This is a genomic window from Nocardioides sp. (assembly GCF_036405735.1).
Lineage (GTDB): Bacteria > Actinomycetota > Actinomycetes > Propionibacteriales > Nocardioidaceae > Nocardioides.
In genome coordinates this window covers 1-47,129 of record NZ_DASWXC010000053.1, presented here as the reverse complement: position 1 = coordinate 47,129, position 47,129 = coordinate 1, and the positions used below count along the sequence as shown (strand labels likewise).

General features: G+C 70.3%; 42 protein-coding genes and 1 pseudogene. 25 read left to right on the top strand and 18 right to left on the bottom strand.

What is annotated here, in order from left to right; all coding sequences use genetic code 11:
* Positions 1-275: 275 nt before the first annotated feature.
* Both rpsR and rplI read left to right on the top strand, forming a co-directional pair.
* Positions 276-512 carry a 30S ribosomal protein S18 gene (gene rpsR, locus VGE38_RS07930; RefSeq protein WP_008355445.1) on the top strand — a complete coding sequence of 79 codons (237 nt, stop codon included), beginning with the start codon at positions 276-278 and terminating at the stop codon, positions 510-512.
* Between the two features lie 15 nt (positions 513-527).
* Entirely contained in the window at positions 528-980 is a 453-nt protein-coding gene (rplI, locus tag VGE38_RS07925; protein ID WP_331141992.1) for a 50S ribosomal protein L9, read from the top strand.
* Positions 981-1,072: 92 nt separating this feature from the next.
* On the opposite strand, the gene VGE38_RS07920 is transcribed toward rplI, so the two are convergent.
* The 5 genes from VGE38_RS07920 to VGE38_RS07900 form a co-directional block, all read right to left on the bottom strand.
* Positions 1,073-1,702 carry a TetR/AcrR family transcriptional regulator gene (locus tag VGE38_RS07920; RefSeq protein ID WP_331141991.1) on the bottom strand — a complete coding sequence of 210 codons (630 nt, stop codon included), beginning with the start codon at positions 1,700-1,702 and terminating at the stop codon, positions 1,073-1,075.
* Entirely contained in the window at positions 1,699-2,376 is a 678-nt protein-coding gene (locus VGE38_RS07915; RefSeq protein WP_331141990.1) for a DUF4166 domain-containing protein, read from the bottom strand. Before VGE38_RS07915 ends, VGE38_RS07920 begins: the two co-directional genes overlap by 4 nt.
* Positions 2,373-3,068, bottom strand: a complete 696-nt coding sequence (locus VGE38_RS07910) for a hypothetical protein (RefSeq protein ID WP_331141989.1) — start codon at positions 3,066-3,068, stop codon at positions 2,373-2,375. The genes VGE38_RS07915 and VGE38_RS07910 overlap by 4 nt, the downstream gene beginning before the upstream one ends.
* A gap of 99 nt (positions 3,069-3,167) precedes the next feature.
* The gene (locus VGE38_RS07905) at positions 3,168-3,755 is read right to left on the bottom strand and encodes a DinB family protein (protein ID WP_331141988.1); all 588 of its coding nucleotides are present in this window, start codon (positions 3,753-3,755) and stop codon (positions 3,168-3,170) included.
* Positions 3,756-3,777: 22 nt separating this feature from the next.
* Positions 3,778-5,133, bottom strand: coding sequence for an MATE family efflux transporter (locus VGE38_RS07900; RefSeq protein ID WP_331141987.1), 1,356 nt, complete (start codon positions 5,131-5,133; stop codon positions 3,778-3,780).
* A gap of 474 nt (positions 5,134-5,607) precedes the next feature.
* On the opposite strand from VGE38_RS07900, the gene dnaB reads away from it, so the two are divergent.
* From dnaB to VGE38_RS07885, 3 genes are all read left to right on the top strand, one after another.
* Complete coding sequence (gene dnaB, locus VGE38_RS07895; RefSeq protein WP_331141986.1) at positions 5,608-7,026, top strand: replicative DNA helicase; 1,419 nt, start codon at positions 5,608-5,610, stop codon at positions 7,024-7,026.
* Positions 7,027-7,524: 498 nt separating this feature from the next.
* Positions 7,525-7,806 (top strand): DUF3892 domain-containing protein, encoded by a 282-nt coding sequence (locus tag VGE38_RS07890; RefSeq protein WP_331141985.1) that lies wholly within the window; start codon positions 7,525-7,527, stop codon positions 7,804-7,806.
* Between the two features lie 83 nt (positions 7,807-7,889).
* On the top strand, positions 7,890-8,165 hold the full coding sequence (locus VGE38_RS07885) for a CRISPR-associated protein Cas2 (RefSeq protein WP_331141984.1): 276 nt from the start codon (positions 7,890-7,892) through the stop codon (positions 8,163-8,165).
* Positions 8,166-8,362: 197 nt separating this feature from the next.
* Here the strand turns inward: VGE38_RS07885 and VGE38_RS07880 are convergent, their stop codons facing one another.
* Positions 8,363-8,818: a hypothetical protein gene (locus VGE38_RS07880; protein ID WP_331141983.1), complete on the bottom strand. Its 456-nt coding sequence runs from the start codon at positions 8,816-8,818 to the stop codon at positions 8,363-8,365.
* 334 nt (positions 8,819-9,152) lie between these two features.
* Positions 9,153-9,308: a hypothetical protein gene (locus VGE38_RS07875; protein WP_331141982.1), complete on the bottom strand. Its 156-nt coding sequence runs from the start codon at positions 9,306-9,308 to the stop codon at positions 9,153-9,155.
* Between the two features lie 110 nt (positions 9,309-9,418).
* On the opposite strand from VGE38_RS07875, the pseudogene VGE38_RS07870 reads away from it, so the two are divergent.
* The 3 genes and pseudogenes from VGE38_RS07870 to VGE38_RS07860 all read left to right on the top strand — a co-directional run.
* Positions 9,419-9,754, top strand: a pseudogene (locus tag VGE38_RS07870) (Wadjet anti-phage system protein JetD domain-containing protein); the annotation flags it as partial.
* Positions 9,751-10,731, top strand: coding sequence for a hypothetical protein (locus VGE38_RS07865; RefSeq protein WP_331141981.1), 981 nt, complete (start codon positions 9,751-9,753; stop codon positions 10,729-10,731). The pseudogene VGE38_RS07870 and the gene VGE38_RS07865, both read left to right, overlap by 4 nt.
* A 585-nt stretch (positions 10,732-11,316) precedes the next feature.
* Positions 11,317-14,964, top strand: coding sequence for a KAP family P-loop NTPase fold protein (locus VGE38_RS07860; protein WP_331141980.1), 3,648 nt, complete (start codon positions 11,317-11,319; stop codon positions 14,962-14,964).
* A gap of 148 nt (positions 14,965-15,112) precedes the next feature.
* On the opposite strand, the gene VGE38_RS07855 is transcribed toward VGE38_RS07860, so the two are convergent.
* Positions 15,113-15,592 carry a MarR family winged helix-turn-helix transcriptional regulator gene (locus tag VGE38_RS07855; protein WP_331141979.1) on the bottom strand — a complete coding sequence of 160 codons (480 nt, stop codon included), beginning with the start codon at positions 15,590-15,592 and terminating at the stop codon, positions 15,113-15,115.
* A 250-nt stretch (positions 15,593-15,842) separates the two neighbouring features.
* Between VGE38_RS07855 and ribB the strand changes: the two genes are divergently transcribed.
* From ribB to VGE38_RS07835, 4 genes are all read left to right on the top strand, one after another.
* Positions 15,843-16,511, top strand: coding sequence for a 3,4-dihydroxy-2-butanone-4-phosphate synthase (ribB, locus tag VGE38_RS07850; RefSeq protein WP_331141978.1), 669 nt, complete (start codon positions 15,843-15,845; stop codon positions 16,509-16,511).
* 3 nt (positions 16,512-16,514) lie between these two features.
* Positions 16,515-17,756, top strand: coding sequence for a lysophospholipid acyltransferase family protein (locus VGE38_RS07845; protein ID WP_331141977.1), 1,242 nt, complete (start codon positions 16,515-16,517; stop codon positions 17,754-17,756).
* Positions 17,757-17,772: 16 nt separating this feature from the next.
* The gene (locus VGE38_RS07840) at positions 17,773-19,965 is read left to right on the top strand and encodes an MMPL family transporter (protein ID WP_331141976.1); all 2,193 of its coding nucleotides are present in this window, start codon (positions 17,773-17,775) and stop codon (positions 19,963-19,965) included.
* A gap of 141 nt (positions 19,966-20,106) precedes the next feature.
* Positions 20,107-21,357, top strand: a complete 1,251-nt coding sequence (locus VGE38_RS07835; protein WP_331141975.1) for an MFS transporter — start codon at positions 20,107-20,109, stop codon at positions 21,355-21,357.
* Positions 21,358-21,364: 7 nt separating this feature from the next.
* Here VGE38_RS07835 and VGE38_RS07830 read toward each other — a convergent pair whose 3' ends face one another.
* Both VGE38_RS07830 and VGE38_RS07825 read right to left on the bottom strand, forming a co-directional pair.
* Positions 21,365-22,594 carry a low temperature requirement protein A gene (locus VGE38_RS07830; protein ID WP_331141974.1) on the bottom strand — a complete coding sequence of 410 codons (1,230 nt, stop codon included), beginning with the start codon at positions 22,592-22,594 and terminating at the stop codon, positions 21,365-21,367.
* 119 nt (positions 22,595-22,713) lie between these two features.
* Complete coding sequence (locus VGE38_RS07825) at positions 22,714-23,298, bottom strand: helix-turn-helix domain-containing protein (protein WP_331141973.1); 585 nt, start codon at positions 23,296-23,298, stop codon at positions 22,714-22,716.
* Positions 23,299-23,466: 168 nt separating this feature from the next.
* On the opposite strand from VGE38_RS07825, the gene VGE38_RS07820 reads away from it, so the two are divergent.
* Positions 23,467-24,825 carry a cytochrome P450 gene (locus VGE38_RS07820; protein WP_331141972.1) on the top strand — a complete coding sequence of 453 codons (1,359 nt, stop codon included), beginning with the start codon at positions 23,467-23,469 and terminating at the stop codon, positions 24,823-24,825.
* A 212-nt stretch (positions 24,826-25,037) separates the two neighbouring features.
* Here VGE38_RS07820 and VGE38_RS07815 read toward each other — a convergent pair whose 3' ends face one another.
* Both VGE38_RS07815 and VGE38_RS07810 read right to left on the bottom strand, forming a co-directional pair.
* Complete coding sequence (locus VGE38_RS07815; protein WP_331141971.1) at positions 25,038-25,913, bottom strand: alpha/beta fold hydrolase; 876 nt, start codon at positions 25,911-25,913, stop codon at positions 25,038-25,040.
* Positions 25,910-26,809 carry a sterol desaturase family protein gene (locus VGE38_RS07810; protein WP_331141970.1) on the bottom strand — a complete coding sequence of 300 codons (900 nt, stop codon included), beginning with the start codon at positions 26,807-26,809 and terminating at the stop codon, positions 25,910-25,912. The genes VGE38_RS07815 and VGE38_RS07810 overlap by 4 nt, the downstream gene beginning before the upstream one ends.
* Before the next feature lie 84 nt (positions 26,810-26,893).
* Between VGE38_RS07810 and VGE38_RS07805 the strand changes: the two genes are divergently transcribed.
* The 3 genes from VGE38_RS07805 to VGE38_RS07795 are packed head-to-tail and all read left to right on the top strand — an operon-like array spanning position 26,894 to position 30,635.
* Positions 26,894-27,562 (top strand): TetR/AcrR family transcriptional regulator, encoded by a 669-nt coding sequence (locus tag VGE38_RS07805; RefSeq protein WP_331141969.1) that lies wholly within the window; start codon positions 26,894-26,896, stop codon positions 27,560-27,562.
* A gap of 5 nt (positions 27,563-27,567) precedes the next feature.
* Positions 27,568-28,824 carry a lactate 2-monooxygenase gene (locus tag VGE38_RS07800; protein ID WP_331141968.1) on the top strand — a complete coding sequence of 419 codons (1,257 nt, stop codon included), beginning with the start codon at positions 27,568-27,570 and terminating at the stop codon, positions 28,822-28,824.
* The gene (locus VGE38_RS07795; protein ID WP_331141967.1) at positions 28,821-30,635 is read left to right on the top strand and encodes a DUF429 domain-containing protein; all 1,815 of its coding nucleotides are present in this window, start codon (positions 28,821-28,823) and stop codon (positions 30,633-30,635) included. Before VGE38_RS07800 ends, VGE38_RS07795 begins: the two co-directional genes overlap by 4 nt.
* 10 nt (positions 30,636-30,645) lie before the next feature.
* On the opposite strand, the gene VGE38_RS07790 is transcribed toward VGE38_RS07795, so the two are convergent.
* The gene (locus VGE38_RS07790; protein ID WP_331141966.1) at positions 30,646-31,119 is read right to left on the bottom strand and encodes a hypothetical protein; all 474 of its coding nucleotides are present in this window, start codon (positions 31,117-31,119) and stop codon (positions 30,646-30,648) included.
* Positions 31,120-31,163: 44 nt separating this feature from the next.
* Positions 31,164-32,153 (bottom strand): LLM class F420-dependent oxidoreductase, encoded by a 990-nt coding sequence (locus tag VGE38_RS07785; RefSeq protein WP_331141965.1) that lies wholly within the window; start codon positions 32,151-32,153, stop codon positions 31,164-31,166.
* 196 nt (positions 32,154-32,349) lie between these two features.
* Between VGE38_RS07785 and VGE38_RS07780 the strand changes: the two genes are divergently transcribed.
* The 3 genes from VGE38_RS07780 to VGE38_RS07770 all read left to right on the top strand — a co-directional run bounded on the left by VGE38_RS07780 (position 32,350) and on the right by VGE38_RS07770 (position 35,067).
* Positions 32,350-33,606: an HNH endonuclease signature motif containing protein gene (locus VGE38_RS07780; RefSeq protein WP_331141964.1), complete on the top strand. Its 1,257-nt coding sequence runs from the start codon at positions 32,350-32,352 to the stop codon at positions 33,604-33,606.
* Positions 33,607-33,835: 229 nt separating this feature from the next.
* Complete coding sequence (locus VGE38_RS07775; RefSeq protein ID WP_331141963.1) at positions 33,836-34,561, top strand: class I SAM-dependent methyltransferase; 726 nt, start codon at positions 33,836-33,838, stop codon at positions 34,559-34,561.
* Positions 34,558-35,067, top strand: a complete 510-nt coding sequence (locus VGE38_RS07770; protein ID WP_331141962.1) for a hypothetical protein — start codon at positions 34,558-34,560, stop codon at positions 35,065-35,067. Before VGE38_RS07775 ends, VGE38_RS07770 begins: the two co-directional genes overlap by 4 nt.
* A gap of 48 nt (positions 35,068-35,115) precedes the next feature.
* Here VGE38_RS07770 and VGE38_RS07765 read toward each other — a convergent pair whose 3' ends face one another.
* On the bottom strand, positions 35,116-36,399 hold the full coding sequence (locus VGE38_RS07765) for an MFS transporter (RefSeq protein WP_331141961.1): 1,284 nt from the start codon (positions 36,397-36,399) through the stop codon (positions 35,116-35,118).
* 168 nt (positions 36,400-36,567) lie between these two features.
* Here VGE38_RS07765 and VGE38_RS07760 point away from each other — a divergent pair, with 168 nt between their 5' ends.
* The 3 genes from VGE38_RS07760 (at position 36,568) to VGE38_RS07750 (ending at position 40,182) form a co-directional block, all read left to right on the top strand.
* Entirely contained in the window at positions 36,568-36,927 is a 360-nt protein-coding gene (locus tag VGE38_RS07760; protein ID WP_331141960.1) for a YciI family protein, read from the top strand.
* Positions 36,924-38,144, top strand: coding sequence for an RNA polymerase sigma factor (locus VGE38_RS07755; protein WP_331141959.1), 1,221 nt, complete (start codon positions 36,924-36,926; stop codon positions 38,142-38,144). Before VGE38_RS07760 ends, VGE38_RS07755 begins: the two co-directional genes overlap by 4 nt.
* Positions 38,145-38,256: 112 nt before the next feature.
* Positions 38,257-40,182: a M3 family metallopeptidase gene (locus VGE38_RS07750; RefSeq protein WP_331141958.1), complete on the top strand. Its 1,926-nt coding sequence runs from the start codon at positions 38,257-38,259 to the stop codon at positions 40,180-40,182.
* Between the two features lie 111 nt (positions 40,183-40,293).
* Here VGE38_RS07750 and VGE38_RS07745 read toward each other — a convergent pair whose 3' ends face one another.
* Both VGE38_RS07745 and VGE38_RS07740 read right to left on the bottom strand, forming a co-directional pair.
* Entirely contained in the window at positions 40,294-41,214 is a 921-nt protein-coding gene (locus VGE38_RS07745; protein WP_331141957.1) for a GNAT family N-acetyltransferase, read from the bottom strand.
* 79 nt (positions 41,215-41,293) lie between these two features.
* On the bottom strand, positions 41,294-41,890 hold the full coding sequence (locus VGE38_RS07740) for a YceI family protein (RefSeq protein ID WP_331141956.1): 597 nt from the start codon (positions 41,888-41,890) through the stop codon (positions 41,294-41,296).
* A gap of 214 nt (positions 41,891-42,104) precedes the next feature.
* On the opposite strand from VGE38_RS07740, the gene VGE38_RS07735 reads away from it, so the two are divergent.
* The 3 genes from VGE38_RS07735 to VGE38_RS07725 are packed head-to-tail and all read left to right on the top strand — an operon-like array spanning position 42,105 to position 46,419.
* Positions 42,105-43,934, top strand: a complete 1,830-nt coding sequence (locus VGE38_RS07735; RefSeq protein WP_331141955.1) for a DEAD/DEAH box helicase — start codon at positions 42,105-42,107, stop codon at positions 43,932-43,934.
* A gap of 41 nt (positions 43,935-43,975) precedes the next feature.
* A complete protein-coding gene (locus VGE38_RS07730; protein WP_331141954.1) occupies positions 43,976-45,433 on the top strand; it encodes an NAD-dependent succinate-semialdehyde dehydrogenase in 1,458 nt (485 codons plus the stop codon).
* Positions 45,433-46,419, top strand: coding sequence for a DUF2332 domain-containing protein (locus tag VGE38_RS07725; RefSeq protein WP_331141953.1), 987 nt, complete (start codon positions 45,433-45,435; stop codon positions 46,417-46,419). The genes VGE38_RS07730 and VGE38_RS07725 overlap by 1 nt, the downstream gene beginning before the upstream one ends.
* Before the next feature lie 68 nt (positions 46,420-46,487).
* Here VGE38_RS07725 and VGE38_RS07720 read toward each other — a convergent pair.
* On the bottom strand, positions 46,488-47,129 hold a 642-nt coding region (locus VGE38_RS07720; RefSeq protein WP_331141952.1), incomplete at its 5' end, for a helix-turn-helix transcriptional regulator.

Below are 47,129 nucleotides of genomic sequence, written 5' to 3'. Positions count from 1 at the left end.
TACGGCGGCGGGGCTCCGGCCGCGCCGGCGAACGACCCGTGGGCCACGCCCGGCGTCGGCTCCGAAGAGCCGCCGTTTTAGCCGCCCGCTGCCGAGCGAAGCGAGGCAGCGGCAAGGCGGCTAGGTCGAGCAGCGCCCACGACTGAGCGAAGCGAAGTCGTGAAGGCGCGTGTCGAGACCCAGTCCAGCCAGCGATCGATCTACCTCAAACCGAATAAGACCGAATCCTCAACCATTCCGACATCTCGTCGGGCTTCTAGAAAGGAAGCACCACAATGGCCAAGGCAGTGATTCGCAAGCCGAAGAAGAAGGTTTGCCAGTTCTGCAAGGAGAAGGCGACCGGCGTCGACTACAAGGACGCCACGCTGCTCCGCAAGTTCATCTCGGACCGCGGCAAGATCCGCGCCCGTCGGGTGACCGGCAACTGCGTCCAGCACCAGCGCGACGTGGCGATCGCCGTCAAGAACGCCCGTGAGGTTGCTCTGCTGCCCTACACCTCGACCGGTCGCTGAGAGAGGAGCTGACACATGGCTACCAAGATCATTCTGACCCAGGAGGTCCCGGGCCTCGGCTCCGCCGGTGACATCGTCGAGGTCAAGGACGGCTACGCCCGCAACTACCTCGTCCCGCGCGGTGACGCGATCCGCTGGTCCCGTGGTGCGGAGAAGCAGGTCGACTCGATCAAGAAGGCGCGCGCCGCTCGTGCGGTCCGCGACCTCGACCACGCTGGCGAGATCAAGGCCAAGCTCGAGGCCGCTCCGGTCCCGGTCAAGGTCCGCGCCGGCGACGGCGGTCGCCTGTTCGGCGCCGTGACGGTCACCGACATCGCCACGGCTCTCACCGAGTCGACCGGCGAGGCGATCGACAAGCGCACCATCGCGCTCGGCAACCCGATCAAGGCGCTCGGCTCCCACCAGGTGTCGGTCCGGCTCCACGATGAGGTGTCCGCCACGGTGGCCCTCAACGTCGTGTCTGCCTGACGCGTCTGACGCACGCGAACGGGGTCGGTCCTTCGGGACCGGCCCCGTTCTGCATGAGGCTGCCGTCCGGTGGCCGAACGACTGACGCGAGGTCAGACCTGCCGGAGCTTGCGGCGCAGGGCCCGTGTCTCGAGAGGGCCGAGGTCGGAGAGCAGCGCCACGACGGCGGCGAGGCGATCGAGAGCGCCGAATGCCTGCTGGGCCGCCTCCGGGTCCACACCCTCGTAGAGCTCGAGGCCGACGAAGGACGCACTCACGGCGCGGGCCAGCCCGGGTGCGTCGACCAGGTCACCCAGCACGGTCGCGGCCAGCAGCCGGGTCAGCACGGTCTCGACCTCCGCGACCCACAGCCGCAGACCGGACGCGGTCGCCGCGGCGAGAGCCGGGTGTGACGCGGCCCCGGCAAGCAGTTGGCCGAGCAGGGCGACGTACCCGGCGGCGCGCTCCTCCTCGTGGATCCGACGCGCGACGTCGACGAGGTCCGACAGCGTCGCCACCTCGCTGAGTGCGCCGCGGTGGGCTTCGATCCGCTGGCGAGCCCCCTGCTCGCAGGCTGCGGCAAGCATCTCCTCAACCGTGCCGAAGTGATAGAAGACCAGCGCCTGGTTGACGCCGGCTGACGCTGCCACGGTGCGGGCCGAGGTCTTGGCGATGCCCTGCTCGGCGAGGACCCGCAAGGTGGCGTCGAGCAGCTTGTCGCGGGTGGACCGGGAGACCGTCACATCCGTGATTCTTCCCGAACTGGTCGCAGGCCGGCCCGGAGACCCAACGCCGCGGCGTCGACGTACTCCGTCCGGAAGGTGCCGTGGTAGCCGAAGATGCGGCCGAACCACGGGTGCGCCACGCTGACGCTGATCCGGAAGCAGTCCCCGGCGTCGTCGTACCGCTCCCGCACTGTCGCCTCGGCGGCGAGCAGCCTCGGGATCCGCAGGTCGACGGCTCGCTCACGTAGCCGGTGCTCGCCGGACCGGATCACCAGACCGCCGGCGGCGTCGACGGAGAGGTGCAGGTCGGAGGCGAGATGTTGGTGCGTGCCCAGGTAGTCGACGATGTGTCGGCCGCTCGGGGCGAGCACCATCTGGGCGTCGAATCGTCGCGGCCGGTCGGGGAAGCGGAATGTCCGCACGAAGCTGACCGTCTCGCGACCGAAGTCGTCGACGTAGGGCACGTTCTCGATGGTGAAGGGGATCGCCTGACCGGTCTTCGCGACGAGCACGTTCCTGGTGCCGCCCAGCGTGACGAAGGGCCGTGCCCAGGGCGCATGCCACACCTTCGTCATGGTGCCGGTCCCGATGCAGGCCTCTCCGGAGTCGAGTCCCACCGAGAAGCGGCGCTGGAGCGCGGGGTGCAACCGTTCGAACTCGCTGCCGAGCACGGAGCGGAAGATCGAGGTCATCGGGACTCCAAGCTGTCGGCGATGCGGGGCGCCCGGACCGGTCGGGACGGCCGGCGCCGGCAGCGCCGGGCGGCCGGACTGGTCCGTGTCGGAGGGACGAGCAGCGCTGCGGGCAGGGCGAGCAGTGCGAGTGCGGGGTGGAGCGTGGCGGCGAGGCCGACCAGCGCCAGCCGCAACACGACCTCGGCGAGACCTCTGTTGCGGGACCGCTCGGGCGTCACCCCGGTCTCCAGCCAGATGCGGAGCCGGTCGAAGGACCACGCTGTCGCCCAACCCATCAGGGGACGGACGACGAGCGCGTCGAGGACACGCCCGACGACGCCCCACCGCGGCCGGTAGTCGTACCCGGTCAGGAAGCGAACGGCGTCGCTGGCCGGCTGATAGCGCCAGTAGCCGGAGCCGGTGGCGATGAGGGAGAGCGGGTGGCCGGAAGCGAAGCGCAGCGCGCTGGTGCAGCCACCGTCGGGGCGATGGCGCTCACCGGTGTTGACCCCGTCGCCGCTGACGGTCAGGAAGGGGAGCAGCCGGGTCGCGTACCTGAAGCGCTGGTGCCCCCGCTCGTCGATGCCGCACGGCGTGATGCTGCTGAAGCGCAGGTCCCACCGTGAGTGCAGAGCAGGGTCCTGACTGTGGGACCACAGGGCGTCCAGAGACGCAGCGACACGTGTCTCGACGTAGAGCGGTGAAGGCATGGAGCCTCCTTCATTTGAGCGATTGCTCAAACGGTAGCGACTGTTTGAGCGATCGCTCAACACCAGCGGCAGGCTGGTCTAGCGCGCCCCCGCGCCGGGTCAGAACCGATCGGCGATGGCGGTGAGCTTGGCGACGTACGCCGGCCAGTCGACGTCGTCGGGGATGTTGGGCGCCTCGGGGTTCAGGCCGACCGCCCCGTCGATGTGCTCCCGGATGATGTCGGCCTGGCCGGCGTGGCGGGAGGTGTCGTCGATGACGCGGATCAGCACGTGCGCGAGCGTGACCTCGGCGCGTTCGGCGGGCCACCACGGCACCCGGCCACGGGCGTCGAGAGGGAGGGCGTCGATGGTCTCGTCCGTGAACGCCCGGACCCGGCGGTAGAGGTCGAGGATCCCCTCGGCGGTCTCGTCGGAAGTGGCGTACCAGTCGGCCTGCGGGTCGGTGTCGAACAGGTCCAGCGGGACCAGCTCGTGCGGCGTGGGGAACGGCCGGCCGAAGGTGAGGCCCAGGTAGCCGTACTCGCAGTTGAGGACGTGCTTCACGATGCCGAGCAGGTTGGTGCCGGTGGGCGTGCGCGGCAGGCGCAGCTCCCGCTCGGGCAGCCCCTCGAGGTTCATGACGAGTCCGTCGTGCGCTCGCTGGAGGTAGGAGCGCAGCGCAGCCTTGGGGTCGGTGAGATCGTCCATGGCCCCACGCTAGGCCGTGACGTTAGGCAGGGGCGCCCAGCACCAGCCAGGCGTCGCTGCGGGCGCGGCGCACCAGCACCACGAGCCGCGCACCCATGAAGACGGCGGAGAAGGCGATCCACACGACCACCAGCGAGGGATGGAGCAGCAGCACCACCGGCGTGTAGACGAGGAGGGTGACGATCCCACCCCAGGCCAGGTAGCGGCCGTCGCCCGCGCCGATGAGGACGCCGTCGAGCACGAACACCACGCCGCACACCGGCTGGCCGAGCGCCGCGACGAGGAGCACGGGGACCAGCAGGTCGCGTACGGCGGGGTCCTCGGTGAAGATCGCGCCGAGGAAGGGGCTGGCCGAGGCGAGCAGCAACCCGGTCACCACCCCGGCGACCACGCCCCACCACACCATGCGGGCGGTGACAGCACGGGTCCCAGCGGCGTCGCCGGCGCCCAGGGTGCGGCCGGTGATCGCCTGGGCCGCGATGGCGATCGCGTCCAACACGAACGCCAGGAAGGTCCACAGGGTGAAGGCGACCTGGTGGGCGGCCAGGTCGGTGGCCTGCCGGTCACTGCCGTCGAGAGCGATCAGCGTGACGGCGTACGTCGTCACGAGCAGCGCAGCGCGCAGCGTCAGCGTGCGCACCACCAGCGGCACCGCCGCCCGGCCGGCCTGCCTGATCCCCGGCAGGTCAGGTCGCAGCGAGGCGCCGTGCCGACGGGCGCCACGTACGACGACCCCGACCAGTGCGCCGGCCGCGAGCCACTGCGCCAGGACCGAACCCATGGCCGAGCCCGCGATGCCGAGGTCGAGGCCGTAGACCAGGAGCAGGTTGAGCACCACGTTGAGGACGTTGGCGAGCACCGCGACGACCAGCGGCGTGCGGGTGTCCTGCAGGCCGCGCAGCACACCCGTGGCGGCCAGCATCAGCAGCAGCGGGGTGATGCCGAGGGCGGCGATGCGAAGGTACGTCGTGGCGTGGTCGCCGACGGCCGCTTCGGCACCGACCGCTGCGACGAGCGGGCGCGCGAACGCGACGCAGGGCAGGGTGACGAGGACGCCGATGCCGACCGCTAGCCAGAGCCCGTCCACGCCCTGCGCGATCGCGCCGCGGAGGTCCTGGGCGCCGACGCGGCGTGCGACGCTGGCGGTGGTGCCGTAGGCGAGGAACACGCACAGGCCGACCACGGTCTGCAGCACCACGCCGGCGATGCCGAGGCCGGCGAGATGGGTGGTGCCGAGGTGCCCGACGATCGCGGAGTCGGCGACCAGGAAGAGCGGCTCGGCGACCAGCGCGAGGAAGGCCGGTACCGCCAGTCGCCAGATCTCCCGGTCGTGGCTGCGCCCCGCCTCGGACGCCGCCGGACCGATCGGGAACCGCATGTCGCGAAACCTACCCAGCCGCCGCCTGCCGTCCCGCGGGTGGTCATCTCGGGTAGCGGTGGATAACTACCTCGGACCTGTGGATCTGGGACGGTCCCGGGTGCTTTATCGACAATCCGGCGCCCAGCGGGCACGTGGCCGCGAGGTGAAGGACAATCGACTCGAACTATTTTCGGTGCACAGCCCGGTACAGACGTTTTCGCAGGTCAACGACGTGTTTGTCGCGCTGGCAGCGAGCGATTCCACAGGATGCTCCCCACGCTGTGCACATCTCACCGCGTGTCGTCCACGGGGCACGGCATGTTATCCCCAGGTCCCTGTGGACAAGCCGGTGTCGGAGCGGTCCGAGCACGACATATGGTCCGGGGGTTCGTACGGCCGAAGGCCGCCGGTCGGCGACCGCGAACCACGATTGTCGGTGCCTCTTCCTAGCGTCGGGCACGGCAGGAGCAACGACCCCCAGGGAGCCTTGAGTTGAGCGTCACCGAGTCCGACGCGCGGGGACTGCCGGAGCCGCCGTTCGACGACTGGGGCGACGGTCCGGTCCCCTACGAGCCGGGTGAGCGGCCGACCTCGCCCGGGGATCGCACGCCGCCCCACGACATGGCGGCCGAGCAGTCGGTGCTCGGCGCGATGCTCATCTCCAAGGACGCGATCGCCGACGTCGCGGAGGTGCTGCGCGGCGTCGACTTCTACCGTCCGGCGCACGAGACGATCCACGACGCGATCATCGACCTCTACGGCCGCAACGAGCCGGTCGACATGGTGACCGTCGCGGCCGAGCTGCAGCGCGCCGGCGAGCTGCAGAAGATCGGCGGCGCGCCGTACCTCCACACGTTGTCGGCCAACGTGCCGATCGCCGCCAACGCGGGCTACTACGCCGAGATCGTTCGCGAGAAGGCGATCCTGCGCCGGCTCGTGACGGCCGGCACCAAGATCGTGCAGATCGGGTACGCCGGCGAGGGCCATGTCGACGACATCGTCGACGAGGCGCAGGCCGAGGTCTTCAAGCTCACCGACAAGCGGTCGAGCGAGGACTACGCGCCGCTGAGCGACATCATGAACGGCGTCCTCGACGAGATCGAGGCGATCTCCAACCGCGAGGCCGGCATCTACGGCGTCCCGACCGGCTTCGCCGATCTGGACGAGCTGACCAACGGCTTCCACGGCGGCCAGATGATCATCGTCGCGGCGCGTCCCGCGATGGGTAAGTCGACGCTCGCGCTCGACTTCTGCCGGGCTGCGTCGATCCACAACGGCCTGACCAGCGTGTTCTTCAGCCTCGAGATGGGGCGCTCGGAGATCACGATGCGTCTGCTGAGCGCCGAGGCGAAGGTGCCGCTCAACCACATCCGCAACGGCAACATGACCGACGAGGACTGGACCAAGCTGGCCCGCAAGATGGGCGAGGTCTCCTCGGCGCCGATGTTCATCGACGACAGCCCGAACATGACGATGATGGAGATCCGGTCCAAGGCGCGCCGCCTCAAGCAGCGCCACGACCTCAAGCTCATCGTGCTCGACTACATGCAGCTGATGAGCTCCGGCAAGAAGGTCGAGAGCCGCCAGCTGGAGGTCTCGGAGTTCTCCCGCCAGATCAAGCTGCTGGCCAAGGAGCTCGAGGTGCCGATCATCGCGCTCTCGCAGCTCAACCGTGGTGCCGAGCAGCGCGCGGACAAGCGTCCGATGGTCTCCGACCTTCGCGAGTCGGGGTCACTCGAACAGGACGCCGACATGGTCATCCTGCTCCACCGCGACGACGTCTACGAGAAGGAGTCGACCCGCCCCGGCGAGGCCGACCTAATCGTGGCCAAGCACCGTAACGGCCCCACCCGGGACCTCGTCGTGGCCTTCCAGGGTCACTACTCGCGCTTCGTCGACATGGCGCACTGATGAGACGCGACGCCTTGATGTCAGTGGTCGCGACACCGCATGTCAGTAGGACGGCGACACTTCGTTGTCAGTGACGCGACATCTGGTGTCAGTGCCCCTGTGGACAAACGACATGGGGTGTCAGTAGTGACATCGAAGTGTCGTTCATCCACAGATTGTCAGTGCGTACCGAACGGCGATTGGTGCCGCAAGAGCCCTCCGTCGGAGGTGCGAAGTTCCTCAACCGGCCGCGAGCGAAGCGGCACTCGCCTCAGGCGCGCGACTGCGTTGGGGCGAGCGATGAGCGCCCCTGTTCGTCGGTGGCACGCACTAGGGTTGTGCTTGGCATTGGCCTACCGCGACATCCTCGGCAAGGTCGTCCATGAGGGAGGTGCCGGAAATTAGTTCGGGACGGGCGTTGGCGCGCCCGTCCCGATAGAGGCTGCTAGGCAACCGTCGTGCACTTCGGAGCCTACGGCCTCGCTTGACCCTGAACAACATCGAGCGAGAGGTGCCTTCATGGCCATCCGTATCACCCACATCCGCCTGTCGGGCGGGACGAACCACGAGCACATCGAGCATCTGTGGTGGACCAATCCGAGTACCGGGCAGACCGGTGACAACACCCGTGGCGCAATCGTGTCGTGGATTGAAGACGAGAGCGGCAAGGCGTACGTCGAGGATGCCGCCGGACACCGTGCTGACGTGGGCGTGGTGAAGCCCCAGTTCGGGGCCAAGTACCTGCGTACGTACGCCGACGGACAGTGGACCAACAACCTGCTGTCCCTGCCTCGGCGCTGAACCTCGACCAGCGCGACCCGCTGTCGCTGCACTCCGCTCCGGCAGCGGGTCGCTCTGTCCTCACCCTCCCGATTGGAGACGAAGTGTCGACCAAACTGATTGCCTACGACCTCAACGCCCCTGGCCAGAACTACGACGACCTCATCGAGGCGATAAAGGGGCTGGGTGCGTGGTGGCATCATCTGGACTCGACGTGGCTCGTTAAGAGCGACTTGAACACCTCAGACATCCGTGACCGGCTGGCGAAGCACCTCGACAGCGGGGATGAGTTGCTCGTAGTCAATGTCACGGGGGACCCGCGTTCGTGGCGAGGGTTCAACGACCGAGGAAGCAAGTGGTTGAAGGAGACCTGGGACTGAGTCCGAGCGTGCGCTAACCGTAGGCGGGTTGGTCACGACCGGACGAGGTACGAGTGGAGCGGCTGCATACCAATCTTCGTCTTGGAGCGAAGATTGGTGCGCAGCGAAGTCCGCCGAGTATCTGCAGTCCCACCCTTGGTTCCAGAGGAACGCTTCGAGTGCTTCGTTGGTGAAGGCGGGTTGCTTGGCTCACCCGCTCACGGTGCTTGGCGGAATCCGGCGAGCATGGTGAGCGCTTCGTCGGTTGAGTCGTCGCTGTTTTCGCAGTCGTGGTACTCGTCGAGGGTGACCCCGGCACGCAGGTAGGCGATGACCCGGTCGGCGGGGAGGCCGGTGGCGAGCCATTCGATGTCCTGGTGGGTGAGGTTGATGACCGTCTGTGCCTGTTCCGGGGTGTAGTGGCGGTCGTAGAAGCAGATGGCTTCGGCCGCCTCGAACCCTTGTGCGTGCCAGTCGATGGCTTGGTCGAGTGGGATGCCGTGGTCGTCGTAGGCGATGGCTTCGGCTGCGACGATGGACGAGCCAGCCGTCCAGGTGGAGGCGTCGGCCCACGCTTCGGCGTCCGCGCGTGAGAAGCAGGCGTCTAAGAGCATCGCGACGATGACTGACCTGTCGGTGGGTGGGAGCCAAACGCTCTGCGTGAGGATGGTCATGGCTTGTTCTCCTGGTTTCCCTGCGTAGGGGTGGCAGTCGGGTACGAGTCGTGTTCGGCTTGTTCGGGGTGCGGGTCGTGGCCTTGGTCGTGCAAGAGCCGGAGGTCGGTCTCGGTGAGGGGGGTGCGGGCTTGGTCGGCCCAGTGGGTGTGCATGGCGCGTTGCCTTTCGGTGAGGCCGTTGTGCGCGGGAGCCTTGGGGTCGGCGGCTGATGGCACCGCTTAGAGGAACGCTTCGAGTGCTTCGTCGGTGAAGGCTGGCTGCTTGGCTTGGGTGAGGACGCCGAGGTTGACCATGCCCCCGAGGGTGAGGAGCCGTTGGCGGGCGGACCGGTTCACGGTGACCTCCTGCCCGGAGATGAGTTGGTGGGCAGCCCGGTAGTGGTGTAGTTGAGCCCGCGCTCGTAGACCTTGCGGCTGGTGAGCGCCTGGTGGGCGTCGAGGTGGTCGTTGATGGGGGTCACGAAGAGTTCGCCGTGGCTGGTGTTCACCGACAGCCCGGCAGGGTGGAGGCGGCGGTTGGCTTCGGTGGCGGCGGCGTAGGTGCGGTCGAGGGTCCACTCGAAGGCTTTGGCGATTTCACGCGACCGCCGCCGCGTTCCCCTGGCTCACCCATGCACCACGGCTCTACTACTGGGGAGACATCGACGCCCACGGCTACGAAATCCTCAACGGCTGGCGAGCCGACGGCGTACCCGTCACCAGCATCCTCATGGACCCCGCCACCTACGCCACCTACGAGCCGTTCGGCACCAACACCGACAAGAACAACCAGCCCCTCGGACCCGGTGTGCCGAAGCCGCTGCCGTGCCTCACCGACGACGAACGCACTGTCTACGAACTCGTGCTCGCCGAGAACCACAACGGGCACCGCCGTGTCGAACAAGAGCGCATCCCGCTCCGAGTCGCCCATGAGCGCGTAGAAACCCGCTCATGACCGGGACAGACGGACACACGAGCGGTGGCTACGAGTACAGCAAACTCACCGTCGCCATCGACGACAAGCAATCCCCACTGCGCCGCTATCTCGACAGCACCTACCCGAATACGCGGCTCATCACCACCCCGCACTCCCAAACGAGCCCCGACATCGTCGTGCCCGGAACGCCCGGCGTGAACCCTGGAACCATCGGCACCGCGTTCGACGTGCTCATCGGGCTCCGCTACCAGCCCAACACCATCCCTGGAACCGCACGGCACTTCGCTCGCTGTAAGCCCGACCTGTCCGACGCGTGGGCCAACATCCTCAACCTCGTCGCCGAAGAACCCACCCTCATCGAAGCCGCGGCCTGGGCCTACGCCCTCGCCATCGAGGCATACCGCTCACCGGTGACCCCGTACGCCATCGACGACCTCCTCAACGAGAAGGGCGGCTTCAACGAGCACGACCTCCTCGCAATCGCCACCGCCGACGCCGTCGAAGAACTCGCCACCCTCGAAGAACTCGCCAAAACCAACCTCTACCCCCGCATCGGCATCCCTCCCGAATCCGACCCGACCATCGAGCACGGATGGCGACGCGTCGCTGCCTGGTCCGACCCAAACCCAGGCGATGACCCCAACCACCACCGCCGGTTCGGCCCCACCTTCACCGCATCGGCCCTCTGTCACGCAGACGCGGACCTCATCCACAACGGCACCCTCTACGAGTTCAAGACACGACTCGGCACCAAGAAGCCAAACGGGGCACGTGTCGACGTCCTGCCTCTGATCGACCTGTACCAAGCCGTCGCCTACGCCCTCTTCGACACCCACAACGCGTTCGGCATCACTCATATCGCCATCTACTCCGGCCGCTACGGACGCCACACCAACTGGCCGCTGGACGACCTCCTCGAAACACTCGCAGGGCGCACCATCAACATCGCCCAGGAGCGTGCGACTGTCTGGCACTTGTTGGGCGGCAGCACGTAGTCCGGGCGTTCCCCATTGGCAGCGCGACACCCGCCACTAAGGCAGCCCGTCCTGCCGGGAGCCAGGGTCTACGCGCAGACCCGTGAAGACCGCGCTGCGAGCACACCGGCTGCTTTGCAGCGCGTCAGGAATCCGCGACCACAGTCGGCGTGTCCTACCGCAGAACGGGTGAGGGAAATGCTCACCTTTAAGGTACGACGCAACCGCGCCGCACCAGACAGGCGTCTCTTCCCCACGCCAACGGCCCTGGGGAGCCTGCATGCCCGGTACATTCGGACCCCGTCTCAACGGCGGTGCCCCGCACGTTAGTGACCTAACACGGGCCACCGACGCAGGCTCGCCGTACCGGCACTGCCTCGCCGCTGAGCCCCGCCCAGGTGCCGGTGCCGACGCGCGATTGCGCACCTCCTCGGCCCACTCATCCACGAGAACCTCACGCCGAGGCAAGCGCCGAAGGACCACCACGCCTGCCGTGATTCAGCCCGAACTGTCAGTGGCGAGCAGTAAGTTTCCACACGGCTTGACCTGGGCTGATACGTCGCAGTCGCGCAGGAACTTCGAAGCGACGCACGAGGGGGACCAAACATGATCGGCGGACGGTCGAAGCGGACGACCCAGCAAGCATCGACGCTGAGTGCTGGGTCTGACCTCATTCTGGACACCGCGCTCCGGGACGCCGGGCAGGACCGCTTTGACCACGAGGCCATTGCCCGCGTCGTCGCTGACCTAACTCTGAACGCGACGCCGCCAGTCAACATCGCCCTCTTTGGCCCCTGGGGATCCGGGAAGTCCAGTTTCTTCGGGCTGCTCGACGAACGACTGGCCGACTCCGGTCACAAGGTCAAGGTCGCACGGTACGACGCATGGAAGTACGGAGGCCGTGCCCTCAAGAAGCACTTTGTAGGCAGTGTCGCCGAAGCCCTCGACCTGGGCGGTGACGACTTCGACGAACGTCTCGCTCACGACCAGGAAGTTGTCCGGCTCGACCTCTGGTCCTGGGCCAAGGAGAACAAGGTCTCCCTATTCGTCGGAGCGGGCCTCGCAATCTGTATCGCTCTCGTCTGGTTCTTCCTCGTCAGCCTCTTCATGTGGGTTGTCGACCGCGACGGCGGGTTCAGCAATGCGTCCAAGAGCGCCGTGACGACCGTCGGCACCGTCCTGTCGCTGTCCTTTGCTGCCCTGGTGTTCGGGCCGAAGGTCCTCGAATCAGCCGTGGTCAAGGTCAAGGAAGCCGCTCCAGAGACCGACGACGAGTTCGCCAAGTCCTTCAAACTCCTCGTCGACCAAGCGATTAACACCCAGAAGGGCGAACGGCTCGTCGTGTTCATCGACGAACTCGACCGGTGCAGCCCCAAGGACGTGGTCGCCACCCTCATCGACCTCAAGACCTTCCTGGATGTCGAAGGTTGCATCTTCATCGTCGCTGCCGACCGGGAAGTCCTCGAACGCTCCCTGCGGGAAGTACCTCAAGCGAACCCTGTCCGCGACGAAGACCCCTACTACTCGACCCCTGGCGCGTTCCTCGACAAGATTTTCCAGCACCAGATTCCGCTGCCGCCGCTCCGTCCTCAGGCGCTGACGCGATTCGCCCGCGAACTCGTCGAGACCCAAGGCGGTCTATGGGAAGACCTCCGGGCTGCCGAGCCCGACGATCGACTTTTCCTCCGAGTCGTCTTCGCGCTGGTCCCAGTCCACGTCCGCAGCCCGCGGCGCGTGAAGGTCTTGCTCAACAACTACGCCACAAACGTGCGCATTGCCGAAGCGCGCGGCATCAACTGGGCCGAGCGCGCCACGGAACTCGCCTGCCTGACAGTGCTCGAAACCGAGTTTCCGGCCGTCGCAGCAGACCTTGTCCGCATCCCTCGCCTCCTCGCATATCTAAGAGGCGAGGACTACTCGACAACGTCGAAGGAAGTCCAGCGCGTTGTCGAGGGCTACCGCCTCGGCGCGGTCGCCCAGGACATCGACGCCGACACAGCGGTGCCCGAGGACACCCAAGCAGCCGGGGCACTGCTCGTCGACCATGCCGCCGACCCCGAAGCCAAGAACAGGGCGAACCGGGTCCTCAATGCGCACATGCGTTCGTACCTCCGCAAGATCGCAGCCCAAGACATCCCCGACCCTCGTCCCGACCTCTTCTACCTCCAGTCGGCAGGACAGAACGACGGACTCACCGACCCCGACCTCGGCTACGCCATCGACTTCGCAGCCGACCTCGCCCCAACCGAAGTCGTCGAAGCATTCGCAAACCAGCCCTCCGCAACCATCGCCACCGGAGTCCGGATGCTCGTCCAGCAAGCCGAAGCCGAGCGTGGCCCCGGCCGCACCAGCATCGTCGAAGCCGCCTGCCGCCTCGTTGAACGCCTCGACCGCGACGACCTCGAAGCCATCGCTCCGGTCGCCGCGGGAGGCGTTCTCGCCGACGTCGACAGCCCCGACTGGAGCCGCGAAGCCACGCCTGGCGCGCTACTTCTCGGCGTCATCGGAGCACGCTCCGACCTCATGAGCCGCCTCCTGAGGCGAGACCCAGCGCGCGACCTCGCCAAAGACGGCCTCCTATCGCGCCTCAGCCCCGTTCTGGCGTTCGCGAACGATGAGCAGGCCGCACTCGTACACGCCATGCTCGGAACTGCCTACTACCGCTACCCACAACCGATGCATGACGCACTCAACGCCCTGCCGCTGGACCCCGCGCTGCGACTGTGGGCGGCCACCGCAGTCCACGTTGCCGATGCCCTGACGGACCTTGTCCCCACGCCCAAGGTCGTCACTCCGGCCACCCAAACGACCGCAGCCGCGAAAGCCGTCGAGGAAGACGAGGAAGACGACAAACCCACTGACACAGCGTCCGAACGGTTCGCGGCCCTCCTCACTGCAGTTGAAGGGCGCAGCGACGGTGCCGGGGCGCTGGCCTCCCAAGTTCTCGAACTGGGTCAACGCTCCGACGACAAAGAGGTACGTACCACTGTGCGCGCCCGCGAAGACGACGCCCTTGCCCTCGTCACAGACCGCGCGCGATTGAACCTCCACGCGCTGCTGGGCATCGAACGCGCCCCCATCGGAGACGTGTCCTTCTGGACAGAGAAACTCTCCGATGCCGAGACGCACCCCGAGCACGCACTACGTGCGTTTAAGCGAGTCGTCAACGCACTGGACGACGCCAGCGCCGATGACCGCACCGCAATCGCCGAGGCAGCGACCGTCCTCATCTCCCATATGACCAACGCCGAAGCACCGCAGGCAGGAGCGGCATTGACCGCTGCCGTAGACGCTTTTGAATGGACCGACGCCGACCAAGAAAAAGAGCGCGACATCGTCTACGGCATCGCCAATGACGCCCGCCCGCTCCTCGGTGACCAGGATGTAGACGACATGCTGGCCAAGGGCATCGCGGACGCACTCAACGCCGCAGCCGCCGAAGGTGCCCTCATAAAGGAAGCCGTCAACCGGACGACCCACCTCACGTCATCCAGCGCCGCCCGACTCGAAGAACACCTGGCCTCGGCTACCGCAGCGCCCGTCGCGACCCTGCGACTCCGGCTCGCTGCAGCCTCCCGAACCGGCACGAACATCACCGCAGCCGACCTCCTCGCAGTCAAGGACGAAGAAGCAGTCGGCTCCGAACCGGTCAGCGAATGGCTCGGCCTTCGACCCGGCCTCGCCGAGGTCACGAAGGTGCTCAATGGCGGCATGAGTGTCTACATCGAACCGCTCGGCCGGTACGCGGCCACGCTGGACATCGACGACCGCACCAACCTCTGGATCTACTGCGAGCAAAGAGGTCACAAGAACCTAACGCTCAGGCACGTCGGATCTGCAGGCGTCGCGTCCGCCGCGATCGAGCACATCGCAACGAAGGTCGCCGCTGCGACCCAACAGACCAAGCGCGATGACCTGATCGCGCGACTGCTGGAAGCCAAGTTCACCGAACAGCCAGCCCACACAGCCGCAACCGACTTGGCTCAGCAATTGCTCGCCACCGGCATCAACGGCGACGCAGCGCTTGCTGCCCGAGTCGCCATCGCCAGCGGAGGAGCCGCATACGGCAAGGTCGTCGCCATCCGCAACGCTTTCGACTCAGTCGTCGCAACTAAGCCGAAGGCCATCCCTAAGGGCGACCAAGACCGCCTCCGCACCATCAACCTCCTAAGCAGGCCCAAGAAGACCCAGAACAAGGCGGCTTCGGCAGTCAAGGGAGCCATCGACAGCATCTTCGGCGGGCAGGACAGGTAGAACGAACCCTGTGGACGAACGACATGACGTGTCAGCGGTGACACGTCATGTCGCGACGACTGTCAGATACATGTCGCACTACAACTGAGCGCTGCCTGAGCGCAGGGAGGCTCGGCATCCGACACCGACGTCTGCGCTGGTCTGCGGGCTACTCCGACGCGACGATGTCGGGGAAGCGCTTGCTCAGGGCGTGCTTGAGCTGAGGGTCGTCGACGGCCTGAGCCAGCATGGTGGCGAGCGCTCCGAGAGCCTCGGCGTCCGGCATCCGGCTGGACACCGCGTCGAGGTACTCGGCCTCGATCTCGGCGACGCCGTCGGCCAGTCGCTTGCCCTCGTCGGTGAGTGACAGCACCAGGACGCGACGATCGGCCTCGCTCTCGCCGCGTGCGACCAGGCCGCGGTCGGCCAGCGTGCTCGTGAGACGACTCGGGCTTCCGCTCTCGCACACCAGGTGTCGGCCGACCTCTCCGACCGTCAGCGGACCGAAGCGGTCCAGCACGCGCAGCGCCTCCGCCTGGGACGCCGTGAGGCCGAGCGGGGCGAGGGCAGCGTTCAGCCGCCGCGCGCCCTCGCGTTGGAGGGCGAGTACGGCGAACCGGAACACGTCAGCGGCGTAGGTCGACGACACGTCATCGATCTTACGGGCCGCCGCACAGGGCTCGCCTCCCCCGGGATCGCCGGCCAGCGGCAGGCGCCACGAGGCGGGCATGCCAACCCGAGGCGAACTCTGGGCGAATCGCTTGACAGCGGCGAGGCAACCGCCCCACAGTATCGATGACACAACATCGATGTTACGTCATCGATATCCCGAGGATCGGGTTCGGGCCGGGCGGTCAGCGCGGCGCTGAGGCCGGTCGTGAACCGATGAGGAGAAGGCAGTGAGTGCCACCAAGACGCAGGAGCGCAAGACGGCGGAGCAGACGCTCGCGCCGATCGAGGAGATCGTCGAGGAGATCGCCCGGGGAGGCATGGTGATCCTGGTCGACGACGAGGACAGGGAGAACGAGGGCGACCTCGTCATGGCGGCGTCGGCCGCCACGCCTGAGGCGATCAACTTCATGATCTCCCAGGGGCGCGGCCTGGTGTGCATGCCGATGACGGCCGAGCGGGCCGCCGAGCTGGACCTGGGCTCGATGGTGGAGTGCAACGAGGACGACTTCGGGACGGCGTTCACCGTGAGCATCGACGCCCGTGCGGAGCACGGCGTGACGACGGGCATCTCGGCGGCCGACCGCGCGACCACCGCGGTGCTGGCTGCCACCCACGGCGTGGCGAGTGACTTCAACCGTCCCGGCCACCTCTTCCCGCTCATCGCCAAGGACGGCGGCGTGCTCGAGCGCATCGGGCACACCGAGGCCGCCGTCGACCTCGCCCGGCTCGCCGGACTGCCGCCCGTGGGCCTGATCGTCGAGATCGTGGGCGACTCCGGCGAGATGCTGCGGCTTCCCGACCTCATCCCGTGGGCGCAGGAGCGCGGCATCCTCATCTCGACCATCGAGCGGCTCCAGGCCTACCTGCGGGAGAACGCTCTCGAGAAGGTGGGCTGAGGCATGGCGACGCCGTTCGACCTCCGCCACGTTGCGGTCCGCCGTGCGAGCCGGGGCCAGATCCACGCCGGGGTCCGCCGCCATCTGACCTACGTCGCCGGGCTGGAGAACATCCCGCTCGAGGGGCCGGTGGTGCTGGTGGCGAACCACTCCAGCTACGCGGACCACTACTTCATCCTCACCCTGATCGACGCGCTGCGCGGCGACGGTCCCGGCGGCAACACGTGGTTCCCGACCAAGGCGGAGTCCTTCCAGAGCCGGTTGAGCCGGCTGTGGCACGACTCCTGGTTCTGCTACCCCGTGGACCGCTCGGCGCCGGGTGAGGAGGTCTTCCGCAAGGCCCAGGAGATCCTCGACCAGGGCGCGGCGCTGTGCCTGTACCCCGAGGGAACCCGCGGTGACGGCGCCGAGCTGCTGCCGTTCAAGTCGGGCGCCTTCCGCATGGCGCTGGCCGCAGGAGCACCGGTCGTGCCGATCGCGCTGGGCAACCTGCACCGCGTCATGCCCAAGGGGGCCCGTCGGCCGAGCCGGGAGAACGGGTACGTCGTCGTCGGCGAGCCGCTCACCGTGCCGGACGACACCTCCGAGCTGCACAAGGCCGCGTCGCAGATGCGCGACCAGGCGCGCGAGCGCATCGAGCAGCTGCTGGCGCACGGAGCCACCGCAGCGGCGGACCGGACGAGCGTGGAGGCTGCGGCCGCCGCGATCGCCCGGCTCGTGCACCAGCGGCTGACGCGCGCCATGAGCGAGGACGGCCGGGTGGACGACGACACCGCCGACTCGGCGGCCCTGCTGGCCGAGCTGGGCCTCCGGATGGCACCGGCGCAGGTCGACCTGCTCGCCCAGCAGGCGCGCTGCCGCGCACTGGGCGCGCTCAACCGGCCGGCGCCGGTACGCCTCGTCCGGCTGGCCGGCGTGGCCAAGGACGTGGACCGGGTCCTCGAGGACGCCCCGGACCATCCCTTCGCCCACTACCTGGCCGGAGCGTTGCGCGGCCGGCTGCCGCGCTGGGCCGGCGGATCCCGTGCCGATGCCAAGGAGCACTTCGCCCAAGCGGCGCAGGACCCCGCCCTGGCATCCAGGTCGCTGGTGGCGCTCGCCCAGCAGCAGATCGCCGAGGGTGACCACGCGGGGGCCGCGACGTCGCTGGCGGCGGCCGAGCAGGCCATCGCCACTACGGACGCTCGCGGCGAGATCCGCCGCAACCGGATCTCGCGGCTGCGTTCGCAGCTGACCGCCGCCTAGCCGCAAAGGATCGACCATGTTCAAGCCAAGGTTCACGCGCGCGTCCATCGCCCACCCACGGGCGGTGATCGGCGGGTGGTTGCTGCTGGCCGTCATCCTGGCGCCGTTGGCGGTGCTCATGCCGCACGCCCTCCAGGCCGGCGGCTTCAGCGACGAGCGTGGCGATGCCGCGCGCGGGGAGTCGCTGGCCCGCGAGCACTTCGGTGACCCCCGGACCACCGCGGCGATCGTGATCGACGCCCGAGGTGGCCAGGTCGACGACTCGACGATTGAGCGCGTCGCCCGGGCCGCCGCCGGGGTCGCCGGTGTCGAGACGACCGTGGACTACCGCGACCTGCCCGCCCTCCGCTCGCAGGATGCCTCGACGGCCGTGGTCATCGCCAACTTCCGCACCGGCAACACGGCCACCCAGAACGCGATCCCCGAGCTGCGTGAGCGCGCGCGGGATGCGGTCGGCACAGCGCGGGTGGCCGTGCACGTCACCGGGCAGGCGGCGCTCGACTACGACCTCAACATCGCCTCCGAACGCGATGCCGTCCATGCGGAGCTCATCGCGTTCCCGCTGCTCGTGGTCGTGCTCCTTCTCGTCTACCGGGCCGTAGGCGCCACCTTGATCACCCTGCTCATTGCGGGCATCTCACTCGGGGTGGCACGGGCGGCGGGCTTCCTGCTGGGACAGTGGCTCGACATCTCCAACCTCTACACCACGGGTGTGTCCCTGATCGGCCTGGCGGTCGCGGTCGACTACTCGCTGTTCATCATCAAGCGGTTCCGCGAGCATCTCGACGCGGGCCTGACGCCGGCGGAGGCGGCGACCGTGGCGTCGCGCACCGCCGGGCACGCCGTCCGGTTCGGGGGGATGGCGGTCATCGTCGCCCTGGCGGCTCTCTACCTGGCGCGGAACATGGTCTTCTCCAGCATCGCCACCGCGGGGATCATCGTGACCCTGACCGCGATCGCCCTGACCACCACCTTCCTGCCCGCCGTGCTCACGCTGCTGGGCCGACGCACGTTCTGGCTCCCGCTGCCCAGCCGGCGGACGCGGGACCGCGGCGACGCGGCGGTCTCGTGGGCGATCCGCTGGAGGCTGCCGATCCTGGCGGTCCTCGTCGCGGCCCTGCAGCTGCTCGCCGTACCCCTCCTCGGCCTCACGCTCCAGGTGCCGGTGGCCAGTGCCTCGATCCTGCCGCCCGGCACCGACTCCCGTGCCGGCCTGGAGGCGCTGAACAGCAAGCTGGACTCGGAGGCGCTCTTCCCGCTGCAGGTCATCGTGTCGGGAAGCTCCCCGCAGGGGGTGCTCGCCCACGCCGCGTCGGTGGCCGAGACCGCCGCGGCCAACCCGCTCGTCGCCAGGGCCGACGGCCCCGGCGAGGGTACGGCGGAACAGGCTGCCCAGCTCGCCCTCTCCGGAGAGCTGCGACAGCAGGGGACCGTGGTCGCGGCCCAGGACGGGACGACCACCCTCGCCCGCGTGCTGGTGGTCTCCCGGCACGCCCCCGACTCCGATCAGACCCATGAGCTGGTGGACCAGCTGCGTGCCGCCTCGTCGGCGCCCGGCGTCACCACGGTCGTCACCGGAGCGACCGCGATCGGGTCGGACTTCGACGCGATGGTCACGACGTCGATCCCCTGGATCGTGCTCAGCGTCGTGGTGCTGACGATCGCACTGCTCGGCCTGGCGTTCCGCAGCGTGTGGATCCCGATCCTGGCGCTCGGACTCAACGGCCTGGTGGTCGGAGCCTCCTTGGGCTTCCTCACCGCACTGTGGAAGGTCGTAACGGACGAGAACATCAACAGCGTCACGCCCATCGTCATGTTCGCGATCATGTTCGGCCTGAGCATGGACTACATGGTCGTCATGGCCTCGAGGATGAAGGAGGCCTACGTCGAGTACGGCGACCACGACCGTGCCATCACGGAGGGAGGCCGGCGTACGGCGGGCCTGGTGACGTCGGCGGCCGTCATCATGATCGCGGTGTTCCTCTCCTTCCTCGTGGCGGAGATCAGCATCGTGCGGCAGCTCGGGATCGGACTGGCCGTGGCCGTCTTCCTCGATGCGGCGATCATCCGGCCGTTCCTGATGCCGGCCACCCTGTCGCTGGCCGGACCGCGGATCTGGGGACGGACCGCCGCGGCGCCGGACCCGGTGGCCCCCGACGCGCAGCCGAACGGCGAGCCGGAGCTCGAGAGCAGCGGCAGCTCGAGGTGAGCGGGGCGGGCATCGGTCCGAGGGCCTCCGACGACTAGGACCATCCTCCAGGGCGCGGCTACCATCGAGGCAGCAGAGGGTTTCACGCGTCTTGGAGGTGGGTTCGGCGCGTCGTTCCGACGCACCCGAAAGGCCCACCCCGTGTCACCTCTCGCCAGCTATCGACGGCTCTTCCAGCTTGCCGGCCCGGCGTACGTCGTCGTGGCGTTCCTCGCCCGGCTGCCGCTGGCCATGAGTCAGCTCGGCACGCTGCTCCTGGTCTCCGACGCGACCGGCAGCTACGGGCTGGGCGGGCTCTCGGCTGGCGCGCTCGCCGTCGCCAACGCGGTGGGGGCGCCGTTCGCGGGGGCGCTCGCCGACCGGGTCGGCCAGCGTCACGTCGTCCTCGTCCAGTCGCTGGCGGGCGCCGTGGCGCTGACCGCCCTGGTGGCGCTGGTCCACCGTGGCGCCCCGGACGCCGCCGTCGTCGCGGTCGCGGCGCTGGCCGGCCTGAGCATGCCCCAGGTGGGCCCACTCGCCCGGGTCCGCTGGCGGCCGATCACGGCAGCGACCGGCCCCGAGCAGCGCCGCCTCGTCGACGTCGCGTTCTCCTACGAGGGCGCCGCGGACGAGGCGTCCTTCGCGCTGGGACCGGCCCTGATCGGCCTCGGTGTGGTGGCGATCTCGCCGGGCGGCGCGCTGCTGCTCGCTGCGGGTCTGCTCGCGGTGTTCGGCACCGGCTTCGCGCTGCACCGCTCGGCCCGCACGGGCGGCAGCGCCGGCCTCGCGGAGCACGCCGGGCGGCTGCTGACACCCGCGGTCGTCGTGCTGGCGCTCGCCCAGCTCCTCATCGGCTCGCTCTTCGGCGCCACCCAGACCGGAACCACCGTGCTGGCGACCGACGCCGGACAGCCCGGCCTCGCCGGTCTCGTGCACGCCACGTTGGGGCTGGGCAGCGCGCTGGCCGGCGTGGCCACCGCCTTCATCCCGGACCGGATCACGCTCGAGCGCCGGATCCTGATCGCCGTGGCGGCGCTGCTCGCGCTCTCACTCCCGTTGCTGGTGGTCGACGGCCTGCCGACCCTCGTCCCCGTCGTGGCGCTGCTCGGCTGTGCGGTCGCGCCGTTCATGATCGGCGTCTTCACGTTGGCCGAGCGGGTCGTCGCGCCCGGCCGGGTGGCCACCGCCATGACGATCCTCGCCAGCGCCACCGGGCTGGGCTACGCCCTCGGCTCCTCGGTCGCCGGCCGGCTGGCCGACCACCACGGCTACACCGCGGCGTTCGCCGTGACCGTCTCGGCGATGGTGCTCGGCCTCGGGCTCGTGGCGGGATCCCAGCGTCGCCTCGCCGCGGCGGTCGCCGAGCGGGTCGGCGCTCCGGCGGTGCCGAGCGTCGCCGGCGTGCCGGGCTGACGACCCCTCACCCCTCCTCGAGCGCTACTAGCACCTCGGCGTTGTGGCGGTAGCCGATCGCCTCGTAGCCCAGCACGGTGACCCAGGGTGTCGCCGCCAGCACGAGCACGCACCACACGACCCCGAGCCCGAGGGCGGCCAGCACCACCGACAGCGCGAGCACGGCCACCGACAGCGTCACCAGGAGGAAGTGGAGCGGGTCGACGCTGCGGCTGAACGCGGCGTACAGCGCGTAGAACACCAGCAGGTACACCCCGGTGGGGACCGCGATCGTCAGCATCGTGGCCACCAGCGACAGCTCGCTGTGGTGCTCGAGGTAGTACGCGGCGACGTGGAGCCCGGCACCGATCGCCACGATGGCGCCGAAGACCAGCATGTGGCCGTAGCCCCAGCCCAGGGAGCGCGAGCGACGGGCGTGCAGGATGGGGCCGTGGGGGATCACGAAGTAGGTCCACCACAGCCCGAAGGTCAGCGCGGTGCCGGCCAGGGCGAGGACGGCGATGTCGCGGGTCAGCCCCTCGGTGGCGAGCGCCGTCAGGCTCGCCATCGTGCCGATCATGCCCTCGCCCAGGGCGATGATCACCATCAGCCCGTAGCGCTCGGCGATGTGGTGGGCGTGCCACGGCGTGCCGCCGTACCTCCGCTCGGCGAGCGCCGGCCCGCCCATCTCGACCACCAGCGGGACCGCGATGAGCGCGAAGGTGAGGGGCACCGAGAAGTCGAGGACGGCCAGCGCGCACCACAGCACCTGGGCGGCGGTGATGGACGCGAGGTAGCTGCGGTGGGCGGCGCGACGTCCGCGGTCGTGGCGCCACGCGCGTGACCACTGGGCCAGCATCGCGACGCGCATGACGACGTAGCCCCACACCATCACGTCGGCCTCGAGCGTCTCCCCGTCCTCGATCGAGCCGAACATCTCCGGCAGCCCGAGCGCGAAGACGAGCACGCCGACCATCTGCAGCATCGTGGTCAGGCGGTAGAGCCAGTCGTCGGTGTCGTACGCCGAGGCGAACCACGTGAAGTTGATCCACGCCCACGAGACGCCGAACGTCGCGAACCCGAACCCTGCCAGCGCGCCGGTGACGTGACCCTCGGCGAGCCCGTGGGCCAGTTCGTTGGCCGCGGTGCCGAAGGCGACCACGAAGGTCAGGTCGAAGAGCAGCTCCAACGGGGTCGCGGCGCGGTGATGCTGCCCCGGGTCGCGCCCCGACATCCGCTGCTGTCGGTGCCGCAGCATCCGCTCGACGGCGGATCGGTGCCCAGGGCTGGACCCAGAGCTGGACCCAGGGCTGGACTCAGGGCTGGACGCGGGATCGGACACCGGACCTCCTCACGCTCGGTGCGACTCTAGGGCCTTCATCCGCGCGCCCGGAGGTGTGCGCGCTCGCCCTGCCGCCCGAAGAGACTGAGGAACTCCACCGGCTGGTCGTCGGCCGCTCCGAACCAGTGCGGAACGCGGGTGTCGAACTCCGCCGCCTCGCCCGGGGTGAGCACCAGGTCCTGCTCGCCGAGCACCATCCGGAGCCGTCCGTTCAGCACGTAGAGCCACTCGTAGCCCTCGTGGGTCTGCGGCTGCGGCGTCTGGCGGCCCCGCGCCGGGATGATGAGCTTGTAGGCCTGAATGCCGCCGGCGCGCCGGGTCAGCGGGAGCATCGTCATCCCGTGTCGGACCACCGGCCGCAGGTGCACGCGGGGGTCGCCGGTGGGCGGGGCATCGACGAGCTCGTCCAGCGTCACGCCGTACGTCCGCGCCAGCGGGAGCAGCAGCTCCAGGGTCGGTCGGCGGGCGCCGGACTCCAGCCGCGACAGCGTGCTCACCGAGATCCCGGTCGCACGGGCGACCTCGGCCAGGGTGGACCCGCGCCGCTGGCGCAACGCGCGCAGCCGCTGCCCGACGGCGCTCAGATCCGTGGTCCGTCCCGGGTTCGGTTCGTCAGCCATGCTCAGAAGTTTGCCATTCCCGCAAGGACGTTTGCCGTCAGTGTGCCGCGCCTGCGGATGTTGGGAGATCGAGGAGGACACGGCGGCCGATGTCGCGGCCAGAAGGGAGGCTCCGGCCTACTGACAGTTCGTCAATTAGACGGTACGGTCGAGGCCGGAGGTGCCACCATGTCCCTGCTCAAGCTCGCCGAAACCAGCATCCCGGCTCGCGTCCGCACCCGGATGGCCGAGCGCGCCAAGCCCGCGGTGCGGTGGGGCCTCGGCCACGGACTGCCCCGGGTCGCGATCGCCCGCGCGTCCCGCCGGGGCGACGTGCAGGGCCAGCTCATCCGGGCCGCCGCGACCCGCGGCGACGACCCGGCGCTGGTGGCTCTGCTGGAGGAGATCCGCGGCCAGGGCGTGCTCGTCCGCGGCGGGCTGAGCCACGTGACCGTGAGTCACGCCGCGGTCAAGGAGGTGCTGTCGAGCAACGACTTCTCGACCGGCCTGCCGCTGCCGTCCAACGGCGTGTGGGGCACGCTCGGCGACTGGTCGGAGAGCGAGTTCTTCAACCCGGTACGACCGCCGTCGCTGCTGGTCACCGAGCCACCCGACCACACCCGGTACCGACGGCTGGTGACGCGCGTCTTCTCCGCGCGCGCCGTGGAGCAGCTGCGCTCCCGCACCGAGCAGATCGCCGCCGGCCTGCTCGACGACCTCGACCCGGCCGGTGACGTCGACCTGGTGGACGCCTACTGCGGCCTGCTGCCGGTGACCGTCATCTCCGAGGTGCTCGGCGTCCCGCTGGAGATGCGCCGGCGGATCCTGGAGCTCGGCGGTGGCGCGGCCGCCAGCCTCGACATCGGCCTGGGGTGGGGCGAGTTCCGCGCCGTCGAGGCGGCGCTGCAGGAGTTCGACTCCTGGCTGACCGGCCACCTCGAGCGGCTACGGCGCGACCCGGGAGAGGACCTGCTCAGCCAGCTGGTCCACGCCCAGGAGGACGGCACCGGGCTCACCGAGCGCGAGATCAAGGCGACCGCCGGGCTGGTGCTCGCCGCCGGCTTCGAGACCACGGTCAACCTGCTCGGCAACGGGATCGCGCTGCTGCGCGGCCACCCCGAGCAGCTGGAGCGGCTGCGGGTCGAGCCCGAGCTGTGGCCCAACGCCGTCGACGAGATCCTGCGCTACGACCCGCCGGTCCTGCTGACCGGCCGGGTGGCCACCGTCGACACCACCGTCGCCGGGCGGGAGCTGCGGGCCGGGCAGGCCGTCACGACCGTGCTGGCCGGCGCCAACCGCGACCCGGAGGTGTTCGAGGATCCGGCGGTGTTCGACATCGCCCGCCCGAACGCGCGCGACCACGTCTCGTTCTCCGCCGGGCGGCACTACTGCCTCGGCGCCCAGCTGGCGCGGATGGAGGGCGAGGTCGGCTTGCGTGCGCTCTTCGACCGGTTCCCGGACCTCGAGCTGCTGCCCGGTGCCGAGCGGCGTCCCACCCGCATCCTCCGCGGCTACGAGCACCTCCCCGCCCGCCTCAACGGCAACTGAGGCGTCGAGTCTCGGGTTCGCGAGCGTTGAGTCTCGGGTTCGCGAGGGTTCAGTCTCGGGTTCGCGAGGGTTCAGTCCCGGGTTCGCGAGGACCCACGGAACCCGCGACTCGACCCACGGAAACCCGGGTCTCGACCCACGGAAACCCGGGTCTCGACCCGCGGGAACCCGGGTCTCGACCCGCGGGAACCCGGGTCTCGACTGATCGCCGGTCAGCGGCCGACGGCGTGGGCGTAGGGGACGAAGTCGGCGAACCGGGCCGCGATGAGGGCGGGGTCCTGCTCGACGACCCAGTGGTTGCCGCGGATCTGGTGCGTCAGCAGGTTGCGGCAGTACGGCGCGGGCGCCTCCCGCTGCATGCGGCTCGAGACGTGGGCGTCGTCGTCCGGCGCGAGCACCTGGACCGGCACCCAGACCTCACGCGGCTGGGGCAGCGTCATTCGGCCGAGGAAGTTGGCGCGGTACAGGCCGAGCCCGTTGCGGGCGTCGCGATCGTTGGTGGGCCGGCCGGTGGGCCGGGCGGCGCCGGCCCGCTTCGAGCGGGAGACCAGCAGGTCCAGCACACCGCGGCCGATGGCGAGCTCGGGCAGCACCGGCAGCTGGAAGGCCATGATGTAGGTCGAGTCGAGCAGCTGCTTCACGGTGCCGACGGGGTGCTCGCGCACGTTGCGCAGCCAGTGCGCCGCCATGTCGAGGCTGGGTCCCGAGATGCTCGTGAACGACAGGATCTGGGCGGCCAGGTCGGGGTCCACGACCGCCTCCCAGCCCTGGATGGAGCCCCAGTCGTGACCGATCAGGTGGAACCGCTTGCCGGGCACCACCGTGTCCACGACGGCACCGAGGTCGTCGACCAGCTGCGAGAGCCGGTACCCGTGCCGGCTGGCCGGGGCCTCCGAGGCACCGGCGCCGCGCACGTCGTAGGTCACGACGTGGTACGCCGGCCGCAGCTGCTCCACCAGGCCGTTCCACACGGAGTGGTCGTCGGGGTAGCCGTGCACCAGCACCACGGTCGGGTCGGCCGGGTCGCCGTGCTGGTAGACGGCCAGGGCGAGGCCGTCGCGGGTCTGGACGTAGCTGCTCGGGGTCACGCCGACAGGCTACGGCTCTCCGGCACGTCCACGCCGCCGTCCCGCGGGGTGGGCTCCCAGCCGGGCGGGCCGAAGACGTAGCCCAGCCGGTCGCGCCAGTTGTCGGCGGAGCGAACGTCGCGCAGGAGCGCCGCGTAGTCGCCGTACTGCAGCTTGAGGAGGTGGTAGGTGCCGACAGGCTTGGTCAGGCCGTACGTCGGCTGCTGCCGCTCCGGCTGGAAGGTGCCGAAGAGGCGGTCGAAGACGATGAGGATGCCGCCGTAGTTCTTGTCGAGGTACTCCGGGTCCGACCCGTGGTGCACGCGGTGGTGGCTCGGGGTGTTGAAGACGAGCTCGATCGGGCGCCACAGCCTGCCGACCAGCTCGGTGTGGACGAAGAACTGGTAGATCAGGTTGATCCCGAAGGCGACGTACAGCGTCCAGGGGGCGAAGCCGAGCAGGGGCAGCGGCAGCCAGAAGAAGAACTCGAACCAGGGGTTCCACTTCTGTCGCAGCGCGGTGCCGAAGTTCATGTACTCGCTGGAGTGGTGGGCCTGGTGGCCGGCCCACGCGATGCGGGAGCGGTGGGAGAACCGGTGGTGCCAGTAGTAGCCGAGGTCGAGCCCGACGATCAGCAGCACCCAGTACCACCAGGTGTCGGTCGGCAGCTCCCACGGCGCGAGGTGGACGAAGACGGCGCTGAAGCCGAAGAACGTCACGACCTTGAACGCGGTGAGGAAGAAGACCGAGACGACGCCCATGGAGATCGACGTGCGCGCGTCCTTCATCGAGTAGCCGGTCAGGTTGTCGTCGTGGTCGAGCCACCGCAGCGCGGCCAGCTCGATGAGGATCGTGAGGACGAAGAACGGGACGGCGTACGTCACCGGGTTCTTCATGGGGTCGAGCAGTTCCTCCACCGCTGAGTCCTTCGCATCCGTCGAGACCATATGACCTTGGGGTAACTTACCCCGCGTTCATATCTTCTGCCTAGACTTCCGGCCATGGCACGCACGAGCACGGCGCACCGACCGAACGCCGGCACGAAGGGCGTTCCGCGCGCCGACCGCGAGGAGCAGATCCTGCTCGCGGCCTCGGAGGTGTTCGGCACCGCCGGGTTCGCGAGCGCGTCGGTCGCAGCGATCGCCGCGCGTGCCGGCATCTCCAAGCCGCTGATCTACAACTACTTCGGCTCCAAGGAGGGGCTGTTCACGGCGTGCCTGCACCGGGGCGGCGAGATCCTGGCCGGGGAGATGGAGCGGATCGCCAGTGGCGACGCCGTCGGCCTGGAGCGCGCGCTGCTCACCCTCGAGGGGATCTTCCGGCTGCTGGAGCCGCAGCCGTGGCTGTGGCGGCTCTTCTTCGATCCGACCGTGCCGCGCTCCGAGCGCGGCATCGCCGCCGAGATGGCCCTGCACACCGACCGCATCACCGCGCTGGCCGACGAGGGCGTCGCGGAGATGCTGCGGCTCACTGCCGGCCCGGACGTCGACCCGCTCGACGCCTCGGCGCTCTCCGCGGTGTGGATGAGCATCGTCGACGCCCTGGTCACCTGGTGGCTCCAGCACCCCGACCAGTCCCCGGAGGAGATGACCCAACGCTGCGTCCGGCTCTTCGTCGCCGCGCTCTCGGCCGAGTTCCCGGCCAGCGCCGTCGCGGCACCGGCAGACTGACGCCCATGAGCATCGGCCGCGACATCCAGGGGAAGATCTACCGGGCCGGGGTCTTCGGCCACCGGCCCGTCGTACCCGTGGAGCCGGCGGCGCTCGAGGCCGCCGCCCACGAGGTGATGAGCCCGCAGGCGTGGGCCTACGTCAACGGCGGCGCGGGACAGCAGCGCACCGTCGCCGCGAACGCAGAAGCGTTCGGCCGGCACCGGATCGTGCCGCGGATGTTCGTCGACGTGCAGGAGCGGGACCTGAGCGTGGACCTGTTCGGCCGCACCCTCCCCAGCCCCCTGCTGCTCGCGCCGATCGGAGTGCTCGAGATGGCGCACCCGGAGGCCGAGCACGCCGTCGCCCGCGCGGCCCGCGCGCTCGGGACGCCCATGGTCATCTCGACCCAGGGGTCGGTGCCCATGGAGGACACTGCCCGCGCGCTCGGCGAGACGCCCCGGCTCTACCAGCTCTACTGGAGCCGCGACGACGAGGTCGTCCGGTCGTTCGTACGACGGGCCGAGGCGATCGGCAGCGACGCGATCGTGGTCACGCTCGACACCCACCTGCTCGGCTGGCGCACCCGTGACCTCGACCTGGGCTACCTGCCGTTCGCCCGGGCGGAGGGCATCGCGCAGTACACCAGCGACCCTCACTTCCGCTCCCTCGCCCAGGCGCGCGAGCCGTCCACCGAGCCCACACCGCGCCCCACACTCGCGGCGGTCCGGGCACTGCTCTCCATGGCGCGGCACTACCCCGGATCCACGTGGGCCAACCTGCGCTCGCCGCACCCGCGGGCGGCGGTCGAGACCTTCCTCGACGTCTTCTCGCGCTCCGACCTGACCTGGGCCGACGTGGCCCGACTGCGGGAGATGACCACGCTGCCGATCCTGGTCAAGGGGATCCAGCACCCCGCCGACGCCCGGCTCGCGCTCGAGCACGGCCTGGACGGCATCGTCGTGTCGAACCACGGTGGCCGCCAGGTCGACAACGCCATCGGCGCGCTCGACGCGCTGCCGGCGGTCGTGGCCGAGGTGGGCGGCCGGGTCCCGGTGCTCTTCGACAGCGGTGTCCGCTCCGGTGCCGACGCGTTCGTCGCGCTGGCGCTCGGCGCCAGCGCCGTGCTGCTGGGCCGGCCGTGGGTCTACGGCCTCGCGCTGGCCGGCGAGGACGGCGTCCGGGCGGTCGTCGAGCACGTCCTGGCCGAGCTGGACCTGACGATGGGGTTGGTGGGGGCCGGGTCGGTCGGCGAGATCACCCGGGACCTGCTGCAGTCGTGACCGACCTCGCGCGCAGCCCCCAGGTCGCGGCCCCCGCCCAGGACACCGGCCGGGCCGTCGTCGGCGTCGACCTGGCGTGGGGCGAGCGGCAGCCCACCGGCATCGCGGTGCTCGACGGCGGCGGGCGGCTGGTCCACGTCGCGGCGGTGCGCACCGACGACGAGATCGACAGCGCGCTGGCGGCGTACGTCGCGGGCCCGTGCCTGGTCGCGATCGACGCGCCGCTCATCGTGCGCAACGCCACCGGCAACCGCCGCGCCGAGGCGGCCCTCAACCGCGACTTCGCGCGCTTCGACGCCGGGGCGCACCCGTCGAACACCGCCAAGCCGGAGTTCCGGGAGGGCACCCGCGGCCAGCGGCTCGCGGCCCGGCTGGGGCTGGACGTCAACCCCCGCTCCGGCCGCCCGCGCCGGGCGATCGAGGTCTACCCGCACCCGGCGACCGTCGCGCTGTTCCGGCTGGGCCGGACGCTGAAGTACAAGAACAAGCCCGGCCGCACGCTGGCCTCGCTGCGCACCGAGCTGCTCGCACTGATGAACCTGCTCGAAGGGCTCGCGGAGGCCGACGTACCTCTGCACGTCGCCGGCCCGGCGTGGGCCGCGCTGCGCGGACGGGTCGAGGACGCCGGCCGCAAGGTCGAGCTGCGGGCGGTCGAGGACCAGGTGGACGCCGTCGTCTGCGCGTACGTCGGCCTGCTGGCCGCCCGCGCACCCGAGCGCGTCACCGTCTACGGCGACGAGGAGCCCGGAGGCTGGCAGGACGGCTACATCGTGACCCCGACGCTGCCGGAGGGTCACACGCCGACCCCGCGCGAGCGGCGCGCGGCGGGACCGGCCCGATCGGCGGTCGACGCGTACGCCGCCGCCTACCCCGAGCTGGTCGAGGCGGGCCGCCAGGCGATCGGCCTGGTCGAGGCGGTGCTCGACGAGGCGGGCGTGAACTACCTGACCGTCACCGGCCGCACCAAGAGCGTCGCGAGCTTCGCGGAGAAGGCCTCCCGCACCCGCGGCGGCCGGCTGCTCTACGAGGACCCGCTGCGGCAGATCACCGACCAGCTCGGCGTCCGGGTGGTGACCTACGTGCTCAGCGACGTCGACCTGGTGGCCGAGCTGCTGGCCGACCAGGCGGTCGTCATGGATGACCGCGACATGGGTCAGGAGACCGCCGACGAGGGCCGGTTCGGCTACGCCAGCCGTCACCTCCTGCTGCAGGTGGCGCCGACCGAGCCCGGCTACGAGCTGCTGCGCGGACGTGTGGTGCAGGTGCAGATCCGGACCGTGCTGCAGCACGCCTGGGCGGAGTTCGAGCACGCGATCCGCTACAAGGGCACCATCCCGGCCGAGCACGCCAGCGACCTGGACCGGCGGTTCACGCTGGCCGCCGGTCTGCTCGAGCTCGCCGACCGGGAGTTCACCACGATCCGCGACCGGCTCGGCGAGACGCCGACCCAGCCGGTGCCCGAGGCGGCGGACGGACCCGACGACCCGCGGCTCGACCCGCGCGAGCTGGCGGCCTTCCTGGCCGGGCAGTACGCCGATGCCGGCTGGTCCCGCGCCGACCACTACGCCTGGATCTCCGGACTGCTGCTGGAGCTCGGCGTGACGTCGTTCGCCGAGCTGGCCGAGGTGCTGCGCCCGACCCGGGCGTGGAACCTCAACGAGCGGATGGGCTACCGCTACCCGCCCGGCGCCGTACGCCGGCTCGACGACGCCCTGCTGGCCGTCTTCGGTCAGCGGTACGTCGAGCTGCACGGCAACGCCCACCGGACCGGGCTGCTGCGCCAGCGGCTGGAGAGGCTGCGGGCCTCCTAGTCCGAACCGTTCAGTCCTCGGCCAGCGGCTGCGGCGTGTAGTGGCCGCGCAGGGTGTCGCGGAACAGGACCGCGGAGATCAGTGCGATGGCGCCGATCGGCAGCAGCGGGCCGAAGTAGCCGCCCTTGCTCCCGCAGGCGTTGGGGACCTCGTGGCCGGTGATCCAGTACCCGAGGATGGCCACGATCGCCCCGGTCGACACCAGGCAGACCGCGCCGCTGGAGATGCACAGGGCGAGCTTGCGGTGGGCGCGGGCGCCGAGCGGCAGCGAGAGCAGGGCCGCGCCGAGCACGGCGCCGACGATGAAGACCAGCGGACCGGACGGGTAGGTGCCGACGGAGCGGTCGCAGCCGGAGTCCGGCCCGTCGATGAGCCGGGTGATGCCGACCCAGCCGAACTGCACGACGGTCGCCGCCAGCACCCCGGCGACCAGGAGCAGGATGACCCGGCGCCGGGTCGTGATCCCACGCTGCAGCGTCCGCATGCAGGCACCGTAGCGCGCCGACGTGATCTGGATCACGCACTCCGTCAGGACGGCGCGGCGGCACGCAGCCGCTCCAGCAGCGGTCCGGCGGCCTCGTCGAGGAACCGCTGCTGACCCTCGTCGCCGACCTGGACCAGCGCCACGTCGGTGAACCCGGCCTCCCAGTAGGCGCTCACCGCCTCGACGATGGCATCGAGGTCAGGACCGCACGGGATCGACCCCGCGACGTCCTCCGGCCGCGTGAACTGCGACGCCGCGGCGAAGCCCGCGGTGGTCGGCAGGTCCGAGTTGACGCTCCAGCCGCCCCCGAACCAGCGGAACTGCTCGTGCGCCCGGCGCCGCGCCGTCTCCTCGTCGGGGTCCCAGCAGATCGGGATCTGCCCGATCGCGCGGGCGGCCGCCCCGATCTGCGGGGCGCCGTCGGTGGCGTTCCAGGTCTCGACGACGTCGGCCCGCGGCTCCACAGCGATCAGGTCGTCGGCCAGCGGCGCCAACTGCTCGATGGCCCGCGGCCCGGCGACCGCCACCCCGATCCGGACGGGCTCGTCGGGGAGATCCCAGATCCGGGAGGAGTCGACGGCGAAGTGCTCGCCGCGGTAGGTCACCAGGTCACCGGCGAGCAGCGCCCGGATGATCTCGATGGCCTCCTCGAGCATCTCGTGACGCGTCTCGAGTGCCGGCCAGCCCGCGCCGACGGTGTGCTCGTTGAGGTTCTCTCCGCTGCCCAGGCCCAGGGTGAAGCGGCCGTCGCTGAGCAGGGCGAGCGTCGCCGCCTTCTGCGCGACCACCGCCGGGTGGTAGCGCATCGTCGGGCAGGTCACGTAGGTCATCAGCCCGACCCGTTCGGTGGCGTGGGCGACGGCGCCCAGCACCGACCAGGCGTACGGCGCGTGACCCTGCTCGGTCAGCCATGGGGAGTAGTGGTCGCTGGAGACCTCGAAGTCGAAGCCGACCGCCTCCGCGGCGACGGCGTAGTCCACCAGCTCGCGCGGCCCGCTCTGCTCGGTCATCAGGGTGTAGCCGAACTTCGTCATGCCTTTCCGGGTATCCCACGTCCGAGACCGTGAACCCGCCGATTCCGTTGGTCGAGCAGCGAGGCCGCCCGCGGCCGAGCGCGTCCACATGAGAAGGACGGAAGTTCCCCCACAATCTCGCCCCGAGGGGCATTGACAGACAAGCGAATATACGTTCGAATAGATACACGAACGACGCTCTTACTCGGGACTGACCATGACCATCGCCTTTGCCCCCGGACAGCACCCCCTGCTGCGCTGCGCCGAGGTCATGGGTGAGGCACTCGACGCGGTCGTACAGTCCGAGCCCCTCTTCCTCCCGACGAGCGACAAGGCCGAGCTGCTGCGCCAGCTTGCCAAGGTCGAAGCCCGGCTCGCCGAGCTGCGGCTACGTGTCATGGCCAGCGCCTCCGACGTTGCGGAGTCCGTGGGGGCGCGTGATGTGGGGGCCTGGTACGCCGCCGAGACCCGACAGGGCCACGAGGCACCCCGCGCCGACCAACAGCTCGCCAGTTCGCTCGACACGAATTACCCCGTCCTGCGCAAGGCCCTGGCCGAGGGGCTGGTGAACCTCGCCCAGGCCCGCGTCATCGCCGCCGCGCTCGACGTCCTGCCGGCCGACCTCGACCCGGTCACCAAGAAGCGTGCGGAGAAGGCGCTGATCGGGTTCGCCGCCGACCACAGCCCCCAACAGCTACGGATCCTGGGCCGTCGGATCCTCGAGATCGTGGCCCCCGAGATCGCCGAGGCCGAAGAAGCCCGACGCCTCGCCGACGAGGAAGCCCACGCCCGCGCCAAGACCAAGCTCGTCCTGAAACCACTGCGTGATGGCACCACGAGGATCTCCGGGATCCTGCCCAACGCCACCGCCCACCGGTTGAAGACCTACCTGGAAGCCTTCACCAACCCCCGCAAGCAGAACGCACCCACCGGCACGACCGGCACCACGGAGGCGTTCGCCGGCTCGTACCCCCGCCGGCTCGGGCAGGCGTTCGGGCAGTTCCTCGAGGTCGTCGACCCCAAGCGACTCCCGATTCACGCCGGCGACGCCACCACCCTGATCGTGACCATCAACCTCGACCAGCTCAAAGCCGACCTCGGCACCGGACAGGTCATCGGCGGCGACAAGCTCACCGCCTCAGAGATCCGCCGCCTCGCCTGCACGGCGAGGATCCTCCCCGCCGTCCTCGACGGTAAGTCCGAGATTCTTGACCTCGGCCGCGGCAGCCGACTCTTCGAACCACCCCAACGCAAAGCCATCGTCCTGCAACACGAGACCTGCCAAGCCAAAGGCTGCGACCAACCCGCATCGTGGTGCGAAGTCCACCACCGAGAATCCTGGGCCGACGGCGGCACCACCGACCGCGACAACGCCGTACTCCTGTGCTGTCATCACCACCACCGAGCCCACGACCCCACCTACACCACCGACTATCACCCCAACGGCGACGTCACCTTCACCCGCAACCGCTGACGGTCGCGCGCGCAACAGAGCGAGTCGAGCCAAGGTCTTCGGCCTCTCCGGGACAGGAGGGTCTGCCCTCCTGTTGACTGGGCGTGTGAGGTCGGGAGCAGTTGAGATCACCGACTTGCTGTGGCCCCCGCCCAACGAGGACGGCACGCGGATTTCAGTCCGACGCGACGATGCCGTTGCCCTCTTGACGGAGCGCCGCCAACTCAGAGCCGCACGGATCGTTCGCCGGATGCCGACGAACGACGGAATGCTCGACGAGGTCTACCTCGACCGGCTGGCGCTGAGGATCCACTACGAGTTGCAACGGCTCGGCGAGGAACTACAGCTCGACCGGCGCGTCGCCGCCCTTCTCGCCCCGTGGATCGCTCGCCTTCAAGCCGCGGGCCGGACGCCTGTACGTGTCGTTGACGTCGGCTGTGGACTCGGCCACGTCATTCGTGCCGCTGCTGCCCATCGCCACTTCCCACCGGGAGTTGAACTCGTGGGCGTGGACCTGAACCGCGCCCTGGTCAACGAGGCACGGCGCCTTGCCTCTGTCGAGCAACTCGACTGCAACTTCATTGCCGGGGACGCGTTCGCTCCCGGCGTCGCGATCAACGACCCGTCACGAACGATCGTCATTTCGACGGGCCTGCTTCATCACCTTGACCTGCGCGAGCTTGTCGAGCTCTTCTCGGTCCAGGCGAGGCTCGGGGTAGCCGGTTTTGCCCACTGGGACATCGCGCCCTGCGTCTGGTCGACGGTGGGCGCGTGGGTGTTCCATCAGGCACGGATGCGAGAGCCCGTCTCGCGGCACGATGGGGTGATGTCAGCGCGTCGCGCTCACTGCGCGGAAGCACTCCTCGCGGCAGCTCACGCCGGAGCGCCTGAGTATGCGCCGTCCGTGATCGAAGGTTCGAGGTGGCACCCGCGCGCCATCGACGTGCTGCGCCCGATCACCGGATGGAAGACGTGACCGCGCTCGTCTTCGCCAGCCTGGTCGTACTCGCCTTGGTCGATGGTGCGTGCAGCGGCTTTCGTGCTGGTCTGGGCCGGACGGGACTGATCCGCCATGCTGAGCACGACCGCCGCTCCACGATCGTCGGGCTCGCTCTCGTGACCGTGTGCCTGCTGCCCGCCAGCTTCGCATTCGCTGCTGACATGGCCTTCGGTCAGTCGGGCTTGAAGGTGTACTCGGGTGCCGGGGCAGCGATGCTCAGGGTGCTGCTTCCGTACGCGGCCGTCGTGGGACTCGCTTTGACGGTGTACGGGCTGCTGGGGTGGCGCCGGAAGTACCTTGCCATGGCCGTGGTTCTGGGGCCGTTCACGTTGATACGTGCCGTCGTTGCGCTCAGCGCTGCCGCCGCAGGCTGTCTGGAGGCGGGCGCCGGAACGGCCGCGCTGGTCATCCTGCTCGGCACCCTTGCCATCTTGATCGTGGAACCACTCGCCAACCGCAGACTCGGGCCGTCGACGGGCTAGCGAGCGGTGCAGGGTCGACGAGCCGAGGGCGGACGGCCGAAGCCGAAGCTAGGCCGACCTCTGCTCAACCCCTCGGGTCACCCGGTAGCGGACGAACGACGGCACTGCCAAGGCGGCGACCACCACGCCGACCACGACCAGCACCCCACCGCCGGCGGCGACGGCCGAGGCACCGACCGCGGCTGCCGCCGCACCGTGCGCGGTGTCCGCGATCCGCGGGCCACCGGCCACCACGACCGTGAAGACGCCCTGCAGCCGGCCCCGCACCGCGTCGTCCGCGGCGGTCTGCAGCATGGAGGTCCGCAGCGCGGCCGAGGCCATGTCGGCGGCGCCACCCACCGCGAGTGCGAGGAGTGCGATGACGAGCATCGTGGTGCGGGCGTGCTCGGCGAGTCCGACCGCGAGGCCGAAGACGGTGACGCCGACGCCCCAGATCACGATGCACACCACGACGGCGAGCCCCTGCCGTTCGACCCGGGAGACCCAGCCGGAGAAGACCCCGCCCAGCACAGCACCGGCTGGAATCGCCGCGAAGAGCAGCGCAAAGACCAGCCCACCCTCCGAGGGGCCGTCGAAGTCGACGTGCGCCATCTCGGGGAACAGCGCCCGCGGCATCCCGAAGACCATCGCGATGATGTCGACGACGAAGCTCATCAAGAGGACCGGTTGGCCCTTGAGGTAGGCGAAGCCCTCGATGACCGAACGGATCCCGGGGTTCGTGGTGACGCCCTCGACCGCCAGCCGTGGCAGCCGCACGACGGCGTACAGCGTGGCGAGCAGGCACAGGGTGTCGACGAAGTAGAGCCACGCGAACCCGGTGAACGGGATCAGGATGCCGGCGAGCAGCGGGCCGGCGATCGCGCCGGCCATGGCCACCGTGTAGTGCAGGGAGTTCGCCGCCGGCAGCTGGTCGTCGGGCAGCAGCTTGGGCAGCACCGCGCTGCGGGTCGGCATGTTGACGGCGAAGAACGCCTGCTGGAGCGCGAAGAGGGTGAGCAGCAGCCACACGTTCACACCGCCGGCCGCGGCCTGCAGCCAGAACAGCGCGCTGGTCGCGATCAGCCCGACCGTGGTGACCTGGAGGATCGTGCGCCGGTCGAACGCGTCGGCCAGCGCGCCGCCGTACAGCCCGAAGACGATCAGCGGCACCAGTCCGAACACACCCGTCAGGCCGACGTACGCCGACGACCCGGTCTCGGCGTAGATCTGGGCCGGGATGGCGACGACCGTCAGCTGGGCGCCGACGACCGTGACGATCTCGGCGAGCCACAGGCGTCGGAAGTGGTCGTTGCGCAGCGGGCGGGTGTCCGCCACCAGGTCCCTCAGTGCCACCGTGCGCCTCTCTCCTGCTGCGCGAACACGGTAGTTGGCGAGCTGTCGGCTTCCCGAATCGAGAAATCTCACGGCAGGCTGTCGGATCGGGGACACCCCGTTCGTGGAGAGGGTGAGTGGCAGCCGACAGGGCTGCCCACCGACGCACCTTAAGCAAGGAGAAGAACCATGACGCAGTACCTGCTCGCCGTGCACGGATCGCACGAGGAGGGTGACCTCGGGAGCTACGCCACCGAGGAGGACATGCAGGCCGCGTTCGCCGCCGTCGACGCGTTCAACGAGAAGCTGCAGGCGGACGGCTACTGGGTGTTCGCCGGCGGGCTGCAGCCCGCCTCGACCGCCACCGTCGTGGACGGCACCGGCGACGCCGTGGTGACCACCGACGGCCCGTACCTGGAGACCAAGGAGCACATCGGCGGCTTCTGGGTCGTCGAGGCGCCCGACCTCGACGTCGCGCTGCGGCTCGCCGCGGAGGGGTCGAAGGCCTGCCAGGGCAAGGTCGAGGTCCGGCCGTTCCAGGGCGAGTGACCCCCGAGCTCGAGCGGGTCTTCCGCGAGGAGTACGGCCGCGTGGTCGCCTCGCTCGTACGCCGCTTCGGTGACATCGACATCGCCGAGGAGGCCGCGAGCGAAGCGATCCTGGCGGCCGTCGAGCTGTGGCCCGACCGCTACGGCCCCGACGGCATCCCGCCCAACCCGGGCGGGTGGCTCACCACGACGGCCGGGAACCGCGCCATCGACCGGATCCGCCGCGAGTCCCGGCGCGACGCGAAGCACCAGGCGGCTGCGATGATCCACGACGACACCCCTCCGGAGCCGACCGGGCCGGTGGTCGACGACCGGCTCCGGCTGGTCTTCACCTGCTGCCACCCGGCACTGGCGCCGGAGGCGCGGGTCGCGCTGACGCTGCGGCTGCTCGGGGGCCTGACCGTCCCCGAGATCGCGCGCGCCTTCCTGGTCACCGAGTCGACGATGGGCCAGCGGATCACCCGGGCGAAGGCCAAGATCAAGGCGGCGCGGATCCCGTTCCGCGTGCCCGGGCCCGAGGACCTGCGGGAGCGACTCGGTGCCGTCCTGGCCGTGGTCTACCTCGTCTTCAACGAGGGCTATCTCGCCAGCGCGGGCGAGGACCCCGTACGCCGCGAGCTGACCGACGAGGCGATCCGGCTGGGACGGCTGCTGCGCCGCCTGCTGCCCGAGGAGCCGGAGGTCACCGGTCTGCTCGCGCTGATGCTGCTCACCGACGCCCGCCGCGCCAGCCGGCTCTCGGCCACGGGCGAGCTGGTCACGCTGGCCGAGCAGGACCGCGGCGGCTGGGACCGCGCCCTCATTGCCGAGGGGCTCGGCCTGGTGCGGGAGTGCCTGGATCGCAACCGTCCCGGCCCCTACCAGGTCATGGCGGCCATCAACGCGGTCCACACCTCGGTACCGAGCACCGCCGACACCGACTGGTCCCAGGTCGTGCAGCTCTACGACCAGCTCTACGCGCTCACGCCGACGCCGGTCGTGGCGCTCAACCGGGCGGTGGCCGTCGCGGAGCTCGACGGGCCCGCCGTCGCGCTGGCGCAGGTCGACCGGCTGCCGCTGCAGGGCTACCACGCCTGGCACGTCACCCGGGCCGACCTGCTGCGCCGGCTCGGCCGCAGCGCCGCGGCGCGGCAGGAGTACGACGCCGCCCTAGCCGTGGTCGACAACTCGGCCGAGCGTGCCCATCTGACCCGACGCCGCGACCAGCTGTCCGGTTGAGTCCCGCCCCGTGGCCCCGCGAATCCCGCCCCGTGGCCCATGAGTCGGGGCCATGACCCCGGCCTCGCGGGGCCACAACCCGGGACTCGACGTGACGTCTAGTGTTCGAGGCGTGAGCCCGCTCGAGCTGCCGACCGCCGATCAGACGCTGCCGTGGATGGAGGAGCGTGCCGAGCGTGGCCTCGCCACCGCGCGGTCGGTGGCCGACCGGCTGCGCACGGACCCACCGGTCGATGCCCTGGACGTGCTGCGGGCGTGGGACGACCTCACGCTCGCGCTCGGCAACGTCGCGGCACCGGCCTCGTTGCTCGCCAACGTGCACCCCGACGAGGCGGTCCGCACCACCTGCGAACGCGTCGAGGCGGAGGTCGACCGGCTGGTCACCGAGCTGCAGCAGGACCGCCGGCTCTTCGACGTGTTCGACGGCCTCGACCCGGCGGGGCTCGACGGGCCGACGGGGCTCGCCTCCCGGCTGCTGGAGAAGACGTTGCGGGACTTCCGCCGCGCCGGCGTCGACCGCGACGACACGACCCGGGGCCGGTTGGCCGAGATCAACGAGCGGCTGACCGAGCTGGGCCAGGAGTTCTCGCGGGTGATCCGCGACGACGTGCGCTACGTGCGGGTGCCGGCCGAGCGGCTGGCCGGCATGCCGGAGGACTGGCTGGCGGCCCACCCCGCCGACCCTGAGGGGCTGGTCGCAGTCAGCACCGACTACCCCGACTCGGTCCCGGCGCGGATGTTCGTCCACGACGCCGCGGTGCGCCGGGAGGTGACCGTCGCGTTCCTGGAGCGCGGCTGGCCCCACAACGACGCCCTCCTGCAGGAGATGTTCGCGCTGCGCCACGAGCTGGCCACCCTGGTCGGCTACGCCGACTGGCCGTCGTACGACGCCGAGGTGAAGATGATCGGCGCCGGACCCGCGATCCCGGAGTTCATCGACAAGATCGCGGCGGCCGCCGCCGGGCCGATGGAGCGCGACCTGGCGGTCGTGATGGAGCGGCTGCGCCAGGACGTGCCGGACGCCACGAGCATCAGCTCCGCCGACCTGTCCTACTACCAGGAGCTGGTCCGCAAGGAGCAGCTCGAGGTGGACGCTCAGCGGGTGCGCACGTACTTCGCCTTCGACAAGGTCCGCGACGGCCTACTCGAGGTCACCGGCCGGCTGTTCCGCCTGCGCTACGAGCCGGTCGAGTGCGCCACCTGGCACGAGGACGTCGCGTCGTACGACGTCTTCTCGACCGCCGGCCGGGACGGCGAGCTGCTCGGCCGGATCCACCTCGACCTGCACGCCCGCGAGGGCAAGTACAAGCATGCCGCCCAGTTCACGCTCGCCGACGGGCTGCGCGGCCGGCAGCTGCCGGAGGGCGTGCTGGTGTGCAACTTCAGTCGCGGTCTGATGGAGCACGACCACGTCACGACGTTGTTCCACGAGTTCGGGCACCTGCTGCACCACGTGCTCGGCGGTCACGGCGACTGGACCCGGTTCGCGGGTGTGGCGACCGAGTGGGACTTCGTCGAGGCGCCGTCGCAGATGCTCGAGGAGTGGGCCTGGGACGCCGAGGTGCTGCGCTCCTTCGCCACCGACGCCGGCGGCGAGCCGATCCCTGTCGAGCTGGTCGCCAAGATGCGGGCGGCCGACGACTTCGGCAAGGGGATCCAGGCGCGGCAGCAGATGTTCTACGCCGCGATGTCCTACGTCTTCCATGCCGACCGGCCCGCCGACCTGACGGCCGCGATGGTCGAACTGCAGGAGCGCTATGCCCCCACGGCGTGGTTGCCGGGCACGCACATGTTCGCCAACTTCGGCCACCTCGGCGGGTACTCCTCGGCGTACTACACCTACATGTGGTCCCTCGTCATCGCGAAGGACCTGTTCAGCGCCTTCGCGGCCGGTGACCTGTTCGAGCCCACGGTCGCGGCGCGCTACCGCGACCGCGTGCTCGCACCCGGCGGCAGCAAGGACGCTGCGGACCTGGTCGCCGACTTCCTCGGCCGGCCCTTCACCTTCGACGCGTACGCCGCCTGGCTGGCCTCCTGACGCGCCCCCCAAAGTGTCACCGTGACACTTCGCCGCCAGAGTGACATCTCAAAGGGTCACTCCTAACGCACGATGTCACGGTGACACTTTGCGAGAGCCGGCGCCGCGCCCTCAGGCGTCGGTGCGGATGGCGCGGTTGACCCAGTCGGAGGTCACGACCATGCCGACCTTCTCGTAGAGCGACAGGGCGCCGGTGCGGGAGTCGGTTGAGAGCGTGGAGCGGACCGCGCCGTGGGCGCGAGCGGTCCCGAACGCCTCGGCGAGCATGGCCTGGGCCAGGCCCCGACCGCGCTGGTCACCGCGTACGGCGATCTTGTCGATGTAGCCCTCGCGGCCCTCGTCGGCCAGGAAGATCACGACCGCCGCGACGACCGCTCCGGCCCCGTCGGTGGCCACCCGCAGCTGCCACGGCTCGAAGCCCGGCCGGCCGGTGATCTGGTGCAGCCAGGTGTCCAGCGGCGTCCGCTCGCGCTCGGACCACTCCAGGAACGCGTCCTCGACGACCGTCCAGGCGGCTTCGTGGTCGGCGGCGGTGGCGGTGCGGATCTCGTAGCCCGCCGGGAGCGGCCGCTCCGGGATCGTGGCTCCCTCGGGCAGCTGCAGCGCCCAGGAGTGCCAGCGGACCTGCCACCCGAGCGCGTCGAGCAGCCGGTCGCCCGGCGAACCGACCGGCGTCGGCATGCCGACCAGCGGCGCGCCGGCCGCGGCGGCCTGTGCTCGGACCCAGCCGGCGAGCGCCGTACCGATGCCACGGCCGTGGTGGTCGGGGTGGACGCTGGCGTCGGCGCGGTCGTGGCCGACGTACTCCGCGTAGGCCACCAGCTCACCGCTGGGCCCGACGACCCCGACGCTGTGCGCCGCGAGGTCGTAGTCCGGGTCGGACCAGTCCGCGACCAGGTCGGCCTCCTCGATGGCCGCCTCACCGATGTCGGCGAGCTCCTCGGCTGCCATGACGTCGGCGATCCGGGCGGCGTCGGCGAGGACCAGGGGGCGCTGCGTGTAGCCCTCGGGGAGGGTCAGGGGGAGAGGCACGGCCGACAACGATGCCGCGAAATCGCCGACGGGGCCACCGGGTTTCCCCGGTAGCCCCGTCGAATGCGGCTGAGCGGACTCAGGCGGTCTTGATGGCCGAGATGTCGAACTCGAGCTTGACCTTCTCCGAGATCAGCACGCCGCCGGTCTCGAGGGCGGCGTTGAAGCTCAGGCCCCAGTCGGAGCGGTTGATGGTGGCCGAGCCCTCGAAGCCGACGCGGGTGTTGCCGAACGGGTCCTGGGCCGAGCCGGTCTCCTCGAAGACGACGGTGACGGGCTTCGTGGTGCCCTTGATCGTCAGGTCGCCGACGACGGTCCACTCGTCACCGTCGCGCGAGACGTCGGTGGAGACGAACGTGAGCTGCGGGTTCTCCTCGGCGCCGAAGAAGTCGGCGGAGCGCAGGTGGGCGTCGCGGTCGGCGACGCCGGTGTCGATGCTGTCGGCGTTGATGGTGACGCTGACGGTGCTGGCGGCCGGGTTGGCGGTGTCGATGTGCGCGGTGCCGGAGAACTCCTTGAACGAGCCGCGGACCGTGGTCACCATCGCGTGGCGGGCGCTGAAGCCCAGGCGGGTGTGCGTCACGTCCAGCGCGTAGTCGCCGGTCAGGTCCTCGACGACGGCGGTGGGGGCGTCGAACGTCTCGGCGACCTCGGTCTTGCGGGTGAAGATGCCCATGCTCTGCTCCTTGGGACATGTGCCGCGGGGGCACGAGTAGTGGAAGTTTCAACCACCGTAACAGCAGGCTTCCGAGACCTATTCCCACCGAGTTCCCCCGAAGTTGCCCCCAAGTTCCCCCAAGTTCCCACGGAGTTCCCACCGAGCGGAGGGTGACCCAGCGCACCGCGCCGACGAATCGGGGCGGTCTGGATCCACCCACTACCGTTGACGAGTGAGTTCCCACGACCCCAGAGCCGACGAGAGCCCCGCCGAGCTGCCCACCTTCTCGGAGCTCGGCCTCTCCGAGGGCGTGCTCGCGGCGTTGCGCGAGGTGGGCTACGAGACCCCCTCCCCGATCCAGGCGGCCACGATCCCGCTGCTCCTCGAGGGCCGCGACGTGGTGGGCCTGGCCCAGACCGGCACCGGCAAGACCGCCGCGTTCGCGCTGCCGGTCCTGTCCAACCTCGACCCCTACGACACCAAGAAGCCGCAGGCGCTGGTGCTCGCCCCGACCCGCGAGTTGGCGCTGCAGGTCTGCGAGGCCTTCGAGCGGTACGCCGCGCAGCTGCCCGGCATCCGGGTGCTTCCCGTGTACGGCGGCCAGGGCTACGGCCCGCAGCTGACCGCGCTGCGCCGCGGCGTCCACGTCGTGGTCGGCACGCCCGGCCGGATCATGGACCACCTCGAGAAGGGCACGCTCGACCTCTCGGAGCTGAAGTTCCTCGTGCTCGACGAGGCCGACGAGATGCTCAACATGGGCTTCGCCGAGGACGTCGAGACGATCCTGGCCGACACCCCCGCGGACAAGCAGGTGGCGCTGTTCTCGGCGACCATGCCGTCCCAGATCCGGCGGCTGTCGAAGAAGTACCTCAACGACCCGCAGGAGGTGTCGGTCAAGTCCAAGACCGCCACCGCCGCCAACATCACCCAGCGCTACCTGACGGTGTCCTACCCGCAGAAGGTGGACGCGCTGACCCGCATCCTCGAGGTCGAGAACTTCGAGGGCATGATCGTCTTCGTCCGGACCAAGAGCGAGACCGAGTCGCTGGCCGAGAAGCTGCGGGCCCGGGGGTACGCCGCCGCCGCGATCAACGGTGACGTCGCCCAGCAGCAGCGCGAGCGCACGGTCAACCAGCTCAAGGACGGCAGTCTCGACATCCTGGTCGCCACCGACGTGGCGGCGCGTGGCCTCGACGTCGAGCGGATCAGCCACGTCGTCAACTACGACATCCCGACCGACACCGAGGCCTACGTGCACCGGATCGGCCGCACCGGCCGCGCCGGCCGCACCGGTGACGCGATCTCGTTCATCACCCCGCGGGAGCGCTACCTCCTCAAGGCGATCGAGAAGGCCACCCGCACCACCCTGCAGCAGATGGAGCTGCCCAGCGCCGAGGACGTCAACGCGACCCGGCTCTCCCGCTTCGACGACGCCATCACGGCCGCCCTGGCCGACCCGGCGAGGATCGAGTTCTTCCGCGACGTGGTCTCCCATTACGTCAAGGAGTACGACGTGCCCGAGGTCGACGTCGCGGCGGCCCTGGCCGTCGTACTCCAGGGCGACGAGCCGCTGCTGCTCGACCCGGCGGCGGACCGGCCGATCCGCGAGGAGCGGCCCAAGCGTGAGCGCGACGGCGGCCGGGACGACCGGCGCGACGACCGCCGCGGCGACCGGCCCGAGCGCGTCTCGCGCGGCACGGGGCAGCCGTTGGCGACGTACCGCATCAACGTCGGCAAGCGGCACCGCGTCGAGCCCCGCCAGATCGTCGGCGCCATCGCCAACGAGGGCGGCCTGCGCCGCGCCGACTTCGGTGCGATCAGCATCCGGCCGGACTTCTCGCTGGTCGAGCTGCCCGCGGACCTGGCGCCGGAGACGATCGCGGCGCTGGAGAACACCCGGATCAGCGGCAAGCTCATCGAGCTGCAGCCTGACCGGGGCCCCGGGCGCGGCCCGCGCCGTTCGTACGGCGACCGCGACGACCGCCGCGACCGGGGCGACCGGAGCCAGGGGGACGACGACGGCGGCAAGCCGGAGCGCAAGCCGCGGCACAAGAACCGCTGAGCCGCTCCCCGCAACGCTTGCGTCAGTGGCAGGCTGGGCCCATGAGCGGACTCGACCTGGTCCCCGAGGGCAAGCGGGGTCTCTTCATCGCAGGCGACTGGCGGGAAGCGGAGAGCGGGGAGCGGTTCGCCGTGCACGACCCCGCCGACGGCTCGGTGCTGGCCCGGGTCGCCGACGCGGGGGTCACCGACGCCTTGGAGGCGCTGGACGCCGCGGCGGCCGCCCAGGCCGACTGGGCGCGCACGGCGCCCCGTGAGCGGGGCGAGATCCTGCGGCGTGCCTTCGAGCTGATCAGCGCCCGTGCCGACGACTTCGCCGAGCTGATGAGCCTGGAGATGGGGAAGACGGTCGCCGAGGCGAAGGGCGAGGTGACCTACGGCAACGAGTTCTTCCGGTGGTTCTCCGAGGAGGCCGTGCGCATCCACGGCCGGTGGATGAACAACCCCGCCGGCACCAGCCGGCTGCTGACGATCAAGAAGCCGGTCGGCCCGTGCTTCTTCGTCACCCCGTGGAACTTCCCGCTGGCGATGGGGACCCGCAAGATCGGCCCGGCGATCGCCGCCGGTTGCACCATGGTCGTGAAGCCGGCCGAGCTGACGCCGCTGACCATGCTCGCGCTGGCCGACGTGCTGAGCGAGGCGGGGCTGCCGGCGGGCGTGCTCAACGTGGTGCCGACCAGCCGCTCGGCCGACATGTCGAAGGCGCTGATGGCCGACGACCGGCTGCGCAAGGTGTCGTTCACCGGCTCCACGGCGGTCGGCAAGATCCTGGTCAAGCAGTCCGCGGACCAGCTGCAGCGGATGTCGATGGAGCTCGGCGGCAACGCGCCGTTCCTCGTCTTCGAGGACGCCGACCTCGACGCCGCCGTCGAGGGCGCGATGATCGCGAAGATGCGCAACATGGGCGAGGCGTGCACGGCCGCCAACCGGTTCCTGGTGCACGTCGACGTGGCGGAGGAGTTCGGCGCCCGGCTGGGGGAGCGGATGGGCGCGCTGAAGGTCGGCCGCGGCCAGGACCCCGGCGTGGACGTCGGCCCCCTGATCGAGGAGAAGGCCGTCGAGGCGGTGCACCAGCTGGTCACCGACGCGGTGCACGACGGCGCCCGGGTGGTCGCGGGTGGGTCCGCCCCCGACGGACCGGGGTACTTCTACGCGCCGACGGTGCTGCTCGACGTGCACCCGGAGTCGGAGATCAACACCCAGGAGATCTTCGGTCCGGTCGCGCCCATCACGACCTTCACGTCGGAGGAGGAGGCGGTCCGCCGCGCCAACGACACCGAGTACGGCCTCGCGTCCTACGTCTACACCCGTGACCTGGCCCGCACGATCCGGTTGGCGGAGACCCTCGAGTACGGCATGGTCGGCGTGAACACCGGACTGATCTCGAACCCAGCGGCCCCCTTCGGTGGGGTCAAGGCCTCGGGCTTCGGCCGCGAGGGCGGCTTCGAGGGCATCGAGGAGTACCTCGACACGACGTACGTCGCCCTCCCGGCTCCCTGATGCTGCTCTACGGCGACGTCGCGGAGCAGTACCGCGACTTCGCGGCGTACGCCGCCGGCGACTCCGCGACCTTCGAGGACTGGGCGAGCGCAGTGGCCGGGGACGACGAGGTGCTGGCCTGGTTGGCGCGGCTCCCACCGGTCAAGCAGCAGCCGAACCTCGTCTTCGCGGCCGCGCGGTGGCACGGCGTCGCCGCCCCCGGACCGTACGACGGCCTGCGGACCGCGCTGCTCGGCGACGACGGCACGATCCGGGCCACCATCCTGCGCCGAGCGACCCAGACCAACGAGGTCGGGCGGCTCGCCACGCTGATGCCGGCGTTCGGGCTGCTGGCCGCGCCCGACGAGCCCCTCGCGCTGCTCGAGGTCGGTGCGTCGGCCGGCCTGTGCCTCTACCCCGACCGCTGGGGCTACGCCTGGCGCACCGACGAGGGCGTCGTCGAGCTCGGTGACGAGCCGCGCCTGGAGTGCCGGGCGAAGGGCCCGGTACCGCTGCCGCGGGCGTTGCCCGAGGTGGCATGGCGTGGCGGCATCGACCTCAATCCACTGTCGGTCGCCTCCGCGGACGACACCGGGTGGCTGGAGACCCTCGTGTGGCCCGAGCACACCGACCGCCGCGACCGGCTGCGGCACGCGATCGAGGTGGCCCGGGCCGACCCGCCGCAGCTCGTCGCCGGTGACCTGCTCGAGGAGCTCCCGGCGCTGGTCGACCGCGCCCGTCCGCACGGCCGCGTCGTGGTCTTCCACTCGGCGGTCGTCGCCTACCTCGAGCCGGCTGATCGCGACGCCTTCGCCGAGCTGATGGCGTGGCTGGTCGGCGAGGGCCGCTGCCACTGGGTCAGCAACGAGGGCAAGGGCGTGCTGCCGACCGTGACGGCGACCGGTCCGGCGATCCCCGCCGACAAGCCGACGTTCGTGCTCGGCGTCGACGGTCGGATGGTCGCGATGACGCACGGTCACGGCCGCTCGATCACCTGGACCGGGTAGGGCCGGGACCCGGGTCTCGCGGGGCCACGGGGCGGGTCTCGCGGGGCCACGGGGCGGGTCTCGACGGGTCAGGCGGAGGAGCGGCGGGCCGCGTCGGTCTCGAGGATGCCTTCGAGACCGGCGCGGGAGCCGATGGCGAGCTTGCGGTAGACCCGGGACAGGTGCCACTCGACGGCCTTGACCGTGACGCTGAGGTGCTCGGCGATCTGCCGGTTGGTCAGGCCCTGGGCGGCCAGCCGGGCCACGCGCCGCTCGGCGACGGTGAGCCGGGCGAGCGCCTCGCCCTGCAGCGGGAGCGGTCGCTCACCGGCCCGATCCAGCAGCCGGCCGATCCGGCCGTGCAGTGGCCACAGACCCTCCTGGGCGGCGAACGCCTCCGCTCGGCGCAGCAGCGTGACCGCCTGGGCCACGCTGGCGCCGGCGGGGACGAGCAGCAGCAGGCCGGCGAGGTCGGTGTCGATCTGCGCGGCGAGCCGGTGGTCGGGCACGACACTCGCCAGACCGTGGGCGCGCCGCAGCGAGGTGAACGGGTCGCGGGTGGGAGCGGCGGTGGCCACGGTGCGCAGGGCGACGGCGAGCGGGTACGGCGCGGCCGCCTCCTCGGCCTGGACCAGCAGGTCCCCGGCCAGCGCCTCCGCCTCACGGCGGCGACCGGTGCGCAGCAGCGCGACGGCGGCGCCGGCCCGCCACGGCAGCAGCTCCGGGACGTC

Excerpts from the sequence above, each read along its gene's own strand:
- VGE38_RS07785 (WP_331141965.1), bottom strand. The coding sequence starts at position 32,153 with ATGACGAAGTTCGGCTACACCCTGATGACCGAGCAGAGCGGGCCGCGC.
- VGE38_RS07900 (WP_331141987.1), bottom strand. The coding sequence starts at position 5,133 with ATGCGGTTCCCGATCGGTCCGGCGGCGTCCGAGGCGGGGCGCAGCCAC.
- VGE38_RS07760 (WP_331141960.1), top strand. The coding sequence starts at position 36,568 with ATGACGCAGTACCTGCTCGCCGTGCACGGATCGCACGAGGAGGGTGAC.
- VGE38_RS07805 (WP_331141969.1), top strand. The coding sequence starts at position 26,894 with ATGGCACGCACGAGCACGGCGCACCGACCGAACGCCGGCACGAAGGGC.
- VGE38_RS07845 (WP_331141977.1), top strand. The coding sequence starts at position 16,515 with ATGGCGACGCCGTTCGACCTCCGCCACGTTGCGGTCCGCCGTGCGAGC.
- VGE38_RS07830 (WP_331141974.1), bottom strand. The coding sequence starts at position 22,594 with ATGCTGCGGCACCGACAGCAGCGGATGTCGGGGCGCGACCCGGGGCAG.
- VGE38_RS07890 (WP_331141985.1), top strand. The coding sequence starts at position 7,525 with ATGGCCATCCGTATCACCCACATCCGCCTGTCGGGCGGGACGAACCAC.
- VGE38_RS07800 (WP_331141968.1), top strand. The coding sequence starts at position 27,568 with ATGAGCATCGGCCGCGACATCCAGGGGAAGATCTACCGGGCCGGGGTC.
- VGE38_RS07910 (WP_331141989.1), bottom strand. The coding sequence starts at position 3,068 with ATGCCTTCACCGCTCTACGTCGAGACACGTGTCGCTGCGTCTCTGGAC.
- VGE38_RS07840 (WP_331141976.1), top strand. The coding sequence starts at position 17,773 with ATGTTCAAGCCAAGGTTCACGCGCGCGTCCATCGCCCACCCACGGGCG.
- VGE38_RS07915 (WP_331141990.1), bottom strand. The coding sequence starts at position 2,376 with ATGACCTCGATCTTCCGCTCCGTGCTCGGCAGCGAGTTCGAACGGTTG.
- VGE38_RS07865 (WP_331141981.1), top strand. The coding sequence starts at position 9,751 with ATGACCGGGACAGACGGACACACGAGCGGTGGCTACGAGTACAGCAAA.
- rpsR (WP_008355445.1), top strand. The coding sequence starts at position 276 with ATGGCCAAGGCAGTGATTCGCAAGCCGAAGAAGAAGGTTTGCCAGTTC.
- VGE38_RS07905 (WP_331141988.1), bottom strand. The coding sequence starts at position 3,755 with ATGGACGATCTCACCGACCCCAAGGCTGCGCTGCGCTCCTACCTCCAG.
- VGE38_RS07740 (WP_331141956.1), bottom strand. The coding sequence starts at position 41,890 with ATGGGCATCTTCACCCGCAAGACCGAGGTCGCCGAGACGTTCGACGCC.
- rplI (WP_331141992.1), top strand. The coding sequence starts at position 528 with ATGGCTACCAAGATCATTCTGACCCAGGAGGTCCCGGGCCTCGGCTCC.
- VGE38_RS07725 (WP_331141953.1), top strand. The coding sequence starts at position 45,433 with ATGCTGCTCTACGGCGACGTCGCGGAGCAGTACCGCGACTTCGCGGCG.
- VGE38_RS07880 (WP_331141983.1), bottom strand. The coding sequence starts at position 8,818 with ATGACCATCCTCACGCAGAGCGTTTGGCTCCCACCCACCGACAGGTCA.
- VGE38_RS07790 (WP_331141966.1), bottom strand. The coding sequence starts at position 31,119 with ATGCGGACGCTGCAGCGTGGGATCACGACCCGGCGCCGGGTCATCCTG.
- VGE38_RS07860 (WP_331141980.1), top strand. The coding sequence starts at position 11,317 with ATGATCGGCGGACGGTCGAAGCGGACGACCCAGCAAGCATCGACGCTG.
- VGE38_RS07820 (WP_331141972.1), top strand. The coding sequence starts at position 23,467 with ATGTCCCTGCTCAAGCTCGCCGAAACCAGCATCCCGGCTCGCGTCCGC.
- VGE38_RS07825 (WP_331141973.1), bottom strand. The coding sequence starts at position 23,298 with ATGGCTGACGAACCGAACCCGGGACGGACCACGGATCTGAGCGCCGTC.
- VGE38_RS07775 (WP_331141963.1), top strand. The coding sequence starts at position 33,836 with ATGCCGACGAACGACGGAATGCTCGACGAGGTCTACCTCGACCGGCTG.
- VGE38_RS07730 (WP_331141954.1), top strand. The coding sequence starts at position 43,976 with ATGAGCGGACTCGACCTGGTCCCCGAGGGCAAGCGGGGTCTCTTCATC.
- VGE38_RS07780 (WP_331141964.1), top strand. The coding sequence starts at position 32,350 with ATGACCATCGCCTTTGCCCCCGGACAGCACCCCCTGCTGCGCTGCGCC.